Origin of the sequence: Micromonospora sp. NPDC049044 (genome assembly GCF_040649215.1) — a bacterium.
In the GTDB taxonomy this organism is placed as follows: Bacteria; Actinomycetota; Actinomycetes; order Mycobacteriales; family Micromonosporaceae; genus Micromonospora.
The window spans coordinates 57672-115342 of the sequence record NZ_JBEZFA010000022.1 but is presented as its reverse complement, the minus strand read 5'-3'; the positions used below and the strand labels follow the sequence as shown (position 1 = coordinate 115342).

51 protein-coding genes (2 of these 51 cut by a window edge) are annotated in these 57671 nt (G+C 71.8%); 30 read left to right on the top strand and 21 right to left on the bottom strand.

All coding sequences use genetic code 11. The features are described 5' to 3' along the window. On the bottom strand, positions 1-207 hold the 5' portion of the coding sequence (locus AB0B85_RS19660; RefSeq protein WP_357409174.1) for a hypothetical protein. It extends 237 nt beyond the left edge of the window; 207 of the gene's 444 nt are visible here — the first part of the coding sequence; the start codon lies at positions 205-207; its stop codon lies off the left edge, out of view. Positions 208-577: 370 nt separating this feature from the next. Here AB0B85_RS19660 and AB0B85_RS19655 point away from each other — a divergent pair, with 370 nt between their 5' ends. The 3 genes from AB0B85_RS19655 (at position 578) to AB0B85_RS19645 (ending at position 4579) form a co-directional block, all read left to right on the top strand. Then, positions 578-2002 carry a phosphatidate cytidylyltransferase gene (locus tag AB0B85_RS19655; protein WP_357409172.1) on the top strand — a complete coding sequence of 475 codons (1425 nt, stop codon included), beginning with the start codon at positions 578-580 and terminating at the stop codon, positions 2000-2002. A 104-nt stretch (positions 2003-2106) separates the two neighbouring features. Beyond that, on the top strand, positions 2107-3264 hold the full coding sequence (gene rlmN / locus AB0B85_RS19650) for a 23S rRNA (adenine(2503)-C(2))-methyltransferase RlmN (RefSeq protein ID WP_357409170.1): 1158 nt from the start codon (positions 2107-2109) through the stop codon (positions 3262-3264). A gap of 31 nt (positions 3265-3295) precedes the next feature. Continuing rightward, complete coding sequence (locus AB0B85_RS19645) at positions 3296-4579, top strand: DivIVA domain-containing protein (RefSeq protein ID WP_357409168.1); 1284 nt, start codon at positions 3296-3298, stop codon at positions 4577-4579. Between the two features lie 77 nt (positions 4580-4656). On the opposite strand, the gene AB0B85_RS19640 is transcribed toward AB0B85_RS19645, so the two are convergent. Next, positions 4657-4878, bottom strand: a complete 222-nt coding sequence (locus tag AB0B85_RS19640; RefSeq protein ID WP_272616168.1) for a DUF2631 domain-containing protein — start codon at positions 4876-4878, stop codon at positions 4657-4659. 257 nt (positions 4879-5135) lie between these two features. On the opposite strand from AB0B85_RS19640, the gene AB0B85_RS19635 reads away from it, so the two are divergent. Further along, complete coding sequence (locus AB0B85_RS19635) at positions 5136-6716, top strand: Rieske 2Fe-2S domain-containing protein (RefSeq protein ID WP_357409165.1); 1581 nt, start codon at positions 5136-5138, stop codon at positions 6714-6716. 206 nt (positions 6717-6922) lie between these two features. Here AB0B85_RS19635 and AB0B85_RS19630 read toward each other — a convergent pair whose 3' ends face one another. After that, the gene (locus tag AB0B85_RS19630) at positions 6923-8518 is read right to left on the bottom strand and encodes an NAD(P)/FAD-dependent oxidoreductase (RefSeq protein ID WP_357409163.1); all 1596 of its coding nucleotides are present in this window, start codon (positions 8516-8518) and stop codon (positions 6923-6925) included. A 235-nt stretch (positions 8519-8753) separates the two neighbouring features. Then, positions 8754-9605 (bottom strand): YhjD/YihY/BrkB family envelope integrity protein, encoded by an 852-nt coding sequence (locus AB0B85_RS19625; RefSeq protein ID WP_357409161.1) that lies wholly within the window; start codon positions 9603-9605, stop codon positions 8754-8756. Positions 9606-9656: 51 nt separating this feature from the next. Here AB0B85_RS19625 and AB0B85_RS19620 point away from each other — a divergent pair, with 51 nt between their 5' ends. Beyond that, the gene (locus tag AB0B85_RS19620) at positions 9657-10208 is read left to right on the top strand and encodes a GNAT family N-acetyltransferase (RefSeq protein WP_357409159.1); all 552 of its coding nucleotides are present in this window, start codon (positions 9657-9659) and stop codon (positions 10206-10208) included. A gap of 101 nt (positions 10209-10309) precedes the next feature. Here the strand turns inward: AB0B85_RS19620 and AB0B85_RS19615 are convergent, their stop codons facing one another. The 3 genes from AB0B85_RS19615 to AB0B85_RS19605 form a co-directional block, all read right to left on the bottom strand. Continuing rightward, positions 10310-10753, bottom strand: a complete 444-nt coding sequence (locus AB0B85_RS19615; protein ID WP_357409157.1) for a hypothetical protein — start codon at positions 10751-10753, stop codon at positions 10310-10312. Positions 10754-10867: 114 nt separating this feature from the next. Beyond that, positions 10868-11134, bottom strand: a complete 267-nt coding sequence (locus AB0B85_RS19610; RefSeq protein WP_357409155.1) for a hypothetical protein — start codon at positions 11132-11134, stop codon at positions 10868-10870. Beyond that, the gene (locus tag AB0B85_RS19605; RefSeq protein ID WP_357409153.1) at positions 11131-11373 is read right to left on the bottom strand and encodes a hypothetical protein; all 243 of its coding nucleotides are present in this window, start codon (positions 11371-11373) and stop codon (positions 11131-11133) included. The genes AB0B85_RS19610 and AB0B85_RS19605 overlap by 4 nt, the downstream gene beginning before the upstream one ends. Before the next feature lie 137 nt (positions 11374-11510). Between AB0B85_RS19605 and AB0B85_RS19600 the strand changes: the two genes are divergently transcribed. The 6 genes from AB0B85_RS19600 to ispG all read left to right on the top strand — a co-directional run bounded on the left by AB0B85_RS19600 (position 11511) and on the right by ispG (position 17099). Then, positions 11511-12392 (top strand): helix-turn-helix transcriptional regulator, encoded by an 882-nt coding sequence (locus AB0B85_RS19600; RefSeq protein WP_357409151.1) that lies wholly within the window; start codon positions 11511-11513, stop codon positions 12390-12392. Between the two features lie 4 nt (positions 12393-12396). Beyond that, positions 12397-12579, top strand: coding sequence for a DUF397 domain-containing protein (locus AB0B85_RS19595; protein ID WP_357409199.1), 183 nt, complete (start codon positions 12397-12399; stop codon positions 12577-12579). A 113-nt stretch (positions 12580-12692) separates the two neighbouring features. Beyond that, positions 12693-13292, top strand: a complete 600-nt coding sequence (locus AB0B85_RS19590; protein WP_357409197.1) for a Uma2 family endonuclease — start codon at positions 12693-12695, stop codon at positions 13290-13292. 163 nt (positions 13293-13455) lie between these two features. Next, on the top strand, positions 13456-14667 hold the full coding sequence (gene dxr, locus AB0B85_RS19585; protein ID WP_357409149.1) for a 1-deoxy-D-xylulose-5-phosphate reductoisomerase: 1212 nt from the start codon (positions 13456-13458) through the stop codon (positions 14665-14667). Further along, positions 14667-15917, top strand: coding sequence for a site-2 protease family protein (locus AB0B85_RS19580; RefSeq protein WP_357409147.1), 1251 nt, complete (start codon positions 14667-14669; stop codon positions 15915-15917). The genes dxr and AB0B85_RS19580 overlap by 1 nt, the downstream gene beginning before the upstream one ends. 9 nt (positions 15918-15926) lie before the next feature. After that, complete coding sequence (ispG, locus tag AB0B85_RS19575; protein ID WP_357409145.1) at positions 15927-17099, top strand: flavodoxin-dependent (E)-4-hydroxy-3-methylbut-2-enyl-diphosphate synthase; 1173 nt, start codon at positions 15927-15929, stop codon at positions 17097-17099. A gap of 97 nt (positions 17100-17196) precedes the next feature. Here ispG and AB0B85_RS19570 read toward each other — a convergent pair whose 3' ends face one another. Then, a complete protein-coding gene (locus tag AB0B85_RS19570; RefSeq protein WP_357409143.1) occupies positions 17197-17778 on the bottom strand; it encodes a PadR family transcriptional regulator in 582 nt (193 codons plus the stop codon). A 405-nt stretch (positions 17779-18183) separates the two neighbouring features. Between AB0B85_RS19570 and AB0B85_RS19565 the strand changes: the two genes are divergently transcribed. Beyond that, the gene (locus tag AB0B85_RS19565) at positions 18184-19023 is read left to right on the top strand and encodes a GNAT family N-acetyltransferase (RefSeq protein ID WP_357409141.1); all 840 of its coding nucleotides are present in this window, start codon (positions 18184-18186) and stop codon (positions 19021-19023) included. A 169-nt stretch (positions 19024-19192) separates the two neighbouring features. Here AB0B85_RS19565 and AB0B85_RS19560 read toward each other — a convergent pair whose 3' ends face one another. Next, positions 19193-19753 (bottom strand): hypothetical protein, encoded by a 561-nt coding sequence (locus AB0B85_RS19560; protein ID WP_357409139.1) that lies wholly within the window; start codon positions 19751-19753, stop codon positions 19193-19195. 799 nt (positions 19754-20552) lie between these two features. On the opposite strand from AB0B85_RS19560, the gene AB0B85_RS19555 reads away from it, so the two are divergent. Continuing rightward, on the top strand, positions 20553-24077 hold the full coding sequence (locus AB0B85_RS19555) for an ABC transporter ATP-binding protein (protein WP_357409137.1): 3525 nt from the start codon (positions 20553-20555) through the stop codon (positions 24075-24077). Positions 24078-24127: 50 nt separating this feature from the next. Here the strand turns inward: AB0B85_RS19555 and AB0B85_RS19550 are convergent, their stop codons facing one another. The 4 genes from AB0B85_RS19550 to AB0B85_RS19535 form a co-directional block, all read right to left on the bottom strand. Beyond that, entirely contained in the window at positions 24128-25195 is a 1068-nt protein-coding gene (locus AB0B85_RS19550; protein ID WP_357409135.1) for an NADH:flavin oxidoreductase/NADH oxidase, read from the bottom strand. A gap of 68 nt (positions 25196-25263) precedes the next feature. Continuing rightward, positions 25264-26556 carry a dicarboxylate/amino acid:cation symporter gene (locus tag AB0B85_RS19545; RefSeq protein ID WP_357409195.1) on the bottom strand — a complete coding sequence of 431 codons (1293 nt, stop codon included), beginning with the start codon at positions 26554-26556 and terminating at the stop codon, positions 25264-25266. 220 nt (positions 26557-26776) lie between these two features. After that, positions 26777-27454, bottom strand: a complete 678-nt coding sequence (locus AB0B85_RS19540; RefSeq protein WP_357409133.1) for a DUF998 domain-containing protein — start codon at positions 27452-27454, stop codon at positions 26777-26779. Beyond that, positions 27447-28412 carry a glutathione S-transferase C-terminal domain-containing protein gene (locus AB0B85_RS19535; RefSeq protein WP_357409131.1) on the bottom strand — a complete coding sequence of 322 codons (966 nt, stop codon included), beginning with the start codon at positions 28410-28412 and terminating at the stop codon, positions 27447-27449. Before AB0B85_RS19535 ends, AB0B85_RS19540 begins: the two co-directional genes overlap by 8 nt. A 106-nt stretch (positions 28413-28518) precedes the next feature. Between AB0B85_RS19535 and pcaF the strand changes: the two genes are divergently transcribed. The 11 genes from pcaF to AB0B85_RS19480 all read left to right on the top strand — a co-directional run bounded on the left by pcaF (position 28519) and on the right by AB0B85_RS19480 (position 44207). Next, positions 28519-29724, top strand: a complete 1206-nt coding sequence (pcaF, locus tag AB0B85_RS19530) for a 3-oxoadipyl-CoA thiolase (RefSeq protein ID WP_357409129.1) — start codon at positions 28519-28521, stop codon at positions 29722-29724. A 95-nt stretch (positions 29725-29819) separates the two neighbouring features. Then, positions 29820-30632, top strand: a complete 813-nt coding sequence (locus tag AB0B85_RS19525) for an SAM-dependent methyltransferase (RefSeq protein WP_357409127.1) — start codon at positions 29820-29822, stop codon at positions 30630-30632. A 5-nt stretch (positions 30633-30637) separates the two neighbouring features. Then, positions 30638-32803, top strand: a complete 2166-nt coding sequence (locus AB0B85_RS19520; protein WP_357409125.1) for an EAL domain-containing protein — start codon at positions 30638-30640, stop codon at positions 32801-32803. 55 nt (positions 32804-32858) lie between these two features. After that, positions 32859-33359 (top strand): DUF456 domain-containing protein, encoded by a 501-nt coding sequence (locus AB0B85_RS19515; protein ID WP_357409123.1) that lies wholly within the window; start codon positions 32859-32861, stop codon positions 33357-33359. 379 nt (positions 33360-33738) lie between these two features. Beyond that, positions 33739-35325 (top strand): amino acid permease, encoded by a 1587-nt coding sequence (locus AB0B85_RS19510; protein WP_357409121.1) that lies wholly within the window; start codon positions 33739-33741, stop codon positions 35323-35325. A 116-nt stretch (positions 35326-35441) separates the two neighbouring features. After that, the gene (locus AB0B85_RS19505; RefSeq protein ID WP_357409119.1) at positions 35442-36806 is read left to right on the top strand and encodes a glutamine synthetase family protein; all 1365 of its coding nucleotides are present in this window, start codon (positions 35442-35444) and stop codon (positions 36804-36806) included. 116 nt (positions 36807-36922) lie between these two features. Next, a complete protein-coding gene (locus tag AB0B85_RS19500) occupies positions 36923-38278 on the top strand; it encodes an aldehyde dehydrogenase family protein (protein WP_357409117.1) in 1356 nt (451 codons plus the stop codon). Positions 38279-38283: 5 nt separating this feature from the next. Further along, complete coding sequence (locus tag AB0B85_RS19495) at positions 38284-39051, top strand: 3-oxoacyl-ACP reductase (protein WP_357409115.1); 768 nt, start codon at positions 38284-38286, stop codon at positions 39049-39051. A gap of 20 nt (positions 39052-39071) precedes the next feature. Next, entirely contained in the window at positions 39072-39755 is a 684-nt protein-coding gene (locus tag AB0B85_RS19490; protein ID WP_357409113.1) for a gamma-glutamyl-gamma-aminobutyrate hydrolase family protein, read from the top strand. Between the two features lie 47 nt (positions 39756-39802). Continuing rightward, a complete protein-coding gene (locus AB0B85_RS19485) occupies positions 39803-40354 on the top strand; it encodes a pyridoxamine 5'-phosphate oxidase family protein (RefSeq protein WP_357409111.1) in 552 nt (183 codons plus the stop codon). 193 nt (positions 40355-40547) lie between these two features. Continuing rightward, the gene (locus AB0B85_RS19480; protein ID WP_357409109.1) at positions 40548-44207 is read left to right on the top strand and encodes a SpoIIE family protein phosphatase; all 3660 of its coding nucleotides are present in this window, start codon (positions 40548-40550) and stop codon (positions 44205-44207) included. A gap of 31 nt (positions 44208-44238) precedes the next feature. Here AB0B85_RS19480 and AB0B85_RS19475 read toward each other — a convergent pair whose 3' ends face one another. Next, positions 44239-44553 carry an STAS domain-containing protein gene (locus AB0B85_RS19475; protein WP_357409107.1) on the bottom strand — a complete coding sequence of 105 codons (315 nt, stop codon included), beginning with the start codon at positions 44551-44553 and terminating at the stop codon, positions 44239-44241. 95 nt (positions 44554-44648) lie between these two features. On the opposite strand from AB0B85_RS19475, the gene map reads away from it, so the two are divergent. Then, complete coding sequence (gene map, locus AB0B85_RS19470) at positions 44649-45506, top strand: type I methionyl aminopeptidase (RefSeq protein ID WP_357409105.1); 858 nt, start codon at positions 44649-44651, stop codon at positions 45504-45506. Then, a complete protein-coding gene (locus AB0B85_RS19465) occupies positions 45503-46216 on the top strand; it encodes a VIT1/CCC1 transporter family protein (RefSeq protein WP_357409103.1) in 714 nt (237 codons plus the stop codon). Before map ends, AB0B85_RS19465 begins: the two co-directional genes overlap by 4 nt. 6 nt (positions 46217-46222) lie before the next feature. Here AB0B85_RS19465 and AB0B85_RS19460 read toward each other — a convergent pair whose 3' ends face one another. From AB0B85_RS19460 to AB0B85_RS19430, 7 genes are all read right to left on the bottom strand, one after another. Then, complete coding sequence (locus AB0B85_RS19460; protein ID WP_357409101.1) at positions 46223-46960, bottom strand: nucleotidyltransferase domain-containing protein; 738 nt, start codon at positions 46958-46960, stop codon at positions 46223-46225. Positions 46961-47052: 92 nt separating this feature from the next. Next, positions 47053-47553, bottom strand: a complete 501-nt coding sequence (locus AB0B85_RS19455) for a nitroreductase/quinone reductase family protein (RefSeq protein ID WP_357409099.1) — start codon at positions 47551-47553, stop codon at positions 47053-47055. 79 nt (positions 47554-47632) lie between these two features. Then, positions 47633-50398 (bottom strand): ABC transporter permease, encoded by a 2766-nt coding sequence (locus AB0B85_RS19450; protein WP_357409097.1) that lies wholly within the window; start codon positions 50396-50398, stop codon positions 47633-47635. Beyond that, on the bottom strand, positions 50395-51129 hold the full coding sequence (locus AB0B85_RS19445; RefSeq protein WP_357409096.1) for an ABC transporter ATP-binding protein: 735 nt from the start codon (positions 51127-51129) through the stop codon (positions 50395-50397). The genes AB0B85_RS19450 and AB0B85_RS19445 overlap by 4 nt, the downstream gene beginning before the upstream one ends. Beyond that, positions 51126-51728, bottom strand: coding sequence for a PadR family transcriptional regulator (locus AB0B85_RS19440; RefSeq protein ID WP_357409094.1), 603 nt, complete (start codon positions 51726-51728; stop codon positions 51126-51128). Before AB0B85_RS19440 ends, AB0B85_RS19445 begins: the two co-directional genes overlap by 4 nt. A 52-nt stretch (positions 51729-51780) precedes the next feature. Further along, on the bottom strand, positions 51781-52218 hold the full coding sequence (locus AB0B85_RS19435) for a ferritin-like domain-containing protein (RefSeq protein WP_357409092.1): 438 nt from the start codon (positions 52216-52218) through the stop codon (positions 51781-51783). Further along, entirely contained in the window at positions 52215-52727 is a 513-nt protein-coding gene (locus AB0B85_RS19430; RefSeq protein ID WP_357409090.1) for a hypothetical protein, read from the bottom strand. Before AB0B85_RS19430 ends, AB0B85_RS19435 begins: the two co-directional genes overlap by 4 nt. 155 nt (positions 52728-52882) lie before the next feature. Between AB0B85_RS19430 and rimP the strand changes: the two genes are divergently transcribed. The 4 genes from rimP to infB all read left to right on the top strand — a co-directional run. Beyond that, on the top strand, positions 52883-53569 hold the full coding sequence (gene rimP, locus AB0B85_RS19425) for a ribosome maturation factor RimP (RefSeq protein WP_357409193.1): 687 nt from the start codon (positions 52883-52885) through the stop codon (positions 53567-53569). After that, entirely contained in the window at positions 53566-54609 is a 1044-nt protein-coding gene (nusA, locus tag AB0B85_RS19420; protein WP_357247291.1) for a transcription termination factor NusA, read from the top strand. The genes rimP and nusA overlap by 4 nt, the downstream gene beginning before the upstream one ends. Before the next feature lie 16 nt (positions 54610-54625). Then, positions 54626-54958: a YlxR family protein gene (locus AB0B85_RS19415; RefSeq protein WP_357409088.1), complete on the top strand. Its 333-nt coding sequence runs from the start codon at positions 54626-54628 to the stop codon at positions 54956-54958. A 93-nt stretch (positions 54959-55051) separates the two neighbouring features. After that, positions 55052-57671 carry the 5' portion of a translation initiation factor IF-2 gene (gene infB, locus AB0B85_RS19410; protein WP_357409086.1) on the top strand. It continues 401 nt past the right edge of the window, so 2620 of the gene's 3021 nt are visible here — the first part of the coding sequence; its start codon is at positions 55052-55054; the stop codon falls past the right edge of the window.

Genomic DNA, 57671 nt, shown 5'->3' with positions numbered 1-57671 from the left:
GCCGGCCGGGCAGTTGCGGGCGGTGGCGGTCACGCGGGTCGCGGGGTACGTCACCGACGGATCGCCGTAGGGCGGCTCGAACGGAAACAGCCCGCTGGCGAGACGATCGATGGTGATCGTGGTCTGTGCCGTGGTCGCGGCGGCCGGCGACGCCACTCCCAGGACCATGGCGCCCACCGTCAGCAACGCCAGACCGACCTTGTGCATGCTGGTGATCCTTCCCCCGTCGTTACGCCGACTGCGGCCGACGCGCCATCAGCGGACCACGTTCGGGGTTGTCGACGCAGTAACCGATAGTGCCGGGACCGAGTCGGATCGATGGCTGCGGATCCGCGTACCGGCTGGGTGGTCCCGTGCCGCGCGGGCCTGCCGGCCAGGGGCGATGCCCGTCGCCGTGCCTCGTCCGCCGTGCCGTTGCGGCGGGTGCAGTAGGCTCGGCAGGATTCCCGGCCACCGGGCGGTGAACACCGGGGATCGACCGACCGTCGGGGCGGTCAATCGGAGGAACATCGCACGTGTAGGGGATGCTTGTGGTCTTGCGTCATGTGGTGGTTCTCGCGCCCCGTCGCGGTGCGTGATGTCCCACCCCGACCCCTACGGCAGCGAGCCTCGCGGCTGGGAGCACCCGGAGCGTCAGGTGGCCCTGCCCTGGCCCGAGCAGGAGCTGGAAGCCGGTCAGTGGAGCCGCCGTCCCGCCGCCGGCCCTGAGCTGTACGCCGACCCGCGTACCCGCCCGCACGCCGACCCGCACCCGACGAACCCGTACGACGAGCGTGGCCGCGCGGTCCGCCCGGACGACCGTTTCGACGACCGCGACCGGCACGACCGCTTTGACGACCGCGACCGCCACGACGACGACCGGAACCAGTCCGACCGGTACGACGACCGGGGTCGCGCCGGCCGGTACGGCGATCGTCCGCCCCTTGGCCCGGACGGCGCCCCGACCCGCCCCGGTGACCCGGAGCGGCGCACCGAGCCCGGCCGGTACGACGGCCCGCAACCGTTCGACGGGCCGGTCCGCTACGACGACGACGCCGACTACCCGACCGCGCTGCTCGAACCCATCGGGGCCGAACTGGCGCCGGACCCACCGCCGGCGACCGAGCCGGAGTTGCCCGCTGGCCGACGGCCGAAGGGTCGACGGCGGGCCAGCGTCGACCGGCCGGCGACCCAGCAGGTGGGCAACGGGCGGGCCGGACGCAACCTGCCGGCGGCGATCGGGGTGGGGCTCGCCCTCGGTGCGCTCATCGTGCTGCCGCTGGTCTTCTATCCATTGGCGTTCCTGCCGGTGATCGCCGCCGCGGTGGCCGTCGGCAGTTGGGAGATGGCGCGGGCGGTCCGCCGCAGCGGCGCGCACCCGCCACTGGTGCCGTTGATCGCCGGTGGTGTGCTGACCGTGGGTCTGGCCTGGTTCGCCGGCCCGGACGCGCTCAGTCTGGGGCTGCTTGTCACAGTGCTCGGCACCATGATCTGGCGGTTGGGTGACGGTCCGGCCGGCTTCCAGCGGGACATCACCGCAGCCACCCTGATCGCCGTCTACGTGCCGTTCCTCGCCGGTTTCGCGGCGCTGCTCGCGGCGGCGCCCGACGACGGTTGGATGCGGATCCTGGCCACCCTGGTCGCGGTGGTTCTCTCCGACACCGGCGGTTACGCGGCCGGTGTCTCGTTCGGGCGTCACCCGATGGCGCCGTCGATCAGCCCGAAGAAGTCCTGGGAGGGTTTCGCCGGTTCGGTCACCGCCGCGGCCCTGGGTAGCGCGCTGCTGCTGTGGCTGATGTTCGAGCTGGCACCCTGGTGGGGTGCCGTGTTCGGGGTGGCCGTCTCCGTTGCGGCGGTCCTCGGTGACCTGGGCGAGTCGATGATCAAGCGGGATCTCGGTGTCAAGGACATGAGCAACCTGCTGCCCGGGCACGGTGGCCTGATGGACCGACTGGACTCGATCCTGTTCGCGGTGCCCACCGCCTACCTGTTGCTGGCGATCTTCGTTCCGATGGTGAACTGAGGTATGAATCACGGCGCCCTGGTCATCCGGCTCCGGCGGTCGCGGCCGGTTCGGCGGCTCCGGAGCGACGCTTGCCGCCGAGGGCGTGACACACTGGACCAGCCATGACGAGCCTGCCGTTGATCCCCGTCCTCTCCGACGCCCCCGCCGCGCGCCGGGCCTCGATGCCGCCACGACACCTCGCCGATCTGGACCTGGCCGGCCGCCAGGCGCTGGTGACCGAGTTGGGTGAGCCGGCGTTCCGCGCCAAGCAGGTGTCGAACCACTACTTCGGGCGGCTGGTCCGCGACCCGGAGGCCATGACCGACCTGCCCGCGGCGACCCGGCAACGGTTGTCCGAGCAGCTGCTGCCGACGCTGCTCAATCCGGTGCGCGAGTTGGCCTGCGACGACGGTGCGACCCGCAAGGCGCTGTGGAAGCTGCACGACGGCGCGCTCGTGGAGAGCGTGCTGATGGGCTATCCGGACCGGGTGACGGTCTGCATCTCCAGCCAGGCGGGCTGCGGCATGGCCTGCCCGTTCTGCGCGACCGGCCAGGCCGGGCTGACCCGCAATCTGTCCACCGCCGAGATCGTCGACCAGGCGGTCTATCTGGCCGGCGTGGCGGCCTCCGGCGCGGTGGCCGGCTCCCCGCCGCGGCTGTCCCACGTCGTGTTCATGGGCATGGGTGAGCCGCTGGCCAACTACAACCGGGTCGTCGCGGCCATCCGTCGCCTGGTCAGCCCAGCTCCTGAGGGGCTCGGCCTGTCCCAGCGGCACATCACCGTATCCACTGTCGGCCTGGTTCCGGCCATCCGCCGACTGGCCAGCGAAGACCTCTCAGTGACCCTTGCGCTGTCGTTGCACGCCCCCGATGATGATCTGCGCGACGAACTCGTGCCGGTAAACCAGCGCTGGAAGGTAGCTGAGGTGCTGGACGCAGCGTGGGACTACGCCGCCCGGACGGGCCGTCGCGTGTCGATCGAGTACGCGATGATCAAGGACGTGAACGACCAGCCGTGGCGAGCCGACCTGCTCGGGCGGCTGCTGGCCGGCAAGTTGGCCCACGTGAACCTCATCCCGCTCAATCCGACGCCGGGCAGCCGCTGGGACGCGAGCCCGAAGCCGGTCGAGCGGGAGTTCGTCCGCCGGTTGCGCGACGCCGGGGTGTCCACCACCGTACGGGACACCCGAGGTCGCGAGATCGACGGCGCGTGTGGTCAGCTCGCCGCCGCCGAGGACAACGACACCAACACCGACCGCGCCGGAGAGGCACCGGCGTGACCGGGCGTGGCGAACGAGACCAGGAGACATAGTGGCGAGTCAGGGTCAGCGTTTCCGGCGCAAGGCGCTCCGCCGGGGATACAAGGTCGACGAGGTGGATGCCTTCCTCGACCGGGTCGAGGCGACGCTCGACGGCCGTCAGGTCGGCGCGCCGGTAGCCTCCCAGGAGGTCCACGACGTCGTCTTCCGGGTCCGCTTCAACGGCTACGACGAGTGGCAGGTCGACCTGCACCTGGACCGGGTCGAGCGGCAGTTGGCCGAGCTTGAGGAGCGCACCAGCGCCGGTCGTGGTGGCGACCCCCGCATGGGTGACCGGATGGGTCCACCGGACCGGATGGGGCCACCGCCGCGCGATGACCGGGGCATGCTCCCGCAGCCGATGCCGCCCCGGCCGATGCCCGCCCAGGCCGGTCCGCCCGCTGACCGCTACGGCCGATACGACGAGCCGACCGGTGCCTTCTCCGGTGGGTACGACGCCCCCCGGGGCGGTTACGACGCGCCGCGAGGCCAGGCCGGTCCCGGCCCCATGGGCCCCGGTGCTCAGATGGGCCCTGGCGGCCCGATGAACCCCGGCCCGATGCCGGGCCACGGGCTTCCGCCGCGCGGCCTGCCCGCCGGCCCCAGCGGTTACGGCCCGGACGACCAGCGCGGGCCCGGCGGTTACGGCCCCGACGATCAGCGCGGCCCCGGCGGGTACGGCCCGGACGACCAGCGCGGCCCCGGCGGGTACGGGCCGGACGATCACCGCGCACCTGGTGGGTACGGGCCGGACGATCACCGCTCGCCCGGTGGATACGGGCCGGACGACCAGCGCTCGCCCGGCGGGTACCCGGAGGAGCCGCGCTTCGACGGCTTCGAGGCCGGGCGGCGCGGTCGCGCCGACATGACCGCGGAGATCCGGATGCCGGAGCGGGACCTGCGTGACATGCGCCGGGGCCCCGCCGGTCCGCCTCCGCTGCCGCAGCAGGGCATCGGTGGCCCGCCGATGGCCGGTCCGCCCGCCGTCGCCGGTCCGCCGATGGGTGGCCCCCCGATGGCTGGCCCGCCGATGGCTGGCCCGCCCGGCAGCGATCTCTACCGGGTCGACCAGATCCGCCGGAGTTTCCAGGTACGCCGCTTCGGCAGCGGGTACGACCCCGACCAGGTGGACAGGTTCTTCGACACTCTGCTCGGCGGCATGCAGCGCCGCAACCCGATGCCGGTCGACCCGAAGGACCTGGACACGCTCCGGTTCGGCCTGGTGCCCGGTGGCTACTTCGAGGCTGAGGTCGACGCAGCGCTCAAGGACGTGCAGGACATCCTCTTCGGGCGCTGACGCCGACGCGTACGGACGAGGGCCCGTCCCCCGGGTGGGGGCGGGCCCTCGGCGTTGTCGTCCGGGTGCGGGTCGGGTCAGGAGCGCAGACCGTTGCGCCGCAGCACGACGTCGCCGATCACGATGATCAGCAGCAGTGCGGCCAGGCCGATCAGCCAGATGTCCTCGACCTTGCCCTCGTGGTTGCCGCAGATCATCGCCAGCAGCGCCAGTGCGGAGAGCACGGCGCCGATCTGCCCGGCCTTGCGGTGCCCGGGCTTGTGCTGGTCTGGCGACGTTACCGGCTCGCTTCCTGCCACTGTCGGTCCTTCCCTCGCGATCGGATCTTTGGTTAGTCTGGCACGCCTCGTGCCGGCCCCGGCGCAGGGTCCGACCAGAACTCGTGCCGGCCCCGGCGCAGGGTCCGACCAGAAGCGGAGCCGGCCGGCGGTGCCCCGGTTGGCTGAGCCCGTTCTGGCTGGGTCGAACGGCACTACCGGCGTCGCGGGGCGGCGGTCAGACTCGCTCCGGTAGCGTTTGGCGTACACCTGATTGTCTGTTTGAGGGGGACTGTGCGGTGCGAGTGACCGGAACCGGGCACGCCAGCATGCGGATCGACACGGCCGCGGGCAGCATCCTGTGCGACCCGTGGGTCAATCCGGCCTACTTCGCGTCGTGGTTTCCGTTCCCGGACAATTCCCTGCTCGACTGGGAGAGCCTGGGCCAGGTCGACTACCTGTACGTCTCCCACCTGCATCGGGACCACTTCGACGCGAAGCATCTGCGGGATTTCGTCTCGAAGGACGCCACAGTCCTGCTCCCGGAGTTCCCGACCTCGGAGATGGAGGACGAGTTCCGGGCGCTGGGCTTCACGAAGTTCCTGAAGGCCCCCAACGAGCAGGTCGTCGAGCTGCCCGGCGGTCTGAAGATCATGATTCAGGCGCTGACCAGCCCGACCGACGGGCCGATCGGTGACTCCTCGCTCTGGGTCGAGTACGACGGGGTGCGGCTGCTCAACCAGAACGACGCCCGCCCCACCGACCTGAGCGTCTTCGCCGAGTTGGGGCACGTGCACGCGCACCTGCTCCAGTTCTCCGGGGCGATCTGGTACCCGATGGTCTACGAGTTGCCGCAGGCGGCGAAGACCGCGTTCGGCAAGCAGAAGCGCGACAGGCAGTTCGACCGGACGTGGCGCTACATCGACGACCTGAAGGCCGACCACGTCTTCCCGATCGCCGGCCCGCCGTGCTTCCTCGACGACGCGCTGTGGCAGTTCAACGACATCCACGGCGACGAGGGCAACATCTTCCCCGACCAGTCCGTCTTCCTGTCGGAGTACGCCAAGGTCGGCGGCACCAACGGCATCGTGCTGCTGCCGGGCAGCGTCGCCGAGGTGACCACCGAGGGCGCGAGCACCACCCACCCGGTGCCGGTGCAGGAGTTCTTCGCCAACAAGGTCGCCCACCTGGAGGAGATGCGGGAGCGCAAGCACCCGATCATCGAGGCGGAGAAGGCGTCCTGGCGGCACCCCGAGGTGGACGTGCTCGGCGAGATGAAGCGGCGCATCGAACCGCTGCTCGACGAGTCGATCTACCTGGCCAAGGGGGTGGGCGGCCCGGTCCGCTTCGACCTGGTCGGCTACGACGGCGAGAGCGTCGAGTCGATAGTTGTGGATTTCCCGGCTAAGGAGGTCCGGCCGTACGCCGAGGAGAAGGTCCGCTACCGATTCCGTACCGACCGGTCGCTGATCGAGCACCTGCTCTTCATCGACGAGGTGGACTGGGTCAACTCGCTCTTCCTGTCCTGCCGGTTCTCGGCGGCCCGGATCGGGCAGTACAACGAGTTCGTCTACGCGTTCTTCAAGTGCCTCTCCGAGGAGCGACTCCAGTACGCCGAGGGCTGGTACGACGAGCACGAGCGCAGCACCGACGCCGAGGACATCACGTTGGGCGACTGGGTGGTGCAGCGGCGCTGCCCGCACCTGAAGGCGGACCTGACCCGCTTCGGCATCGTCGAGGGTGACCAGCTCACCTGCCAGCTGCACGGCTGGCGCTTCGACCTGCCCTCCGGCCGCTGCCTGACCAGCGTCGGCCACAAGGTGAGAGCCCACCGCGTAGACGCCGAAACCCCAGCCCCAGCCGGCGAAGCCACCATCTAACCCCCAACCCCTGAGCCCCAACCCCACCCTGAACCCCACCCCTGAGCCCCACCCCTGAGCCCCACCCCTGAGCCCGGTTGATCATGAAGTTATTGCTGCGACACGCCGATGCGGCGGGCAATAACTTCATGATCACCGGGGCGAGGGTCGGGCGGGCCGGGGGCGAGGGCCGGGCGGGCCGGGCGGGCCGGGGGCCGGGGGTGGGGTTAGGAGGACAGGTCGGTGAGGATTCGGCGGGCGGCGTTGTGGCCGGCGGCGCCGATGACGCTCCCGGCCGGGTGGCAGCCGGCGCTGCCGGCGTACACGCCGTCGATCCCGGTGGCGTAGGGCATCCGGTCGGTGAAGGAGACAGTGTTGTCGACGTGGTGGATGTGCCCGCCGGTGATGCCGAAGTGCGCCTCGATGCCGGGTGGGGCCAGCGGCACCGCGTCGGCGATCAGGTCGGCGGTGCCCGGGGCGTACCGCTCGACGATCCCGATGAGCCGGTCGGTGTAGCCGGGCAGTTCCGCGTCCCAGGTGGTGCCGGCCAACTCGTAGGGCACCGACTGGACGAACAGCGCCGACGAGTGGTGCCCGGCGGGGTCGGAGAGCGACGGGTCGACAGTCGTGTGCAGGTACCACTCGATCGTGGGCTCCGCCGGCAGCCGCCCGGCCTGCACGTCCGCCCACATGCCGCGCAGCGCGGTCATCGGTGAGGTGGTGTCCCCGCCGACAAGCGACGCCGAGCCGGGCAGCAGGTGGATTGTCGAGCCGAACGGGCTGGGCGCGTCCGCCGGCAGGCAGGCGAAGCGCGGCAGCCCGGTGAGCGCCAGGTTGAGCTTCAGGGTGGTGCCGGGGCGGCGGACCGCCGCCATCCGATCGCCGAGTGGCGCCGCGAGCGCGCCGTCGGGCAACAGGTCCATCAGCCGGTACGGGTCACACGCGCCGAGCACCACCCGGGCGGCGACCTGTCGGCCGTCGGCAAGCACCACTCCGCTGGCCGCGCCACCGTCCAGGGTCACCGCGCGCACCGGCGTACCCGTGACGATGGTGGCCCCGGCGGCGCGTGCGGCGTCCGCGAACGTGCGGGAGACGGTGCCCATCCCACCCTCGGCGATCATCCAGGTGCCGCCCGACCCGGGTAGCCGGCACATGTTGTGCACGAGGAAGTTGTGGCCGGTGCCGGGGTCGTCCGGTCCGGCGTTGAGCCCGGACAGGCCGTCGGTGACCGCGTACATGCTGACAAGCAGTTCGGAGCGGAACTCGAACCGGGCCAGGTAGTCGGCGACCGAGCCCCGCACCAGGTCGACGAAGACCTGCCGCAGCGCCGGGCGGACATGCCGTTCGGCGGTCTCCTCGACGGTGAGTGGCTCGGCCAGCCAGGCGGGGGCGAGGTCCTCGCGCAGCGCGGCCAACTCGGCCTGCATGGCGTCGTCGGCGGCGACGTCGGCGGGGGAGAAGAACTCGGCGAGCTGCGCCCGGGTGGCGGCGGTGTCACTGCCGAAGAGCAGGTACGGCGAACCGGGGCCGCCCGGTGTGGGCAGGAAGTAGTGCGGGTCGCGGCGCAGCACCGGGATCCGTACGTCGAGTGTGGCGAGCAGTTCCGGGGGCATCAGCCCGAGCAGGTACGAGCCGGTGGAGTGCCGCAGCGCGGGCACCTTCGGGAACGGGTTCTCGGTGCGGGTCGCGCCGCCGATCACGTCGGCGGCCTCCAGCACGAGGACGTCCAGGCCGGCGCGGGCCAGCAGCACTGCGGAGACCAGACCGTTGTGCCCGGCGCCGACGATCACCACATCGGCGCGGGCCGGAATCTCACTGCTCATGCCGCCGCAGCCTAGTCCGCGGGTCGGCCCAGGTCACCCCTTCCGCCGGCTTCGGTGATCAAGAGGTTGGCGTGGTCCGGACGCCACCTGTCGACGAACTCTGCGCCCACCGGCGCGGTAGGCGGAGGGTGAAGGTGGAGCCCTGGTCCGGGGGTGCTTGTGGCACTGATCGTGCCGTTGTGGGCCTCGACGAGTTTGCGGACGATAGCCAGGCCGAGCCCTCTCCACCCCCTGATCAATCCGGCTGGGTCGGGCTGCGGGAGGCGCGGATGGTGCGCCAGCGGGAGAGGGCCAGGGTGGCGGAGTAGCCGGCCAGGACGATCACGTGGAACACGTACAGCCACAGGAGCACGGCCACGCCCGCGCCGATCGGGTCGAAGCCACCGAACGGCACTCCCAGGTCCAGCGGCAGGGAGGCGAACAGCACGAAACCGTGCAGGAACCCGGAGAGGTTGGCCGCCGTGAACGACCCGATGCCGAGGGTGGAGAGCCAGTCCGGCGACGCCGGCCCGACCACCCGGAACACCCAGACCAGCACGGGGGTGAGCACCAGCCAGACCGCCAGGAAGGAGAGCACCACGCCGAGTACGCCGACCCAGCCGCCCTGGCGGACCAGGCGGGTGGTGAGCGGCAACGCCAGCAGGATCGACAGCAGCAGCGCGGGGGCCGGCGCGAGCAGCGGCAGCAACAGCAGTCGGCCGCGCCACCCCACCAGGTGCTCGTCGGTACGCGGCGCGGCAACCGACACGAACGCCCGGCGCAGCCCCTCGCCGTACAGCGACGCGGGCAGCAGCGAGGCCAGCGCCAGCAGCGGGGTCAACCGCACCCCGGCGTCGACGAGCGCGTCCACCGCCTGCGGTGCGCCGATCGCGGTGGGCAGGGCCTCCACGGCGTACGAGGTGAGCCGGCGAACCCGATCGGCTCCGGCGATGAGCGAGGTGAGCCAGAGGGCCAGCAGCGCCACCGGCACCACGGCGATCGCGCCGTAGAAGGTGATCGCGGCGGCGTGCAGTGACAGGTCCCGTCCGCGCACCGGACGGAACGCGGCACTGGTGATCCGTTTTGCGCGCTGCCATCCGTTGCCCATCGGGTCCTCCTTCCCTGTCGGCGCGGCCGTCACTCCTTAAGATCGCCTGTCATGACTGTTCTCACCACCGAACGTCTCATCCTGCGCGACTGGACCGACGATCCGGCGGACCTGGCCCGGATCTACGACATCTACTCCCGTCCCGAGATCACGCGCTGGTTGGCGGTGTCGCCCGGCCTGCCGATGACCGACCCGGCCCAGGCCGCCGAGCGGCTGCGGTTCTGGCGGGACCGGCACGCTGACGACGCCGGCCGGTACGGCACCTGGGCGATCGAGGTACGGGAGACCGGTGTGGTGGCCGGCACGGTGTTGCTCAAGCCGCTGCCGGGGACGCCGGAGACGCAGCTCACCGGTGACATCGAGACGGGCTGGCACCTGCACCCGGATTCGTGGGGTCACGGCTACGCCACCGAGGCGGCCCGCGCGCTGCTGGCGCGGGAGTTCGCTACCGGCACGCGGGAGATCTACGCGGTCGTGTCGCCGGGCAACGAGCCGTCGATGGCTGTCGCCCGGCGGCTGGGCATGACCCACGTGGGTCAGCGCACCGACTGGTACGGCGGCGAGTTGTTGGAGACGTTCGTCCTGACCGCGCCGAACGGCTGATCGACCGCCGGAGGCGGACGGTTTGGAGCCCCGCCGGGCAGTGGTGGCCGGACCGCCGGTCCTGAAGCCACCGCTGCTCGGCCAGAGCGCCGGACGTCAGCTCAGACGGTCGGCACCGGCGCCAAGGCCGCCGCGAGGGCCTCGGCGTTCTTCTTGTCCACTCGGGGGAAGGTCAGGGTGATGCCGTCTCCCGCGTCGCCGAAGGCGAGGCGCAGCAGGCTCACGACGCCCATCTTCGCCTCGGCGAGCGCGACGTGCTCCCGAGGTACCTCGCCGAGGACACCGGTGCCGGGTCCGCCGAAGAAGGTCTGCGGCAGGAAGATCAGTCGCCGGTCGGTGAGGACGACGAACTGCTTCTTGGTCCGCGCCAGCGCGTGGCCGACCGCTCCGGCACCGGCGGTGATCAGTCCCTGTGCGACGACCGTACCGAGTCGACCGGCCGAGAACTTCCCGACCAACGCCCGGGTCGCCGTGACCGGCTGTTCCCCGGGTTGCAGGATCGACGCCACCCGCTCGAACGCGCGCGCCTGAAGCTTCTGGTTCATGTGGTCCCCTCCGTGTGTGACCGTGATCGTCGCCGATGCTCGCGGAGTGGGGCACGCCGGGCCATCGGTCGATCAGTCGCATGATCATGGCGGTCGGCCATGGTCGGCGTCGGGTCACCCGCCGTGGCGGGCCGGCCCGCAGGGGCCGTCGTGGGCGTCGCGACGCCGGCACCGGCCGACTCCGTCGAGCCGGGCGTCACAGAACACTCGGGTACGCAGAAACTGCGCGTCCTCCTCGCTGAGCGTCGCCTCGCCGAAGTCGACGACGGCGAGGTGGCCGAGCGAGTCGCGCAGTGCCACGGCCAGCGCGGTGACCTCGTCGAGGCTGGTCAGCGTGGTCGGCAGGTGGATGATCCAGCGTGGCGCGGTCGCGATGCTCATGGCAGGATCACCGTTCCTCCCTCCACCAGGGTCTGGATCTGCCCGTCGGTCAGGCCGCGCTCGTGGAGGACGCGACGGCCCCAGCGGTGCAGCCGGCACGGGTGCCGAGCGTCGTCCTTGCGGCAGCGCTCGCCGTCGAGCCGTTGCTCGGGGCCGTGCACGGTGACCGCCCGCAGCGCGAACACGACGTCCTCTCTGGTCACGTAGGGCGGCAATGGCAGTTCGTCGGTCGGTTCCATGGCCGTCCCTCGGCTGGTTGTTCGTGGTTGCTGGTCATCAACGAGGGTCATTCCGATGCTGGCCCAACGCAATCTTTCGGAGCAGAATGCGAACCAAGGGATGAGGTGTCTTACGCGGCGACAGCCAGGGAGATGACGTGGACGACTCCGGCAGCACAGTCCCACGCAGGCAGCTCGGCAGATATCTGAGAGAGCTTCGCGAAAATGCCTACGTGACGGTTACCGCGGCGGCCAAGGAATTGGAATGGTCGGCACCGCGAATCTGGCGCTACGAGACCGGTCAGGTCTCCATGCACCCGAACGACGTGGCGGCCATGTGCCGGGTCTACGGCGCGTCCCCGGAGACGATCGAGACGATGCGGGCGCTGGCCCGGGAGACCAAGGCGCACGGCTGGTGGCACAGCTACGGCGAGGCGATCAAGGACTGGTTCAAGCTGTACGTCGGCCTGGAAGCCGCCGCGACGCGCATCCGTAAGTACGAGGCCGATCTCATCCCGGGGCTGTTGCAGACGGTGGAGTACATGACCGAGGTGATCGCCACCGACCACCCGCAGTTGGGCGAGCCGGAGCGTCAGGCGAAAGTCGACGTGCGGCTGCGCCGCCAACGCCTGCTGGCGCGGGCGATACCTCGCGCGCCGCGCCTCGACGTCATCCTGAGTGAGGCGGTGTTGCGCCGGCCGCTGCGCGATCGGGCGGCGATGGCCCGACAGCTGGAGTCGCTTGTGGTGTCGTCGCGGCAACACAACATCGGCATCCGGGTGTTGCCGCTCGACGCGGGGCTGGTGCGCTGGGCGCAGGCCGGCACCTTCACCATGCTCGACTTCCCGTCCGAGGTGCGCGAGCCGGAGCCGACCACGATCTACATGGACGGGCCGTGCGGCGCGGTCTACCTTGACAAGACCCACGAGATCGAGATCTACGAGGACGCCTGGCGCTCCCTCGGCGAGCGGGCGCTGGGCGTCGACGAGTCCCGCGAGCTGATCGCGGCGATAGCGAAGGAGATGACAGATGGTGCGTGACGGAATCTGGCGCACGTCGTCCCGGTCCGGTGGCGAAGGCGACTGCGTCGAGGTGGCGGGCTTCGCCGAGTCGGTCGGCGTACGCGACAGCAAGGACCGGCAGGGGCCGGCGTTGACCTTCACCCCGTCGGCCTGGACCGCCTTCGTCGCGGCAACCCGAACGGTCCGGTTGAACACCTCGCACTGAACCGGCCGACCTGTTTCGCGAGCAGCCATGACCTGGGAGACGCCACACCTCCGGTGCGATGACCATGGGTAGTGCGCTGGCAGGGTCACATCGTGTCCCCAAGGTTGTTCGAGATGTTGGGCCATCGCGGTGATGCGTGGACGGCCAGGGCTGCGCTCGACCTTCTGCCCGAAAACAGCGGTCCACGGGTGGAGGTGCTGCGCGGATGCGTCGTGATCACGCCGGGTTCCGACGTTGACCGGCGGACGGTTCAGCGGGAACTCGGCTACCTGCTGAGGCAGGCCGCCCGCCGGGCAGAGCTGTGGCTCTACCACGGGGTGAACGTCGTCTCGGCTGACGACCTCTTCATTCCGGACATCGCCGCACTGAAGGTCCCCGGAGGCGGGCGAACGGCGATGAACATCGCGCACGCGGTGTTGCTGGGGGAGATCGTTTCGCCGGGTAATCGGCGCAAGGACGTGATCGACAGACCCCGCGAGTACGCAGCCGTCGGAGTGCCGTTCTTCCTCCGAGTGGACCTGCGCAACCGGGTGCCGACCATGGCCCTGTTCGAGCTGGTCGACGAGGAGTACCGGCCGGTGGCCGCCGCCGCGGCAGGCAGCACCTTCGTGATGCGGGAGCCGTTCGAGTTTGCCATCGACCCAGCCGACCTGCTCGACGAGGAGGCGCTGCCGGCCGCAACCACCGGCGACTCGGCTGACGACCTCGCTTGATCGACACGGCTTTCTTGAAGTCGGGGTGTCCTGGTGTCGGGATGCCGCGACTTCCTTGAAGCCGAGTCGATCAAGCGCTGGTGCCGGGCCGGGCCGGGGGAGCCCGACGCCGGGGGCTGAGGCTCCCAGCGGGCGTTCAGTGACGGTGGGGGAGAATGGCCGCGTGACTTCCCCCCGCGACCTCGTTCTGCTCGGGTCCACCGGTTCGATAGGTACGCAGGCCATCGACATCGTCCGGCGCAACCCGGACCGGTTCCGGGTGGTCGCGGTGGGCGCGGGTGGCGGAAACGTCGAGCTGCTCGCCGCGCAGGCCCTCGAACTGGGCGTCGAGGCGGTCGGGGTGGCCAAGGCGTCCGCCGCGCAGGACCTGCAACTCGCGTTCTACGCCGAGGCGAGCCGGCGTGGGTGGGCCACCGGTGACTTCAAGCTTCCCAAGATCGTGGCCGGGCCGGACGCGATGACCGAGTTGGCCCAGTGGCCGTGCGACATCGTGCTCAACGGGGTGGTCGGCTCGCTGGGCCTCGCTCCTACGCTGGCCGCGCTGCGTGGTGGTCGTACCCTCGCGCTTGCCAACAAGGAGTCGCTCGTCGCCGGCGGCCCGCTGGTCAAGGCCGCTGTGACGCGGCCGGGGCAGATCGTGCCTGTCGACTCGGAGCACTCGGCGCTGGCCCAGTGCCTGCGGTCCGGGGCGCGTGGCGAGGTGCGGCGGTTGATCGTCACGGCCAGCGGCGGCCCGTTCCGGGGGCGGCGGCGTGACGAGTTGACGCAGGTCACACCGGAGCAGGCGCTCGCGCACCCGACCTGGAACATGGGCCCCGTCGTCACGATCAACTCGGCCACCATGGTCAACAAGGCGCTCGAGGTGATCGAGGCGCACGAGCTGTTCGACGTGCCCTATGCCGACATCACGGTGATGGTGCACCCGCAGTCGGTGATCCACTCGATGGTCGAGTTCGTGGACGGGTCGACCATCGCCCAGGCCAGCCCACCGGACATGCGGCTGCCGATCGCGTTGGGCATCGGCTGGCCGGACCGGGTGCCCGAGGCCGCCACCGCCGTCGACTGGACGGCCGCGCACACCTGGGAGTTCGCGCCGCTCGACGACGAGGCGTTCCCGGCCGTCGCCCTCGCGAAGGCCGCCGGGGAGGCCGGGCGCAGCCGCCCGGCGATCTACAACGCGGCGAACGAGGAGTGCGTGGCGGCGTTCGTGGCCGGCCGGCTGCCGTTCCTGGGAATTGTCGACACCCTCGAACGGGTGTTGGAGGACGCTCCGGACTTCGGCGAACCAGGTACCGTCGAGGACGTGCTCGCGGCCGAGTCGTGGGCACGCGCGCACGCGCAGGAGATCATCGCGGGTTCGGTGGAAGGAGCTTGATGTCGTACCTGCTCGGGGTGGTCCTCTTCGCCCTGGCCATTCTCGTCTCGGTGAGTCTGCACGAGGCGGGGCACCTGCTGACCGCCAAGATGTTCGGGATGAAGGTCACCAAGTACTTCGTCGGCTTCGGCCCCACCATCTGGTCGTTCAAGCGGGGTGAGACCGAGTACGGCGTCAAGGGCATCCCCCTCGGCGGTTTCTGCAAGATCGTCGGGATGACGCCGCAGGACGACGACGTCGAGCCAGGCGACGAGTCACGGGTGATGTGGCGTTACCCGGTCTGGAAGCGGACGATCGTGATGGCCGCCGGGTCGATCACGCACTTCGCGCTCGCCCTGATCACCATCTGGATCCTCGCCGTCTCCGCCGGCCTGCCCAACCCGGACTTCCCGACCACCGACGCGCAGGCCCGTCAGGAGCCGGCCGTCATCCGGCTCAGTGACTGCGTGGTGGCGGAGAACTCGGTGCGCGCCTGCGCCCCCGGCGATGCGGCCAGCCCTGCCGCCCAGGCGCAGTTGAAGAACGGTGACCGGATCACGGCGATCAACGGCACCCCGATCAACTCCTACGGCGACGTGCTCACCACGTTGCGCGGGCTCAAGCCCGGCGACACCGCGCAGATCGCGTACGTCCGCGACGGGCAGCCGGGCACCACCAGCACGGTGCTCGCACAGACTCAGCGTCCGCCGCTGGACAACCCGAACGGCACCGCCGCGCCGGTGGCCGCGCTCGGCGTCGGGCTCGTTCCCAGCACCCCCACCCGTGTGACGTACGGCCCGGTCGGCGCCTTCGGGGCCACCGCCGACTTCACGGGTGACCTGGCCGTCGGCACCGCCCAGGCGCTCCAGCGCCTCCCGCAGAAGGTCCCCGCCCTGTGGACCGCCCTCACCGGCGGCGAGCGTGACGTGGACACCCCGATCAGCGTGGTCGGCGCCAGCCGGCTCGGCGGCGAGGCGGTGGAGAACAACGCCTGGCTGGTCTTCTTCATGCTCTTCGTGTCGCTGAACTTCTTCATCGGCGTGTTCAACCTGCTGCCGCTGCTCCCGGTCGACGGCGGCCACATCGCCATCGCCTGGTTCGAACGGGCCCGCTCCTGGGTCTACGCGAAGATCGGCCGGACCGACCCCGGCCGGGTGGACTACCTCAAACTGATGCCCTTCACGTACGCGGTGATCCTGATCGGTGGCGCGTTCACGCTGCTGACCATCGCCGCGGACGTGGTCAACCCCATCACGCTCTTCTCAAGGTGAGTGCCTGAAGTGACAGCTATCAGTCTCGGTATGCCCGCCGTGCCGCCCCCGCCGCTCGCTCCCCGCCGGGCCAGCCGCCAGATCATGGTCGGTTCGGTGCCGGTCGGCGGCGGTGCGCCGGTGTCAGTGCAGTCGATGACCACGACCCTCACCTCAGACGTCAACGCCACGCTCCAGCAGATCGCCGAGCTGACCGCGTCCGGTTGCCAGATCGTCCGGGTCGCCGTGCCGTCCCAGGACGACGTCGAGGCGCTGCCCGCGATCGCCAAGAAGTCGCAGATCCCGGTGATCGCCGACATCCACTTCCAGCCCAAGTACGTCTTCGCCGCGATCGACGCCGGCTGCGCGGCCGTCCGGGTCAACCCGGGCAACATCCGGCAGTTCGACGACAAGGTCAAGGAGATCGCGGCAGCGGCCTCCGCCGCCGGTACGCCGATCCGGATCGGCGTCAACGCCGGCTCGCTCGACAAGCGGCTGCTGACCAAGTACGGCAAGGCCACCGCTGAGGCGCTCGTCGAGTCGGCGCTGTGGGAGTGCTCGCTGTTCGAGGAGCACGGCTTCCGTGACATCAAGATCTCGGTCAAGCACAACGACCCGGTCGTGATGATCCGCGCGTACCGGCAGCTCGCCGAGCAGTGCGACTACCCGCTGCACCTGGGCGTCACCGAGGCCGGCCCGGCCTTCCAGGGCACCATCAAGTCGGCTGTCGCCTTCGGTGCCCTGCTCGCCGAGGGGATCGGCGACACCATCCGGGTGTCGCTCTCCGCCCCGCCGGTCGAGGAGATCAAGGTCGGCAACCAGATCCTGGAGTCGCTGGGCCTGCGGGAGCGGGGCCTGGAAATCGTCTCCTGCCCGTCCTGCGGTCGCGCCCAGGTGGACGTCTACAAGCTCGCCGAGGAGGTCACCGCCGGTCTGGAAGGGCTGCCGGTGCCGCTGCGGGTCGCCGTGATGGGCTGCGTCGTCAACGGCCCGGGTGAGGCCCGCGAGGCCGACCTCGGCGTCGCCTCCGGCAACGGCAAGGGCCAGATCTTCGTCAAGGGCCAGGTCGTCAAGACGGTCCCCGAGGGGCAGATCGTGGAGACGCTCATCGAGGAGGCGCTGCGGATCGCCGACGAGATGGGCGCCGAGCTTCCCGAGGAACTGCGCGGGCTGGTCACCGGCCCGACAGTGACCGTCCACTGATCTTCCACATGGAGAAAGCGGCCGTTCCCCGGGTGGGGAGCGGCCGCTTTCGTCGTTGAGTCCGTGTCCGTGTCCGTGGCGCTGGTGTGGCCTCGGGTCACTCGGATTCGGCGAGGATCGCGTACAGCTTGCGGCGCGTCTCGTCGAGCACCTTGGCGGCCCGCTCACGCTGGTCGTCGGTGCCGTTCATCATGACCTGGCGCAGGGCGTTCATCGCCTGCGCGCCGGAGTCGCGGATGTCGTGCCAACTGCTCACCGTGCCTTGGGCGACGTCGGCCCAGGCCGGGGTCTGCGCGGCCTCGGCGGCTTCCGCCTGACCGGCCTCGCTCACCGTGAAGCGCTTCCGCCCGCCGCCGGACTCCTCCGTGCTGGCGACGATCACGCCCTCGTCCTCAAGTAGCTGGAGGGTCGGGTAGATCGACCCGGGGCTCGGCCGCCACGCACCGCCGGTGCGGGAGTCGATCTCCTGGATCATCTCGTAACCGTGCATCGGCCGCTCGGTGAGCAGGGCCAGCACGGCGGCCCGGACGTTGGGGCGTCGGCCCCGACCCCGGCCACGGCCGCGACCACCCCAGGGGCCGCCGTGTCCGTGCTCGTGCGGACCGGGCGGGATCGGTGGGAAGCCGAATCCGCGCATCCGAGCCTCGTGCATCGGGTGGTGCTGTCGATGGAACCGCATCGGGTTCATCCCTTCCTCGTACTGTCGCTGATGCATCAACGATATATCGGCAATGCATCGTCGACAACCCGTACTCTTGCATGCGACTGCTTCCCCCACCGGGCCCGGCCCGGGTCCTCACCCTCGGAACCCTCGTCAAGACCGTCGGCCGAGGGCTTGCTCACGTGACCGGGGAGGTGTGGCACTCCGCCGCCGGCTGGGGCATCTCCTTCGGGCTGGCCCCGGCGGGCTGGGGCGTACCTGGATGGCTGTTGCTTGGTGCCCTGTTTCTCCTGCTCGGCGCCCTGGTGCCCCCGGTTGTCCGGTGGGCCGGGCGGACCCGGCCGGCCAGCGGGCCGGCCGAGCCGGTGCCGGCCTTGTCACTCGACCGGCGAAGCGGGGGGTCGATCTGGCAGGCTGGTAGTCGTGCTGACGGTGCCGGTACGCCAACTGGGGGAATCGGAGCGCCGCGCGGTCGAGCGTCTACTCGACCATGACCCGTTCGCGGGCGCGCAGGTCGCCGAGCGGATAGCCGCGCGTGGGCTCTCCTGGTGGCGGGCCGAGGGCCGGATCCTGGGGTACGGTGCGCGCCGCAACCTGGAATCGCTGTGCTGGCTCGGCGGCAACCTCACGCCGGTGTTGGCTACCGACGCCGCCGTGGCCGCCTTCGCCGATCTGCTCGCCAGCGAGGAGCGGCTCTGCTCCTCCATCGTCGGCCGAGCCGATGCGGTGCTGGGGCTGTGGGACCGGCTCTCCGACACCTGGGGGCCAGCGCGGGACGTCCGCTCCAACCAGCCACTGCTGGTCACCGACACCATGCCACAGGTCCCGGTCGACCCGGAGGTGCGCCGGGTCCGCTCCGGCGAGGTCGACCGGCTCTTCCCGGCCGCGGTGGCCATGTACACCGAGGAGGTAGGCGTTTCCCCGCTGGCCGAGGACGCCGGGCGCAGCTACCGCCGGCGGGTGAACGACCTGGTCCGGTCCGGTCGGGCGTACGCCCGCTTCGTCGACGGCAAGGTCGTGTTCAAGGCCGAGTTGGCAGTGGTCACCAAGCGGACGGCGCAGGTCCAGGGCGTCTGGGTGGCACCGGAGTGGCGGGGTCGGGGGATCGCGACGGCCGCCATGGCGGCAGTGGTCCGCGACGCGCTGCTGCGGGTCGCCCCCACTGTCAGCCTGTACGTGAACGACTTCAATCTGCCGGCCCGCCGGGTCTACGAGCGCTGCGGCTTCCAGCCGATCGGCACCCTCGCCACAGTCCTCTTCTGACCGCGTACCTGAGCCGCGCGCCGTGGCTCCGCCGGCGGATCCTGGGCGATCTCCGCGCACCCGACAACGCGTTGTGGCCCGTCTGTGCACAGCCGAGTCCGGAAACGCCGTTGGCCGGCACCCCGGGTTGTGGGGTGCCGGCCAGCGGTCGGTGGTGGTGCGGTGGGGGTCAGCTGTTCCAGTGCTGGCCGACCAGGTCGGTGGCCTGCTGCTCCCACTGGGCGTACGCGTCCGGGTACGCCGAGACCTGCACGGTCTGCGCGGCGTCGGTCAGCGGCATGTCCTGCCACCGGTCAACCTGCTTCAGACCCTTGAGGAACGCGGTCGTCGAGTACGCGGGGTCGGTGATCTGCTCCGGCGTACCCCAACCCGAACTCGGGCGCTGCTGGAACAGGCCCAACGAGTCGTGGTCGTTCCTGTCACCCAGGTGACCGAGGTTCTCCAGCTTCGACTCCTGCAGGCTCGTCGCGATCGAGATCACCGCGGCCCGCTCGGGCAGACCGGCCTTCTTCGTGGCGGCGATGATCGCCTTGACGTTCGCGGTCTGCTCACCGTTCAGGTCGATGTGGGACTGGTCGCCCTGCGGCTTCGGCGCGCTGGTCTGCACCGCCACAGCGGCGGGCTTGGCATCGACCGGGTTGGCGTGGGCGGCGATCGGACCGGCGAACACACCACCGGCGAACGCGAGACCAGCAACAGACAGCACGCTCTTACGGATGATCGTGTTCATGGGGAAGCTCCTTCGGGGGTAAGGACACCCGCCTGAGGGCTGCGGATGTGAGCACCTCGTCCGGCGCTGCAAAAAAGGGGGAAAAGTTTGGGGGGTCGGCGGCCTGCGAGCGGGGGGCTCGCGGCGCCGGGGGGTGTAACGACCCGGGGACCGTTGTCATTCCGGGGGGCGGCCCATCGGCTGGCACCCGGTGGAGCGGGGTGCTGGTCGGGCCTGAGTCCAGGTGTAACGACCTGCGGACCGCTGTCATTCCGGGGGTGGCCGGTCGAGGCGACCTGGCCGTGGTCCTGCGATCGTCAGGGTGTGTAACGACCCCGGTCCGGCCATCATTCCGCCCCGCTGGCGCGAGCGGTCACCATCCACGGCTCGGTAACCGGACAAACTGCCCAGTTTGCCCGTGGCTGGATCCCTCAACCACGCCAATCCGGCGTGATCCACTCGGCTTCACGGAAGTCGCGGCATCCGGTGCGTTCTGACACCCCGACATCAATGAAACCGAGTCGATCACGCGGCGTCCGATGGCGCGTGGCGCGGCGGAGTCGTAGCCAGCCGGACAAAACGCCCGGATCGGGAGTCCGGGTGTGGCGGGAGTTTTCGGGACGTGGCGTCAGGTGTCGGCCGGGGATGGCTCGTGGGGTCGCCCGAGGTGGTCGCCCGCTCACCGCCGACGCCGGCGGCGGTGGTGGCCGGCGCCACCGGTCGGGGGATGATGCCCTGCTCAGGGCCGGAAATTCGGTTGAATCTGGGCGTCGGCGCCGCCAGGCTGAAGTCTCCGCCACCCCACTCCCGGAGGACTTCCATGCGCCTGCTCCGTGATCTGTGGGGCACCTCGGCACGTCGGATGACGATCGTGGCCGTCCTGATCGTGCTCGGCGCCGCCGGCCAGGCGGGCGCCTCGGCGCTGGCCGGTGCGGTGCTTGTGCACCGGTCGGCCGGTTTCTTCGCCGTGCTGGCCGGCGCGCTTGTCGCGGTGGTGCTCAGCGACCTGGCGGTGAGCCTGCTGATGGCCGGCCTGACCGCGGACTGGTCCGCCGACGTGCGCCGCCGGCTCTGCCGGGTCGCACTCGGGCAGGACCTGCCCACCCTGGAGACCACCCCGGTGGGTGAGCTGCTCGACCGGATCGACGGCGACGTCTACCAGGTGGCGTCGGCGATCCGTAACCAGGGCACCCGGCTCGCCCAGGGGCTCTGCGTCGGCCTGTTGTCGATGATCGTGGCGCTGGCCGTGTGGTGGCCGGCCGGGGTCGCGATGCTGCTGCTCACCGTGCTGCTCGGGGCTGGCCTGCGCCGGCCCACAGCCCGGATCGCCCCGGCCCGGATGCGCGAGGAGGAGGCCTGGTCCGACCTGGCCGCCGTGATGGAGGAGGCGGTCCACGGCCAGGACGACGTCCGCACCAGCCTGGCCCGGCCGTACGTGCTGCGGCTGTACGCCCGGCGGGCCGCCGCCGTGCTGTCCCGGGGCGGCGTGGTCTGGGTGTTGTCCGCCCGGGTGGCGACGGCGGCCACCGCGACGATCCGGGTCGGCATCGGCGTGGTGGTGCTCGGTGGGGCCTGGGCGTTGACCACCGACCGGATCGACGCCGCCCGGCTCACCGCCATCTGGTTGCTCGCCCTGGCGTTCGGGGCCACCGCCGAACATGTCAGCCGGATGGTGCCGGAGATCCAGGAGGCGCTCGGCGCGTGGGCCCGGGTGCGGTTGCTGCACGGGGCTCGGCAGGAGCCCGTCGGCGGCGCCAGCCCGACCGAGGGTGACCTGCGCATCCGCGACCTGACCTTCGAATACGAGGTGAGTGGCCCGGAGGGTGGCCGGGGGGCCGCGTTGCGGGGGCTCAGCCTCACCTTCGCGCGTGGCCGCTCGTACGCGCTCATCGGGCGGACCGGTTCGGGCAAGTCGACGTTGGCGAAGGTGCTCACCAGGGCGGTCGACGTGCCGACGGGCACTGTCTTCCTCGGCGGCACCGACCTGTGTGACCTCGACGTCGAGCAACTGCGCCGGTGGGTGGCACTGGTGCCGCAGCGCACCGAGATCCTGGCCGGCACGCTCGCCGAGAACGTCGCGCTCTACGACCCCGAGCTGCTCGACGCCGCGGCGAGGGCACTCGACGAGTTGGGCCTGGCCGGCTGGATCGCCGAGTTGCCCGACGGACTGGCGACCCGGCTGGGCGAGGGCGGGCACGTGCTCTCCGCAGGCCAGGAGCAGCTTGTGGCGTTCGCCCGGATCCTGGTCCGTGACCCGCATGTGGTGATCCTCGACGAGGCCACCGCGCGGCTGGATCCGGTCACCGAGGCGCGGGTGCAGCGGGCCACCGAACGACTGCTGCGCGACCGGATCGGCATCGTCATCGCGCACCGGCTCTCCTCGGTGCGCCGCTGTGACGAGGTGGTGGTGCTTGCCGACGGCGCGGTGGTCGAGGCCGGTCCACTGCAGACGTCGACGCGTTTCGCCGAGTTGCTGGCCACCAGTCACGCCGCCGCGTACGCCGGCGCCGCACCGAGCGGCCGTACCGGCGCGGGCACCGACCTGCTGGTCGGGCCCGGCCCGGCCGAGGCCTGGCCGAGCGGGCCGACGAGCGAGCCGGTGGAGCAGGCCGGGCCGGCCGGGCAGGTCGGGCGGACGCGGGCCGACCCACCACCGCTGCCGCCGGTGCCGCCGGCCCGGACGCTGCGGGAGATCTTCCGGCTCTGTCTCAACGATCCCCGCTACGGGATGGCCGCGATCGGGTTGTTCCTCGGGCTCAGCCTGCTGGGGCTGGACGGGCCGGTGCTGCCGTGGCTCTGGGCCGACCTGGTCGACGGGACCGGCAACCCGTACCTGCCGGCGATCGGGATCGTGGCGGGGCTCCTGGTCACCCTGCCGCTGCCGTATTACACCCACGTCTGGTTCCCGCAGTGGTGGGTGCGGCAGATGTTGCGGATCGGTCTGCGTCTGGTGCACGGCCAGACCGGGCCGCGCCGGGTCAGCTCGCACACCCCGGCCGAGGTCGTGGCGCAGGGCGGCGACACCGAGCGGGTGGTCCAGCTCGCCGACAACGTGCTGGACCAGGCCGTCGCGCTGGTCCTGGTGGTCGCCATGACGGCGGTCACCGGCAGCGTCGTGCCTGGCCTGTTCTTCCTCGGCACGATGGTCGTCTCCGGGCTGGCCGCGACGCTGTTCGGGCCGAGACTCGAACGGGCGGCGCGGGCGACGGTGGCGGCACGGGCCGCCTTCGCGACGGCGCTGGTCTCCGCGCTCTCCGCGGCCCGCACGGTGAAGCTCGCCGGCGCTACCACCGCGGTGCTGCGCCACCTGGCGGACCTGGACGTGCTGCGCAGCGACCGGCAGCGGCGGGAGATCTCGGTGCAGGTGTGGGCGCGTTCCACGCCGTCGATGGCCAGCGGCCTGTTGCCGATCGGCGCGTGGGCGCTCTACCTGGGCGGCTCGCTGTCCGCCGGGGCGGTGCTGGTGGCCGTGTCCACGCTGGGCGCGGCGCGTTGGTTCGCCTGGACCACCGCTTCGCTGATCTCCCAGCTACCGTCGGCGCGCGTCTGGACGCGGCGTACGGCGGCGATGACCGGGGTGAGCGCGTACTCCGCCGGGGTTCCGGCTGTCGACCTGGCCGCCGGGACGGCGCCCGCGCCGACACCCGCGCCGCGGCATCCGCTGCGCCGGCTGGAGTTGCGCGGCTTCGGGGTGGTGCACTCCGACGGTACGGTGGCCGTCCGCGACGTGGACCTGACAGTGCGGCGGGGGCAGTTGGTGCTCGTCGTCGGGCCGGTGGGTGCGGGCAAGTCCTCGCTGCTGCGGGCGCTTGCCGGGATCGTGCACCACACCGGTGAGCTGGCCTGGAACGGCGACCCGGTCACCGAGCCGGAGCTGTTCCTGCGACCCAACCAGGTCGGCTACGTCGGCCAGTTGCCCCGGGTGCTGTCCGGCACCGTCGCCGACAACATCGCGCTCGGGCACCAGGTGGACGCGGCCGGCGCGGTGAGCACCGCCCAGCTCGACCACGACCTGGCCGCAGCCGGCGGTGGGCTGGGTCTGCTCATCGGGCACAAGGGCACCCGGCTCTCCGGCGGGCAGTTGCAGCGGTTGGCGCTGGCCCGCGCGCTGGCACCGCGTACCGAACTGCTCGTCGCCGACGACGTGTCGTCGGCGCTGGACGTCACCACGGAGCTGGCGCTGTGGCAGGCGTTGCGCGAGCACGGGGTGACGGTCGTCGGTTCGACGGCGAAGCGCGCCGCGCTGGTGCGGGCCGACCACGTGGTGGTGTTGCTCGGCGGGGCGGTCGCGGCCCAGGGCAGCTGGCAGGACCTGGAGGGCGACTGGTCACACCTGGCCGGCTGAGCGGTCGGGCGGCTGCCGAGGTTACGGCAGCCGCCCGACCGACGTCGGTGTCAGTAGGCGCGGGCGTACTGGTCGGGTCCGCGGTACGCGACGCCGAGCTTCGCGGCGGCCTGGCGCGGCCAGTACGGGTCGCGCAGCAACTCCCGGCCGAGCAGCACCAGGTCGGCCTCCCCGCCCGCGATGATCTGCTCGGCGTGCTCCGCCTCGACGATCAGACCCACCGCGCCGGTGGGCACCCCTGCCTCGCGGCGGATCTGGGCGGCCAGCGGCACCTGGTAGCCGGGGCCGAGCGGGACGCGCTGGTCGGCGCTGACGCCACCGGAGGAGGTGTCGACCAGGTCGACGCCGACGCCGGCCAGCTCAGCGGCGAGCACCACGCTGTCCTCGATCGTCCAGCCGCCCTCGACCCAGTCGGTGGCCGAGATGCGGGTGAGCACCGGCACGTCCTCGCCGACCGCCGCGCGTACCGCGCGGGCCACCTCAAGTGTGAGCCGCATCCGGGCGGCCCGGTCGCCGCCGTAACCGTCGGTGCGGTGGTTGGTGAGCGGCGAGAGGAACTCGTTGAGCAGGTAGCCGTGCGCGGCGTGGATCTCCACGGCGGCGAAGCCGGCGGCCAGCGACCGTTCGGCGGCGGTCGCGAACGCCTCGACCACGCCGGCGACGCCGGCCTCGTCGAGGGCGGTCGGCGTCCGGTAACCGGCGGTGAACGGCTCGGAGCCGGGCGCGACTGGCGTCCAGCCGCCCTCGGCGTCCGGCACACCGCCGCGCCCCGGTGCCCACGGCCGGTACGTGGACGCCTTGAACCCGGCGTGCGCGAGCTGCACGGCGGGCACCGCGCCGTGGGCGGCGACGAACGCCGTCACCGGTCGCCAGGCGTCGACGTGGGCACCGGACCACAGCCCGGTGTCCTGGGGGCTGATCCGGCCCTCGGGGAGTACTGCGGTCGCCTCGGTCATCACCAGACCGGCACCGCCGACCGCGCGGCTGCCCAGGTGGATCAGGTGCCAGTCGGTGGGCAGACCGTCGGGGCCGGCGGAGTACTGGCACATCGGCGCCATGGCGACCCGGTTGGGCAGGGTGACCGCGCGCAGGGCCAGGGGGGTGAACAGGGAACTCATGGGGGTCATCCTCTCGGAGACGACGACAGGCCCCCCGGGGGGAGGGGCCTGTCGTCGGTGTACTCGGGTCAGGCGGGAAGAGGACTCAGCTCGGGGCGGGTCTCCACTACCGGCTCCGGCTCAATCAGGTCACGCCGACCGGCGGACTCGTACGCGACCCGGTCGAGGGTGCCCTCGCGGGCGGCGACCACTGTCGGCACCAGGGCCTGCCCGGCCACGTTGGTGGCGGTGCGGATCATGTCCAGGATCGGGTCGATGGCCAGCAGCAGACCGGCGCCCGCCAGCGGCAGGCCCAGCGTGCTGAGGGTCAGGGTGAGCATCACGATCGCGCCGGTCAGGCCGGCGGTCGCCGCCGAGCCGACCACCGAGACGAACGCGATGAGCAGGTAGTCGGTGAGGCCGAGCTGCACCCCGAAGACCTGGGCCACGAAGATCGCGGCGAGCGCCGGGTAGATGGCGGCGCAACCATCCATCTTCGTGGTGGCGCCGAACGGCACCGCGAACGAGGCGTACTCGCGGGGAACGCCGAGCCGCTCGACGGAGCGCTGCGTCACCGGCATGGTGCCGACCGAGGAGCGGGACACGAAGGCCAGCTGGATCGCCGGCCAGGCGCCAGCGAAGAAGCGCAGCGGGTTGAGCCGGCCGGCGAGGACCAGCACCAGCGGGTAGACCACGAACAGCACTATCGCGCAGCCGACGTACACGGCTGTGGTGAACTTCGCGAGCGGGGCCAGCAGGTCCCAGCCGTACGAGGCGACGGCGTTGCCGATCAGGCCGAGGGTGCCGATCGGGGCGAGCCGGATGACCCACCAGAGGGCCTTCTGCACGATCTCCAGCAGGGCGCGGTTCAGCGCCACGAACGGTTCGGCGGCGTCACCGACGAGCAGGGCCGCGGCACCGATGACGACGGCGAGGAAGACGATCTGCAGGACGTTGCCCTCGACGAACGCGCCGACCGGGTTGGTGGGCACGATGCCGGTGAGGAAGTCGGTCCACGAGCCGGTGTTCTTCGGCGGTGTCGCGCCGCCCAGGTCGAGGGTCACGCCCTTGCCCGGGTTGGTGAGCAGGCCGAGGCCGATGCCGATGCTCACCGCGATCAGCGCGGTGATGCCGAACCACATCAGGGTCTTGAGGGCGAGCCGGGCGGCGTTGGCCACGCCGCGCAGGCTGACCACGCTGACCACGATGGCGGTGAAGACAAGCGGCGGTACGGCCAGCTTGAGCAGTTGGACGAAGAGGCTGCCGACGGTGTGCAGAGTGCTGGTCAGCCAGCTCACGTCGTTGGAGCGGGCCACGAAGCCCAGCGCGACGCCGAGCACGAGGCCGAGCAGGATCTGCACGGAGAAGGGGATTTTGCGCAGGCTGAAGGGCATGAGGAAGTTATCCAATTGTCCGGTCTGATCGGGGCAGGCGTGGAAGCGCAGCTAGCCCGGACAGATGCCGCTGGCCTGTAGTCGGAGATCGACATACAGGCGGACGGTGAGGCCCCAGACATTGGTCATCGCTAGGCGAGGTTACGCCTGTTCCGGCTCAATGGAAGGGGCTATCGGGGTGAGGCTCCTTACAGCGGCCGTCAATCCGTCAGGAAGGGGCACTTCCTCGCCCGCGGGCCAGGGCGAGGGTGGTCGCGGTGGCTATGCCCCACACAACGGCCAGGACGAGGACCAGCCGTTCCAGCACGCCCACGAACGTGCCCCGGCCGAGGACCAGCATCGCCAGCCCGACCGTCGCGCAGAGCGGTAGCGCCAGCGCGGCGGCCCCGCCGGCCAGCCAGCGCACCGCCGGACCAGCCGATCCGGACGCGGCGAGCGCGAGCATCGCGAAAACCACAGACGCGGTGGCCGCGATGCTCGCGCCGCCGTGCACCAGATCCGCTGTCGTGGCTCGCTCGAAGGGCGGCAGCGGACAGCCGGCGGAGCAGGTCACCGCCCCGGACACCGCCGCGAACACCGCACCGGTGGCGAGCAGCGCCGGTGCCGCCGCCCACACCCCGGGTGGCAGCGCGGCACCGATCAGCAGCAACGCGGCGGCCAGCGCGAGGATCCCGATCCGGTACGTCGCGGCGTGCCCACTGCCGGCGATACCGGCCTCGCTGACGTACCCGGTGAGACCGGGACCGGGACCGGCGACCACGGCGACCGTCACCGCCACCGCACCGGCAAGCGCACAACCCGCCGCGGCGGCACCGGCGGCCCGGCGGGCGACGTCCGCGCCGGCCCTCGGTGCGCTCGTGGTGCCGGAACGGCCCGGCTCAGCCACGCCCGTGCGGCGTGCGCCAGCCCGACTCGTCCGGCCCCAGCGGCACGATGCCGGTGGGGTTGATCTCCCGGTGGGTGCCGTAGTAGTGCCGCTTGATGTGGTCGAAGTCCACAGTCTCGCCGAAGCCCGGGGTCTGGAACAGGTCCCGGGCGTACGCCCACAGGACCGGCATCTCGGTCAGCTTGCTGCGGTTGCACTTGAAGTGGCCGTGGTAGGCGGCGTCGAAGCGGACAAGCGTGGTGAACAGCCGCACGTCGGCCTCGGTGATCGCGTCACCCATCAGGTACCGCTGCCCGGCCAGCCGCTCGGAGAGCGCGTCCAGTCGGGCGAAGAGCGCCCGGAACGCCTCGTCGTACGCCTCCTGCGAGGTGGCGAACCCGCACCGGTAGACGCCGTTGTTGACGTCGTGGTGGACCTCGGCCATCAGCGCGTCCATCTCCGGGCGCAGCGCGACCGGGTACAGGTCGGGTGCGCCGGGCGCGTGCAGTGACCGCCACTCGGTGGAGAAGTCGAGTGTGAGCTGCGGGTAGTCGTTGGTGACCACCCGACCGGTAAGCGTGTCGACAAGCGCCGGCACTGTCACCCGGCCGGTGTAGTCCGGGTCGGTGGCCAGGTACGCCTCGGAGAGGAAGCTGACGCCGAGGACCGGGTCGAAGCCGTCCGGGTCGAGGGCGAACGCCCAGCCCCGCTCGTCGCGGATCGGGTCGACGGTGCCCAGCGAGATCGCGTCGGTCAACCCGAGCAGGCCGCGCACGATCCTCGCCCGGTGTGCCCACGGGCAGGCCCGGCACCAGATCAGCCGGTACCGGCCGGCCTCCAGGGGCCAGCGGTCCTGCTCGTCCGGGCCGCCGCCGGGCGGGGAGGTCGAGTCGGCGGTGACCCGCCCGGTGAAGCGGTTGGGCTGGCGGACGAACGCGCCGCCGCCACTGGTCTCTGCGCTGAACTGGGCCCGAGCCATGCCGTCAACCTATCCGTTGCCGGCGCGGATATCCTGGCGGCCGGCAGCCCCCGCGACCCGGTGGGCGTCCCCCACCCCCCGCCGTCTGCACCCCGAAGGACTCGCGATGACCGTGGCATACCTGGTGGCCGGTGTCCGCACCCCGATCGGCCGGTACGCGGGCGCGCTGGCCCCCGCCCGCCCCGACGACCTGGCCGCGCACGTGATCCGTGAGCTGGTCGCCCGCCAGCCGTCGGTGGACTGGGCGCGGGTGGACGACGTGGTGCTCGGCTGCGCCAACCAGGCCGGTGAGGACAACCGCAACGTGGCCCGGATGGCGGCGCTGCTGGCCGGCCTGCCGCAGGAGGTGCCGGGCAGCACCGTCAACCGGCTCTGCGGCTCCGGGCTGGACGCCCTCGCCACCGCGGCCCGGGCCATCGTGGCCGGCGACGCGGAGTTGATGATCGCCGGTGGGGTGGAGAGCATGAGCCGGGCGCCGTTCGTGATGCCGAAGGCGACGTCGCCGTATTCCCGGTCGGCCGAGGTGTACGACACCACACTGGGTTGGCGGCTGGTGAACCCGTTGATGCGCGACGGGTGGGGGGTCGACTCGATGCCGGAGACGGCGGAGAACGTGGCCGCCGAGTACGGCGTCAGCCGGGCCGAGCAGGACGCCTTCGCGTACCGCTCCCAGCAGCGTGCGGCCAAGGCGCAGGCCGACGGCCGGTTCGCCGAGGAGATCGTGGCGGTATCCGTGCCGGCCGGTCGCCGGGAGACCCGGTTGGTCGCTGTCGACGAGCACCCCCGGGAGACGTCGCTGGAGAAGTTGGCAGCGCTGCCCACCCCGTTCCGCGAGGGCGGCACCGTCACCGCGGGCAACTCCTCGGGCGTCAACGACGGCGCTGTCGCGCTGCTGGTGGCCAGCGAGGCGGCGGTGCACCGGTACGGCCTCACCCCGCTGGCCCGCGTCAGCGGTGCGGCGGTGGCCGGTGTGCCGCCCCGGATCATGGGGATCGGCCCGGTGCCGGCCACCCGCAAGCTGCTCGCCCGGCTCGGCGTCGAGGTGGGCGACCTGGACGTGGTGGAACTGAACGAGGCGTTCGCCGCGCAGTCCGTGGCGGTGCTGCGGGAGCTGGGTCTGCCGGTGGACGCCGACCACGTCAACCCCAACGGCGGGGCCATCGCGCTCGGGCACCCGCTCGGGGCCAGCGGCGCACGGCTGGCGCTGACGGCCGCCCTGGAGCTGCGTCGCCGTGGCGGTCGCCGGGCGTTGGCCACCATGTGCATCGGCGTCGGTCAAGGCATCTCGCTGTTGCTGGAGTCAGCCGCCTAGAGTGGTCCACACCACACGACCCGCGGGTCGGCCGGTGCTCGCGTACGCCTGCCGGCGCCGTCCCGCGCCGCGGCGATGAACTGGGGAGCACGCTGATGCCGGATGGACTGCCTACCGAGATCGATCTGACCAGGCCCAGCGCGGCCCGGGTGTACGACTACTTCCTGGGCGGGGCGCACAACTTCGAGATCGACAGGCAGTTGGCCGAGCAGATCGCCAGCATGACCCCGAATCTCGCCGCCACCATGCGTTCCGGCCGGGAGTTCCTGCGGCGGGCCGTGCGGGTGCTGCTCGACGCCGGCATCGACCAGTTCCTCGACATCGGCTCCGGAATTCCCACCGTCGGCAACGTGCACGAGGTGGCCCAGGCGGTCAACCCGAAGGCCCGGGTGGTGTATGTCGACATCGACCCGGTGGCCGTCGCGCACAGCCGGGAGTTGCTCGCCGGCAACGAGCTGACCGGCGTCATCCACGCCGACCTGCGCGAGCCGGAGCGGATCCTCGCCGAGACCCGGCAACTCGGGCTGATCGACTTCAGCCGGCCGGTGGGCATCCTGCTGGCCGGGGTGGTGCACTTCGTCCCGGACGGCGACCGGCCCGAGGAGATCCTGGCCACCCTGCGGGCCGTCGCGGCGCCGGGCAGTTTCCTGGTCGTCTCGCACAGCACCTTCGAGGACCAGCCGCAGGAGATGCTCGACGCCCAGCGGCTCTCGGCGCGTACGGCCACCGAGATCACCCTGCGTTCCCGGGCACAGGTCACCGGCTTCTTCGGCGACTGGACGGTGCTCGAACCGGGTGTGGTGCACATGCCACTCTGGCGTCCCGACTCGCCGTCCGACGTGGACGATCACCCGGAGCGGTTCGGCGCCTTCGGCGGCGTCGCCCGGTACGACCAGCCCGCCGGCTGACCGACGTGGCCGCCGTCGGGGACTCCGCCGGGGTCGACGCCGGCCGGGCCGACGTCAAGGGGTTCGCAGCCGACTGGGCCCGCGCGGTACGCCGCCTCGGGTTCGTGCCACTGAGCGCGGCCGAGACCGAGCGGCTGCTGCTGGCGCACACGATCCGGCTGGCCCAGGCGGTGCGGGCCGAGCCGTTCAGTGCCCTCCCCGCCACCGAGGTCGGGCGGGAGTTGGTGCAGGCGCACCTCGCCGAGCCGGAGGCGCTGAGCTGGACGCTGCACGCCCTCGGGGTGGACTTCCCGCGCCGGGTGCTGAGCGCCGTCGACCGGCCGGCGGACCTGGCCGATCGGATCGCGGCGGTGCAGGGCGGACTCGCCGCCGGGTACGCCGGTGCGCTGCGCGACCGTACCTTCAGCCAGCAGGAGCGGATCGCCAGGTCGGCCTGGCAGGCGCGGGACGAGGTCGAGCAGGCGCTGCGCGACAGCGAGGCCCGGTTCCGGGCGGTCTTCACCGGCGCGGCGATCGGGATCGGCATCGCCGGCATCGACGGCCTGATCATCGACGTCAACCACGCGTTCGCCGACATGCTCGGCTACTCGATCGCCGAGTTGCGGGGGACGAACGTGTCGGCGTTGTCCCACCCCGACGACGCCGCCGGGATGTGGGAGCTGTACCAGGAGCTGATCGAGGGCAAACACGACGCGGCCCGGGTGGAGAAGCGCTACCACCGCAAGGACGGCTCGGTGGTCTGGACGGACCTGGCCGTCTCACTGATCCGGCACGGTGACGGTCGACCCCGGTTCACCGTGGCGATGATCGAGGACATCACCCAGCGGCACGAGCTCCAGCAGCGGTTGCGTTTCCAGGCGCTGCACGATCCGTTGACCGGGCTGCCCAACCGGACGTTGTTCTTCGAGACGCTGGGTCGGGTGCTCGGTGACGCGGCGGGCGGCCGGCGGGTCGGGGTGTGCTTCCTGGACCTGGACGGCTTCAAGGCGATAAACGACAGCCTCGGCCACGACCTCGGTGACCAACTGCTCGTGACGATCGGGCACCGGCTGACCGCGTGCGTGGCCGACCACGGCCACCTGGTCGCCCGGATGGGTGGCGACGAGTTCGTGATCCTGGTCGACGGCGGCGACGACATCGACGACGCGGTGGCCGTCGCGGAGGCCGCGCTGGCCGCCGTCGCGGTCCCGGTGCACGTCGGTGACCACCAGTTCGCCGTGTCGGCAAGTGTGGGGATCGTGCAGTGCCCGGCCACGGAGACCACCGCATCGGAGCTGATGAAGGCCGCCGACACCACGCTCTACTGGGCCAAGGCGGCGGGTCGGGGCCGGTGGGCGGTCTACGACCCGGAGCGCGGCGCCCGGGACATCGCCCGGTCGGCGCTGATCGCCGGCCTGCCGGCCGCACTCGACCAGGGTGAGTTCGTGCTGCACTACCAGCCGATCGTGTCCCTGTTGGAGGGTCGGATGCTCGCGGTGGAGGCGCTGGTCCGCTGGGAGCACCCGGAGTTGGGCCTGATCGGGCCGGACCGGTTCATCGACCTGGCCGAGGAGACCGGCCTGATCGTCCGACTCGGCGAGTGGGTGTTGCGGCAGGCCTGTCATGACGCCGAGCGGTGGTGGCGGGACTTCCCGGACGCCAGGTTGGTGGTGAGTGTCAACCTCGCCGCGCGCCAGGCCGACGACCCGGCGATCGTGGACACCGTGGCCGACGCGCTGCACACCAGCGGGCTGCCCGCCGAGTTGCTTCAGCTGGAGCTGACCGAGAGCGCGGTGATGGGCAGCGCCGATGAGCCGCTACGCAGCCTGCACCGACTGGCCGCGCTCGGCGTCCGGTTGGCCGTCGACGACTTCGGCACCGGTTACTCGAACCTCGCGTACCTGCGGCGGCTGCCGGTGCACTGCCTGAAGCTGGCCGGCCCGTTCGTCGAGGGCATCCGGGCCGACGGGGCCGACGTGGCGGCCGACCACCGCGACGAGCGGATCGTCGACGCGTTGGTCCGGCTGGCGCACGCCCTGGAGCTGTGGGTCACCGCCGAGGCGGTGGAGACCGGGGTGCAGGCGGAGCGGCTGCGGGCGCTGCGCTGCGACACCGGGCAGGGCCGGTACTTCGGCGCCCCGGCCCCGGCCGACGCGATCACCGCTCGGCTCCGCGGCGGGGCGACAGCGTGAGCGGGGGAGCGCGACGGTTCGGTAAGCACCGCTGGCGGCGATGGAAGGTGGCGAGGTGAGTCTGACGGACTCGCAGACCGTGGTGACGGTGGTGGCCGGGCTGGCCATCCTGGCCGGGTTGGCCGGCGTGGTGGTGCCCGGCCTGCCGGCGCTGCCGCTGTGCTGGGGTGGTGTGCTGCTCTGGGCGGTCTTCGGCGCCGCGGGCGTGGGTGGCTGGGCCGTGTTCGCCGCCGCCACGGTGGTCGCGGCGGGCGGCACCGTGATCAAGTACGCGTGGCCCGGCCGGAACCTGAAACGCACAGGTGTGCCGACGTCCACCCTGCTCGCCGGTGGGGTGCTCGGCATCGTCGGGTTCTTCGTGGTGCCGGTCGTGGGGCTGGTGCTCGGCTTCGTCGGCGGGGTGTGGGCGGCGGAGCGACTGCGGCTCGGCAGCAACCAGCTCGCCTGGCCGTCCACCGTCCAGGCGATCAAGGCAGCCGGGCTGTCGATGCTCGTCGAGTTCACCGCAGGTCTGGTCATTGCCGCGCTGTGGCTGGCCGGCCTGCTGCTGACCTGACCCGCGACCCTCGGTCGGACGAGTTCGGGCGGTACGCAGGCGGCACGGCCCGGTCGGGAATGCTCGTCGAGTTGCCCGCCGGGCGGCCGGGCTCGTCGTGACGGGTCGGGGGCGCGGGGCACCTGCCGGGCACGGCGGAGCGCCGCACGGAGAGAGAGGTTGTGCCCCGCGCCGCCGCGGTCCGGGCGGTCCGAGCGCCCGGGGGTAAGCCCTGCGATCGGGCCTGGTCACGGGCTCAAGGATGCGGGCGGGGTGGCCGCCGGGGCAACACAATTAGCCGCCGGCGGCGACATTCCCGCCGCGCGTGTATTGACCGCCTTGATCGGCCGGGACGACACTTTGCGCACTCGCACGCGGAACCACCTCAGGGAGGTGTGCAGTGGCAACGACACCTGTGCCAACCGCCGAGCAACCGATGGACGACGACGCCCGACGGCTCGCCGAACTCGGCTACAAACAGGAGCTGCGCCGCAAGTGGAGTGGCTTCTCCAACTTCGCCATCTCGTTCTCGATCATCTCGATCCTGGCCGGCTGCTTCACGACCTTCGGCCAGGCGTGGAACAACGGCGGGCCGGTCGCCATCTCCTGGGGCTGGCCGCTGATCTCGCTGTTCATCCTGATCATCGGCTTCTGCATGGCCGAGCTGGTGTCGGCGTACCCGACCGCGGGCGGGATCTACTGGTGGGCGGCGACAATGGGTCGCCCGGTGCACGGCTGGTTCACCGGCTGGTTGAACCTGATCGGTCTGGTGGCGGTCACCGCCTCGGTCGACTACGGCTGCGCGACGTTTCTCAACCTCACCCTGTCGGCGCTCTTCGACGGCTGGGCCGGGACGCTCCGGCAGGCGTTCGTGCTCTTCGTGGTCATCCTGATCCTGCACGGCCTGATCAACATCTTCGGACACCGGATCATCGACGTACTCCAGAACGTCTCGGTCTGGTGGCACGTGGCCGGCGCGGCAGTGGTGGTCGCCATCCTGGTCCTGGTGCCCGACAACCACCAGAGTTTCCAGTTCGTGTTCACCGAGCGCTTCAACAACTCCGGCTTCGGCGACGGGGACATCGGCGGGCTGACGTTCTGGTTCTACGTGCTGCCGCTCGGTTTCCTGCTGACCCAGTACACGATCACCGGCTTCGACGCCTGCGCGCACGTGTCCGAGGAGACCCGGGGTGCGTCGCAGGCCGCCGCGCGGGGGCTGTGGCAGTCGATCTTCTATTCGGCGGTGGGCGGCTGGATCCTGCTGCTGGCGTTCCTCTTCGCGGCCACCGACGTCGAGGCGGTGAACGCGGCGGGCGGCTTCTCCGGTGCCATCTTCGAGTCCGCGCTGACGCCGGTCTTCTTCAAGATCGTCATCATCATCTCCACAATCGGGCAGTTCTTCTGCGGGATGAGCTGCGTGACGTCGATGAGCCGGATGGCGTACGCGTTCAGCCGGGACCGGGCGGTGCCGGGGTGGCGGCTCTGGTCGACGGTCGACCGCAACGGCACCCCGGTCAACGCGATCATCGGCGCCACACTGGCCGGCCTGGTGCTGACCCTGCCGGCGCTCTACGAAAGCGCGGCCGGCATTCCGATCGCCTTCTACGCGGTGGTCTCGGTCGCGGTCCTCGGGCTGTATCTGTCCTTCCTCATCCCCATCGCGTTGCGGCTGCGGATGGGCGAGAGGTTCGTGCCCGGCCCGTGGACGCTGGGGCGCAGGTACAAGCTGCTCGGCTGGATCGCGGTGATCGAGATCGCCATCATCGCCGTCTACTTCGTGCTGCCGATCGTGCCCGCCGGGGTGCCCGGCAACGACGGGTTCACCTGGTCGGCGGTGAACTACGCGCCACTCGCCGTCGGCGGGGTGCTGCTTGTCGTCGCCGTCTGGTGGTACGCCTCGGCCCGCACCTGGTTCACCGGTCCGGTGCGTACCGTCGAGGAACCGGTGCCGGCGGTCGACCCGGCGCCGGTCGACGGCCCGGCCTGACCCGGACCCGGCGGGGCGTGTTGTTGCTGCCGTCCCGCCGGGTTTGCCGCCCACCGCGCCCGGGGCATTGACGGTGATCCGGTTTGCCAGTAGACCTTGGTGATGGAGGCCCGCGCATGAGGAAAGCTCCGTTCACGCTTGAACAACTGCGGGTAGCCGTCGCCGAGGGCGAGATCGACACGGTGGTGCTCGCCCTTGTCGACATGCAGGGCCGGTTGCAGGGCAAACGGTTCCACGCGCCCTTCTTCCTGGACCAGGTGGTCGAGCACGGCAGCGAGGGCTGCAACTACCTGCTCGCCGTGGACGTCGACATGAACACCGTCGACGGGTACGCGATGTCGAGCTGGGAACGCGGCTACGGCGACTTCGCGATGGTGCCGGACTTCGCCACCCTGCGCCGGATGCCCTGGCAGCCGGGCTCCGCGTTGCTGCTGGCCGACCTGACCTGGCTGGACGGCTCCGGCGACGTGGTCGCCTCGCCCCGACAGATCCTGCGCCGACAACTGGACCGGTTGGCCGGGCACGGGCTGACCGCGTACGCCGGCACCGAGCTGGAGTTCGTGCTGTTCCGCGACTCGTACGAGGACGCCTGGCGGCGTGGCTACCGCGACCTCACCCCGGCGAACCAGTACAACGTGGACTACTCGCTGCTCGGCACCGCCCGGGTGGAGCCGCTGCTGCGCCGGATCCGCACCGAGATGGCCGCCGCCGGCCTCACACCGGAGAGCGCCAAGGGCGAGTGCAACCTCGGCCAGCACGAGATCGCCTTCCGGTACGACGAGGCGGTGGCCTGCGCCGACCACCACGTCATCTACAAGAACGGCGCGAAGGAGATCGCCGCCCAGGAGGGGATGGCGATCACCTTCATGGCCAAGCCGAACGAGCGGGAGGGCAACTCCTGCCACATCCACTTCTCGCTGCGTGACACAAACGGTGACTCGGCGATGCTCGGCGACGGGCCGGCGCACCTGTCGCAGACCGGCCAGCGGGTGCTCGCCGGGCTGCTCGCCACCATGCGGGAGTTCAGCCTGCTGTTCGCCCCGAACATCAACTCCTACAAGCGTTACCAGCCCGGTTCGTTCGCCCCGACGGCGCTGCGCTGGGGCGTGGACAACCGCACCTGCGCGCTGCGGGTGGTCGGGCACGGGCAGGGCATGCGGGTGGAGAACCGGGTGCCCGGCGCGGACGTCAACCCGTACCTGGCGATCGCCGGGCTTGTCGCGGGTGCCCTGCACGGCATCGAGCGGGAGCTGGAGTTGGGCGAGGAGTGCACCGGCAACGCGTACGACGACCCGCAGGCCGAGCGGGTCCCCAGCACCCTGCGCGACGCCCTGGCCCTCTGGGAGGCGTCCAGTGTGGCGCGAGAGGCGTTCGGCGCGGAGGTGGTCGCCCACTACGCCAACCAGGCGAGGGTGGAGCTGGCCGCCTTCGACGCCGCGGTGACGGACTGGGAGTTGACCCGTGGCTTCGAGCGCCTCTAAGGACCCGCCCGGGGATGCCCGCGTCGATCATGGACTTGTGGTGACCGAAGTGCGGTGGATTGCGGCTTTTGTGGGGCACCACAACTCCATGATCGACGGCGAGGGGCGGTGGGGGCGTGGCTTTGGTTGTTGATCCGGCTTCTGGGGTTGGGTTTCGGGAGGTTCCGGGGGCGTCTCTTGACGAGGTTGACTTGGCGATCTCTCGGGCGGGGCGGGCGTTCGAGGCGTGGCGGAGGGTCGCGCCGGGGGATCGGGGGCGGTTGTTGCGGCGGTTCGCCGCTGTTGTCGACGCGCACCTGGACGAGTTGGCCGCGCTTGAGGTCCGCAACTCCGGGCACACCATCGGCAACGCCCGGTGGGAGGCCGGCAACGTCCGCGACGTGCTGGACTACTACGCCGGAGCGCCGGAGCGGCTGACCGGGCGGCAGATCCCGGTGCCGGGCGGCCTGGACGTCACCTTCCACGAACCGCTCGGTGTGGTCGGCGTGATCGTGCCGTGGAACTTCCCGATGCCGATCGCCGCCTGGGAGTTCGCCCCGGCCCTCGCCGCCGGCAACACTGTGGTGCTCAAACCCGCCGAGCTGACCCCGCTGACCGCGCTGCGGCTGGCCGAGCTGGCCCGCGAGGCGGGCCTGCCCGACGACGTGTTCACAGTCGTACCGGGCGAGGGCGCGGTGGTGGGGGAGAGGTTCGTCAGCCACCCGGCCGTCCGCAAGATCTGCTTCACCGGCTCCACCGAGGTCGGCACCCGGATCATGGCCGGCTGCGCGGCGCAGGTGAAGCGACTCACCCTGGAGTTGGGCGGCAAGAGCGCGAACATCGTCTTCGCCGACGCCGACCTGGAACGCGCCGCCGCGACCGCGCCGGGCGCGGTCTTCGACAACGCCGGCCAGGACTGCTGCGCACGGTCGCGGATCCTGGTCCAACGCCAGGTGTACGACAGCTTCCTCGAACTGCTCGAACCAGCGGTACGCGCCGTGCGGGTGGAGGACCCCGCCCTGGACACCGCCGAGATGGGTCCGCTGATCTCCGCCGCCCAGCGGGACCGGGTCGCCGGCTACCTGACCGGGGCGACTGTCGCCTTCACCGGCTCCTGCCCGGACGGCCCCGGCTTCTGGCACGCGCCCACTGTGCTGCTCGCCGACTCGCCAGCCGACAGGCACTGGCGGGAGGAGATCTTCGGCCCGGTGGTCTCGGTACTCCCGTTCGACGACGAGGCCGACGCCATCCGGCTCGCCAACGACACCGAGTACGGCCTCTCCGGCTCGATCTGGACCCGGGACGTCGGCCGCGCCCTGCGCATGGCCCGCGCCGTCGAGTCCGGCAACCTGAGCGTCAACTCGCACTCCTCGGTGCGCTACTGGACCCCGTTCGGCGGGATGAAGCGCTCCGGGCTCGGCCGTGAGCTGGGCCCGGACGCACTGCACTCGTTCACGGACGTCAAGAACGTGTTCATCGCGACGAAGGAGTGACGCCTGTGCAGGGTCGGTTGCAGGACCGGGTGGCAGTGGTCACCGGAGCGGGCAGCGGCATCGGGTTGGCCACCGTGCGGCGGTTCGCCGCCGAGGGGGCCCGGGTGGTCTGCGTGGACATCGACGAAGCGGCTGGCACGAGGGCCGCCGAGGAGTGCGGTGGCGAGTTCGTGGCCACCGACGTGGCCGACGAGTCGGCGGTCCGCGACCTGTTCGACGGGGTGGCCGACCGGCACGGCCGGGTGGACATCGCGTTCAACAACGCCGGCATCTCCCCGCCGGACGACGACTCCATCCTGGACACCGGCCTCGACGCGTGGGAGCGGGTGCTCCGGGTCAACACCACGAGCGTCTTCCTCTGCTGCAAGTACGCGATCCCGCACATGCGCCGGCAGGGCAAGGGCTCGATCATCAACACCGCGTCGTTCGTGGCGCTGATGGGCGCGGCGACGTCACAGATCGCGTACACCGCGAGCAAGGGCGGCGTGCTGGCGATGACCCGGGAGCTGGGTGTGCAGTTCGCCCGCGAGGGGATCCGGGTGAACGCGCTCTGCCCCGGCCCGGTCGCCACCCCGTTGCTGTTGGAGCTGTTCGCCGCCGATCCGGAACGGGCCGCCCGCCGGCTCGTGCACGTGCCGATGGGCCGGTTCGGGCAACCGGAGGAGATCGCCGCCGCGGTGGCCTTCCTGGCCAGCGACGACGCGTCGTTCATGACCGCCGCGCAGTTCGTTGTGGATGGCGGCATCACCGGCGCGTACGTCACACCGCTGTGAGCGCGCCGGTCCGTAGACCGTTGATCGGGATCAGCGCGTACGTCGAGCCCGCCGACTGGGCGGTCTGGCGGGGCGTACCGGCAGTGCTGGTGCCGGCGGCGTACCCGCGGGCGGTGACGGCCGCGGGTGGCCGCGCGGTGGTCCTGCCGCCGGACGACGTGGACGCCGACGTGGTGGCCGTCCTCGACGGGCTGCTGCTGGCCGGTGGCGCGGACGTGGGTCCGGGGCGTTACGGCCAGCGGCACCACCCGCGCACCGAGGACCGACCGGACCGGGATGCCGGTGAGCTGGTGGTGCTGGCCGCCGCGCTCGCCGCCGAACTGCCGGTGCTGGGCGTGTGCCGGGGGATGCAGCTACTTGCCGTGGCCTACGGCGGCACCCTGCACCAGCACCTGCCCGACGTGGTCGGTCACGAGGGGCACCGTCCGGCACCCGGCGTCTACGGGACCCACCCGGCACAGTTCACGCCGGGAAGCCTGGCCGCGACCGTGCTGGCCGGGGTGGACCGGGTCAACTCGTACCACCACCAGGCCGTCGCTGATCCCGGTCGACTCGCGGTCACCGGGTGGGCGCCGGACGGCGTGATCGAGGCCGTCGAGGATCCGGCGTTGCCGTTCGTGCTCGGTGTGCAGTGGCATCCGGAGAACGAGGAGGAGCCGCGGCCGATCACGGCGTTGGTCCGGGCCGCCGCCGAGCGGCTGTGAGCCAGATCGCCCCCGACGGGTGGTGGGGTGGGTGGGAGGATCGCCTCATGGGCAAGGTCTATCCGGAGATCGACCGTCGGCTACGTGACTTCATCGCGGACCAGCCGCTCTTCTTCGTGGCCACCGCGGCGTCCGGCGCCGAGGGGCATGTCAACGTCTCGCCGAAGGGCATGCGGGGCACGTTCGTGGTCCTCGGCCCGCACCGGGTGGCCTACCTCGACTATCACGGCAGCGGGGCGGAGACCATCGCCCACCTGCGGGACAACGGCAGGATCACGCTGATGTTCTGCGCGTTCGACGGGCCGCCGAAGATCGTCCGGTTGCAGGGCCGGGGCCACAGCGTCGCGGTGACCGACGACGACTTCGCCGCCCGGCTCGCCGAGTTTCCCGCGCCGCCGGACGTGCACGCCGTCCGCGCCGTGATCACCGTCGAGGTGGAACGGGTGAGCGATTCCTGCGGGTACGCGGTGCCATTCATGGAATTCCGCGCCGAACGCGACCTGTTACTCACCTCACACTCCCGTCGTACCGCCGAGGACCTGGCGGTCTACCGGGCCACCAAAAACGCGGCGAGCATCGACGGGCTGCCCGTCTTCTGACCCGCCGGGCGTGCTGGCGACGGCCGTTCGACGCCGGTGCACACCCGTACTGTCCGGTCCCCGACGGCTCGGGTCGGGGTGAACAGCGCCCAACCGTCGTATTGCGTTACGTTGCTGGCCCGCTGGGGTACAAGTCGAGGCACGGCGGGTAAAGATCAACGGTCGCGGGGTGCCGGCCGGAGCGGGAGGCTGTATGAGCTCGGCCCAGGGGGGTGCGGACATCGGGCAGTCCGTCGCGCCCGGACCAGCGGCTCCTCCGATGCTTGCGGCGGCGTTCGCGGCCGGGGGCGAGATGGGCGAGCGGCTGAGCCGCTTCGACTGGTCCACGGCAACGCTCGGCGAGCCCAGCCGCTGGCCGCTGGCGCTCACCAATGCGGTAGGCATGATGCTGGCCTCCAGCGCGCAGATCGTCATGTTCTGGGGCGAGGAGCAGCTCGCCTTCTACAACGACGCCTACCGCCCGACCATCGGCAGCAAGCACCCGGACGTGCTCTGCCAACCGGCCCGCCAACACTGGTCGGAGACCTGGTCGGTGCTCGGCCCACTGCTCGACGGCGTACGACGCACCGGGCGCTCCTACCGGGGCGACGACCACCCGTTCCTGCTGGACCGGCACGGCTTCGTCGAGCAGACCTACTTCAACGTCTCGTACGACCCGATCCGGGGCGAGGACGGCTCGGTAAGTGGGGTCTACTGCGTCGTCAACGAGACCACCGGACGGGTCCTCGGCGAGCGCCGACTGCGGGCACTCGCCGAACTGGGTGCCGAGTTGACCGACACGGGCAGCGCCGCCGAACTCGGTCGGACCGTCGCCGGAGTGCTCGGCCGGCACCAGGCGGACGTGCCCTTCGCCCTTATCTACCTGGCCGACGAGAGCGGTCGACTCTCCCTGGCCGGCTCCACCGGCACCGGCCCGGCCACTCTCGGCGATCCCGCCGAGCTGCTGGCCCGGGTCGCCGCCGACACCGCGCCCGCGACCGTCGACGTGGCTGATCTGCTCGATCGGCCGCCGGTCGACGCCGCCGACCAGGCCCTCGTGCTACCGCTCACGGCGACCAACCAGACGGTCGGCGTGCTTGTCGTCGGCGTGGCCCGCCAGCTTCCGCTCAATGACGACTACCGCGACTTCCTGGAGCTGGTCGCCGCCCAGATCTCCCGTGCGGCCGGCACCCAGCGGGCGTACGAACAGGAGCGGGCCCGCGCCGCCGAGCTGGCGGCGCTTGATCTGGCGAAGACCAACTTCTTCGCCAACGTCAGCCACGAGTTCCGCACCCCGCTGACCCTGGTGCTCGGCCCGCTCGAGGACATGCTCGCCGACCCGGCGCTGTCCGCGGCCGACACCGACCGACTCACCATGATGCACCGCAACGCGCTGCGCCTGCTCAAACTGGTGAACACGGTGCTGGACTTCTCCCGACTGGAATCCGGTCGACTCACCGCCCGCTATCAGCCCACCGACCTCGCCAGCTACACGACACGACTGGCCAGCACCTTCCGCTCGGCGACCGAACGGGCCGGGTTGCGGCTGGTGGTGGACTGTCCGCCGTTGCCGGCGCCGGTCTTCGTCGACCGGGACATGTGGGAGAAGATCGTCCTCAACCTGGTGTCGAACGCTGTCAAGTTCACCTTCGACGGCGAGATCCGGGTGCGGGTCCGGGCCGTGGACGGCGTGGCCCAACTGACAGTGACCGACACCGGCATCGGCATCCTGCCGGACGAACTGCCGCACGTCTTCGAGCGGTTCCACCGGGTGCCCGGGGTGCGCGCCCGCACCCACGAGGGCACCGGGATCGGGCTGGCGCTGGTCCGGGAGCTGGTCGAGATGCACGGCGGCACGGTCGGCGTGACCAGTCAGCTCGACGAGGGCAGCACCTTCACGGTGAGCGTTCCGTTCGGCACGGCGCACCTGCCCGTGGACCGGGTCGCGGCCTTCGACCCGCGACCGCCGGACGAGCCCCAGCAGGCCCGGCTCTACGTGGCCGAAACCGCGCTGTGGACAGGTGTCGCACCAACGCCCGGGTTCGACGATCGGCCCACGGCAGGCGCTCCGGCCGGCCGGATCCTGGTCGTCGACGACAACGTGGACCTGCGTGAGCACGTCACCAGACTGCTCTCCCCGATCTGGGAGGTGGTCACCGCGAGCGACGGGCTGGATGCCCTGCCGCTGGCCCGCGACGGCGGCTTCGACCTGGTGCTCAGCGACGTGATGATGCCCCGACTTGACGGATTCGGGCTGGTGAGCGCGTTGCGCGCGGATCCGCGTACCCGTCATGTGCCGATCGTGCTGCTCTCCGCCCGGGCCGGCTCCGCGGAGGCCGTCGCCGGCCTCTCCGCCGGTGCCGACGACTACCTCACCAAGCCGTTCTCCGGCCAGGAGTTGATCGCACGGGTCCGGGCCAACGTCGAGCTGGGGCAGGTCCGCGACCAGATCATCCGTCGGCTCCGGGCGCTTGCCGACGCGGCGGTGGCAGTGAACACCGCCCGGTCCACCGCCGACGTGTTGCAGGTCGCCGCCCGGCACGCGCTGAGCCTCGTCGAAGCCGCGCGGGTGGTGGTCACCACAAGCGGGGCCCGGTCCGAGGCGGACACCGGCGCCGCCACCGCCACCGCCCCGTCCTTCGTGGCCGAGCTGACCGGCACCGCCGGCGAGCCGCTCGGCGAGTTGCGGGTCTGGCGCCCGGCCAGCGACGGCGCACCGGCCGACGACGCCGCGCTTACCCAACTGGCCCGCCTGGTCGGGGTCCGTCTGGAGAACGCCCAGCTCTACGAAGCCGAACACCGCATCGCGACCACGTTGCAGCACAGCCTGCTGCCCCGGTCGCTGCCGCAGCTGCCCGGAGCGGTGCTGGCCAGCCGGTACCTACCCGGCACCACCGGCGTCGAGGTCGGCGGTGACTGGTACGACGCCATGACCGTCGAGGACGACAACCTGGTCCTGGTCATCGGCGACGTGGTCGGCAAGGGCGTCCAGGCCGCCGCGGCGATGGGGCAGCTGCGCAACGCGCTGCGGGCCTACCTGCTGGAGGGCTACGACCCGGGCGAGTCGTTGACCCGGCTCAATCGGCTGGTCGGCTCCACCGAGGGCCGCTCCTTCGCGACCGTGGTCTGTCTGCTGTTCAACCCGCGCACCGGCCGGCTGCGGTACGCCAGCGCCGGCCATCCGTCCCCGCTGCTGATCAGCGGAGGTCAGGTGTCGTTCCTGCACGGCCCTGCGCTCGGCCCACCGGTCGGCGCTATCCCCGGAGCGAGGTACGAGACGGTCGAGGGTGAATTGGCGTCCGGCGACCGGCTTGTGCTCTACACCGACGGGCTGATCGAGGACCGTCAGCTCGGCATCGATGCCGCGCTGGCCCAGCTGTGCGTCGACGCGGCGACCCCCAGCGAGCACGTCGCCGACCTGATCGACGCGGTCGTCGAGCGGGTCGACGGGCGTCCGCGCCGCGACGACGTGGCGGTCCTCGCCCTCCAAGCGGCCGAGCTGAACCGTTTCGCGTTGCGGCTGCCGGCGGACCCGACCCGGCTCAGCGTGCTGCGCAAGCGCCTGGAGGACTTCCTCGTCGCCCACGCGGTCGACGAGACGGACGTGTTCGACCTGACCGTGGCGGTCTCCGAAGCCGCGGCCAACGCCATCGAACATCCGGTCCACCCCGCCGAGGCGGTGATAAGCGTGGAGGTGGCCATCGAGGGTCGGACGGTGACCGCCACAGTGCGCGACAGCGGGCAGTGGCGTGAGTCGACAGGTTCCGGGTTCCGGGGGCGTGGCCTGGCGTTGATCAGGGCGCTGGGTGAGCTGTCGGTGCGGCGTACCGACGAGGGCACCGAGGTGACGCTGCGCCGGGAGTTGCGGAGCTGACCGGGCGCCCGGCGGCGGCCGGGTCGGCGTCTCAGTCGGGCCGCAGCCAGCTCTGCTCGCCCAGGCCGGAAATCTCCAGCACCCGGCGGACCTGCCGCGACGGCAGGACGGTGAGCACGCCCGAAAACTGCTGGGCCAGCCGGACCAGGGCGTGGATGGCGGCCGAGTCGAAGAAGGTGACGGCGCTCAGGTCGAGGGTGATCCGCTCGGCGGGCTCGCGCAGCGCGGTCTGGAGCATCGTGTCGGCGGTGGCCATGTCGACCTCACCGGCCACCACCACCTGGAGGTGACTGCCGTCGATCTCCGCGCTGGCGGTGAAGACGGGTGGTGCTCCCCCTTGATCCACCCAGACACGATGGCACAGCGATACTTGCGGGGCAACAACCTCCCCGGAGCGGCCGTGGCGAGGGTCACCACCGCTCCCGGCGATAGGCTGACGGTATGACCGTCCGTCCGCCGCTGACACCTGGCACGCTCTCCCCGATGCGTCAGGTGCCGTCCCAGATCGCCCGACCGGAGTACGTGGGCAAGAAGCGCCCCGTCCAGTGGCGCGGCTCGCACGTGCAGACGCCGGAAACCATCGAGAAGATGCGGGTCGCCAGCCGACTCGCCGCCCAGGCGACCCAGCTCGCCGGTGAGCACTGCAAGCCCGGCGTCACCACCGACGAGATCGACCGGGTGGTGCACGAGTTTCTCTGCGACCACGGCGCGTACCCGTCGACGCTCGGCTACAAGGGCTTCCCGAAGTCCTGCTGCACAAGCCTCAACGAGGTCATCTGCCACGGCATCCCCGACTCCACGGTCCTGCAGGACGGCGACATCATCAACGTCGACGTCACCGCGTACATCGGTGGGGTGCACGGCGACACCGACGCCACCTTCTGCGTCGGTGCGGTGAGTGAGGAGGCCCGGCTGCTTGTCGAGCGGACCCACGAGGCGATGATGCGCGGCATCCGCGCGGTCGTCCCGGGCCGCCAGATCAACGTGGTGGGCCGGGTCATCGAGTCGTACGCCAAGCGGTTCGGCTACGGCGTGGTCCGCGACTTCACCGGCCACGGCATCGGTGAGGCGTTCCACAGCGGGCTCTACGTGCCGCACTACGACAGCCCGCGGCCCACCGACATCATGGAGCCGGGCATGACGTTCACCATCGAGCCGATGATCACCCTGGGCACCTACCAGTACGACATGTGGGACGACGGGTGGACAGTGGTCACGAAGGACCGGAAGTGGACTGCCCAGTTCGAGCACACGATCGTGGTGACCGACGACGGCCACGAGATCCTGACCCTGCCGTGACCGACACCCCAGCGGCGCTGCGCGAGGCGCACCACGCGGACGTCTCCGGCGGGTGGCTACGCCCTGCCGTCTTCGGTGCGATGGACGGTCTGGTCACCAACATCGCCCTGATCGCCGGTGTCGGCGGCGGCGGGGTGTCCCCGCGCAACATCGTGCTCACCGGCACCGCCGGCCTGGTGGCCGGCGCGATCTCGATGGGGCTCGGCGAATACACGAGCGTGCGCTCCGCAAACGAGCAGGTCGCCGCCGAGGTGGCCAAGGAGCGACGGGAACTGGAACGGCACCCCGAGGCGGAGGCCCGGGAGTTGGCCGACGCCTGGGTGGCCCGGGGTCTTCCCCGGGACCTGGCGACCCAGGTCGCCGAAGCGGTGCGGCGCGACCCCGAGGAGGCCCTGCGGGTGCACGTCCGCGAGGAGTTGGGCGTCGACCCTGACGACCAGCCCAGCCCGTGGGCGGCGGCGATCTCGTCGTTCCTGTTCTTCTCGGTGGGCGCGCTGGTGCCGCTACTGAGTTACCTGTTCGGCGCCACCGACCTGTGGCTGGCCCTCGGCGTGGGCGGGCTCGGGCTGTTCGCCGCCGGAGCGGTGGTGGCCCGCTTCACCCAACGCCCGTGGTGGACCAGTGGGCTGCGGCAACTGTTGCTGGGCGCGGCGGCCGCCGCCGCCACCTACCTGGTCGGCATGCTGGTCGGCGTACCGGGCGGGGTGTGAGACAGGTCAACCGCTGAGCAGGTCGTCGATCGTGCCGTCGACCGCCCGACCACGGGCTGCCAACTCCTCGGGCTGTCGACCGAGCACCACCCCCACCTCGGTCATGTCCGCGCCGGCCAACCCGGTGCGCCGTACCGCGTCACCGGGATCCCGGTAGTAGGTGCGACTCAGCAGGCCCGTCACGGTGGCCGCCGCCAACCGGGCCTCACCGAGCATCAGCAGGGCCTGGTCGGTCTCGTACCACTCGGCGAGCCGGGCGGCCCGTGCGTGCGCCGCGCTACCCCGATACCAGGCCTGCCGGGCCGCGGTGCTGAACTCCGCCGGCCGGGCCCGCGCCAACCGGCCCAGATGTTCGTCGCGCAGCGTCCGCAACCAACCGGTCGGATCGTGCAACGGCTGCGTCGTGACGTACCGATCGGCGGTGAGCGGCCAGAGCGGGGAGATCACCCGGGCCTGCGCCAGGTAGTCCTCGGCGGCGGCCACGGTCAGATCGACGAGCACCCCGTCCACGCGTCGGGTCGCCGGCTTCGGGCCGGCATGGTGCCGGTAGGTGACCACCAGCAGACCCGCCTCGCGGTCCCCGCCGCCGTCGTCGTCACCGTGCGCCAGCGGCCCGTGCACCGCGACCGCGAGCACATCGGCCGGGAAGCGCCGGCGGACCGCCTCGCCGACCCGTGCCGCGACCGCCCACCGACCGTCGTCGAGGCCCCGGTCGACAGCGACCCGGTCATCGCCTGCGCTCATCCGGCCGCCCCGGTGCGCGACCGCGGGGATCGCCACCCCGGCTGACTGCTCGCGCTCACGGAAACCGCCTCTGTTCGCGACTGAGCGTCAGCCTAGCCAGCCGACGGGGGACCGGTCGGCACGCCGCGCCCGGTCGGCACGAGCCGGAAGATGTGGATCTCCCGGCCGCCGGCCCGCCGCACGTACGTGTGGTACGCGGGCCACTCGGCGACCAACAGCTGCCACAGCCGGTCCCGTTCGGCGCCGGACGCCCGCTCGGCCCGCACCGGGATCCGCCGGCCCTTCAGCTGCACCTCGGCGGCGGGATCGGCGAGCAGGTTCATCGCCCAGCCGGGGTGGTGGGTCTGGCCCCAGTTGGAGCCGATCACCACGTAGGCGTCGCCGTCGGGCACGTAGAGCAGAGGGTTGCTGCGTGGCCTACCCGAGCGGCGGCCGGTCGTCGTGATCACCAGGGACGGGATCAGGCCGAGCGCCACCACCCGTCCCCGGGTGAGTCGACCGACCACCCGGTCGGCGGGGACCAGCAGTCGGGCGGCGGCGCCGAACCAGCGGTGATGACCGACTCGACGGGTGAGGGTTCCGAGCACTGACACGCGGATCAGTGTGCCGGCTGCCGGCCCCCGCCGGCACCCCCGTACGCGCCGGCTTGCCGACCGGGTGGTCACGCGGCTGTCAGTCCAGTCGCCGTTCGATCGGCAGCTGGGCGCGGGTGAACAGACCCGCCCCGAGCATCGCCACGATCGGCACCAGGACCAGGACCCCCAGCGCGGGCCACGGCACCACGTACGGGTACTGGTCGGGCACCGGCCAGTCGTTCGCGTACTGCCGGTTCACCGAGAACAGCACTATCGCGGCGGTGCCCAGCCCGGCCACGATGCCGAGCACCGAGCCCAGGCCGGCGATCACCCCCGCCTGGCAGATCGCCAGCATCCGGCGGAGCGCCGGCGCCGCTCCGACGGCCGCGAGGGTGGTCAGCTCGGCGCGTCCCTCGGCGGCGGCGAGCGCTGTGGCGATCCCCGCGGCACCCATCGTGATGACCCCGGCCGCCGCCGCGAGCAGCAGCGGCAACGGTGAGATGTCGCGCGAACCACCGCCGTCCTCCACCACCAACGAGAACGTGCCGAAGGGGCGCAGGGCGCTGACGAAGCGCTCCTGCTGATGCCGGTCCGGCGGGGTGTCAGCGCCGAGCACCCAACCGACAGGTGACCAGGTCAGGTCGAGGTGGCGGGCCGCGGACGCGGAGAGCAGCAGCTGGGAACCGCTGACCACGCCGGGCATCGCGTACCCGGGGAAGTCGGCGACGGCGCGCGGCCGGTCCGTCATGGGATCCATCTCGTTCACGCGTACGGTCACCAGGCCGTCGTGCAGGTAGCGCGGATCGGTGACCACCACGCCGCCGGCACGCAGCACGGCGGTGGCGGTGGCGGTCGTCGCCGGGTCCGCACCGGTGAGCAGCGGCAGCGCGGCCCCGTCATACACCCCCGCCTGCACGTAGCTACCGTCGTAACCCATCGGGTTGGTCTGACAACGCGGGTCGGCCCGCGCCTGCCGACGGTGCGCCTCGGAGAGGTCGTCCCCGGGCTGCCAGGGGCAGACCTGCGCGGGCGGCAGCTCCGCCACGACGTCGCAGTAACCAGTTGGACAACGGAGCGTGTTGATCGGGGCGACCGAGTGGGCGCCCAAGTGGTCCCGGGCCATGGCGGCGAACTGGCTGAGCGTGGGCTGCCGAGCCGATTCGCCAGCGTAGACAAGCACGTGGCCGGGCGGCAGCATCGGCCGGTAGCCGCGCACATTACGGGCGTCGGTGCTGGCCAGGAAGCCGCCGAGCGCCACACTGCTGGCCACCGCGGCCATCACGGCGCAGATGGCGGGCGCGGCGGACGCGCGGTTGCGGCTGGCGTCCCGCAGCGCGATCCGCGGCGCCAACGGCAACGCCCGGCCGAGCCGGGCGAGCGCGCCGATCAGGGTGGGCGTGCAGCACACGAGGCCCAACTCGCCGAGGATCAGACCGGTGAGGATCACCGGCGCGGAGGTACGGGCGGCCCCGAACGCCGCCAACCCCGCCCCACCGACCACAAGCGACAGCCCGATGGCCAACCACCGGGTACGGGACACCGGTGGGGTGCGTCGCCCGGCGAGGCCGGCGCTGACGTCCTGCCGCGCGGCGGTCCAGGCCGGTGCCAGCGCGGCGAGCACCCCGGCCAGCACCGCGACCCCAGCGAGCAGCACCAGCGCGATCGGCCAGCACCGGTACCCATCGAAGCGGGCGTGGAAGACGTACTGCTCCACGAGCGGACGACCGGCGAACGCCGCGCCGACGCCGACCAGCAGACCGGCGGCGGCGCCCAGCACCCCCAGCACCACGCCGTCGGCCAGCACAACCCGACGAAGCTGGGCGGCATCCCCGCCGGCCACCGCGACGAGCGCCAGCTCCCGCCGTCGGCGCCGGACGCCGACCGCGAAGGCCGGCCCGACCAGCAGCACGACCTCCAGCAGCCCGAGGCCGGCGATCAGCACGCTGGTGCCCAGGTCGGTGGTTTCGCCCGGCTCGATGGGGCCGAGCCAGAGCCGCTTCCGTTCGTCGGCCGGGGGGCGGGCGGCGACCACCACACCCCGGTCGTTGAGTCGGGTCACCAGCGCGGCATCGATGGTGCCGGGCACGTCGGCCAGCCAGCTGCTCTCCGGTGGGGGACTGGTCGGTGGCACCGTGCCCGGATGCAGCGCCACCACCGGGCCGAGATTGTCGGGAAACTCGACAACCCCCACCACGGTGTACGCCCTGCTCCCGTCGGCGAGGGCCACGGCACGACCGAGGCGCAGGTCCAGGCGGCGCAGCGCCGCGGGGCTCACCGCGACTTCGCCGGACTGCTCGGGTGCCCGGCCCGCCCGGAAGCGCACCAGGCCGCGGGCCAACGGGTCAGCGAGGTCGAGCACCCGCCCTTCCACGTCCTCGTCGCGGTGCGGGCCCCGCAGGGTCAGCGGGATGCCGGTGCGCACCTCGGTGACCCGACTGCCCGGCCCGAGCAGCGTGCTCACCTGGGCAGCGGTGGCCCGGGCCGCGGATGGCTGCTGACCGTCCCGGGTGGACCAGCCGTCACCCCACTCGTCCTGCTCCACGGGGGTGTCGGAGACCCAGCGCAGCTCCGCGTCGGCCACGCCGAGCTGGCGATCCACCTGCTCCTGCGGCGTCAGCTCGGCCATGTCGTAGCTGGCGGCCAGGAAGGCCAGCACGGCCACCGGGAGGGCGATCATCGCGAGCACCAGGGCGGTCCGACGCCGGGCCCGGCGCGACTCCCGCCGCGCGATCCGCAACGCCGCCCGCCAGGAGCCGGTCAGCTCGGCGAACCGCCGCCGACCGACCCGCACCCGCGGTGCGGCAGGTGCCGACGCGGCGGTGTCGACCCGGGCAGGCCCCGGTCGGGTACGGCGGGCGGTCACCGATCGCTGCCGGAGAGCAGTTGCTCGACACTGCCCAGCGGTGCCGTCGTGTCGACAAGTACGCCGTCGCGCAGGAACACCACCCGGTCGGCCCAGCCGGCATGTCGGGCCTCGTGGGTGACGAGCACTCCGGCGGCCCCCGCGTCGATCCGGCGGCGCAGGAGGTGCAGCACCGCCTCGCCGGTCTGCGAGTCCAGGGCTCCGGTGGGTTCGTCGGCGAGCACCAGCCGACGTTCGCCCACCAGCGCGCGGGCGATGGCCACCCGCTGCTGCTGCCCGCCGGAGAGCTGGTCGGGGAAACGGTCGCCGAATGCGGGCAGGCCCACCTCGGTGAGCGCGGCCATCGCCAGCGTCCGGGCCCGACGTCCGCTGACGCCGTCGAGCTCCAGCGGCAGCGCCACGTTCTCCACAGCGCTCAGGCTGCCCAGCAGGTTGAGCTGCTGGAAGATGTAACCGATCCGCCGGCGGCGCAGCTGGGCCAGCCCGCGACGGTCAAGCGCTCCCAGCGGGTGCCCCTCCACCCGGACCTCCCCGCCGGTCGGCCGGTCCAACCCGCCGGCGAGGGCCAGCAATGTCGACTTGCCGGAGCCGGACGGGCCCATCACGGCGACCAGTTCGCCGGGCCGGACGACCAGGCTGACCCCGCGCAACGCGTGCACCGCCGCCGGCCCGGCGCCGTGGGTGCGGTGGACGGCGCGGAGCTCGAGCACCGCGTCGTCCGATCCGCTCACCGTCGCGCCTCCTCGTCGGCCCAACGCGCCGCGCCCCGCGCGTCGGCGTCACCCGGTCCGGGTGGGGGAGGCGGCGGGCCGCTGGGTTGGTGCCGCACCAGACTGGTCTCGCAGTGGTCCAGCCAGCGGGCCTCGGCCTCGGCCTGGAACACCATCGAGTCCAGCACGAGGCGCCAGGGGAGGTCCTCCGGCCGGTTGCTGCCGTACTTCAACCGGGTCAGCTCCTGCAGCGCCCGCATCGTCGCGCTGCGCTGGGCCTGTACCACCGAGCGGACGTCCACCCCGGGGGTGGTCAGCGCCAGCGCCAGCTTGATCGCCAACTCGTCGCGGGGCCTGTCGTTGCGGCTGACCGGGGTGGCGAACCAGAGCGCCAGATCCGCCCGGCCGGCGTCGGTGATCTCGTACGGCCGCTGCCCGGCCTCGCTCTCCGGCAGCGGGCGGACCAGGCCGTCGCGTTCCAACCGGGACAGCGTGGTGTACACCTGCCCGATGTTCAGCGGCCAGGTCGAGCCGGTCGACTCCTCGAACGCGGCGCGCAGCTGGTAGCCGTACATCTGGCCGCGTTCGAGCAGGGCGAGCAACCCGTGACGGATGGACATGGCAACGGAGTATGCATACCTGGTATGCGCGCCGCAACCGGAGTGGAACGGTTCAGGTCGGCCGGCCGGGAAATGGGACAGTAAGCGGGGTCACCCCGGCCGTCTTCCGCCACCGGGTGGCCCGTACCGCGTACTCGACCAGGGCGGCGAGCGCCTGGTCCCGGTCGGCGCCGGTGGTGGACGCCAGCGCCGCCCGCCAGTGCGCGGCGGTGCGTTCCTCCACCTCGGCGGCGAGCCGCAGGGCGCTGGCCCGGTCGGTGACCGGGAACGGCAGGGCGTAGCCGGCGCGGTCCGGCGGCACGGCGCCACCGGCAGTGCTCAGTTGCACCACAAGCGCGTCGCGCCGGCCGCGGTGCGCGGCCTCGGCCTGGTGCGCGGCCTCGCGCGCCGCCCCGGTGAGTCGGACCCCGATCCGCCCGTAGGCGTAGATGGCCGCGTACTCGGCGGACAGGGCGGCGGCGAGCGCCTCCCCGGCGGACGGCTGCCTCACTTCAGGGCCTCCTGATGGGTGGCTCGGGCGGCGGCGATCGATCCGAGCAGTGCGGCCCGTTCCGGGCTCGCCGCGGCGCACGCGGCGGTGGCGGACTGCTGGGCGGTCTTCTCCAGGGCGCGCAGGGTGGTGAGCGTGCCACCCGGGTCGGTCGCCGGGGTGGCGACAGCGGTTGGCAGGGCGACGCCGATCACCCGGGCCAGCTCGGTGGCGTGCGCGGTGTGCGCCGCGGCGATCGGGTTGAGCCGGTCGGCCAGGTCGGGATGCGCGGCGGCGTGGGCCTGGTAGACGCCGGCCAACGCGAGTGCCTCGTCCACCATCGGCCGCAGCGGGTCCGGTGGTGGCGCTGGCTGATCGTCACGGTCGAAAAGATCACAGCCGGTCAACGGTGCCGCGGCACCACCGAGTGCCAGCAGCGCCCCGGCGCGTAGGAGCTTTCGCCGGGAATGTCTGGATGCTTGGTCGCGCTGTGTCGTTCTGCCGGTCCCCACCCGGCAAGTCAACACCATCGGAGTCGGTCCGGGGGCCACCGACGTCGGTGCGCCGGCCGGTCCGCCGACGGGCCGGCGCGTTACGCTCTGCGCAGCCACCGGCGCGTCCGCTCCGGTGGGGTGCCGGCATGTCGGGATACCCGATCACCGTCGACCAGGGAGAGGGTGCGGAGATGACGCAGCGTGGCCGTGCCACCAGGTCGACAGGGCGACCCCGCGACGCCGCGGGTCCGCGCGGCGGTGATCTCGCAGCGCGGCGCGCGCGGTTGCGGGCCGTGATCGAGCCGGTGGTCAACGACGCCGGCTACGACCTGGAGGATCTGTCGGTCTCCCGGGCCGGCCGCCGGCACGTGGTGCGGGTGCTTGTCGACGCCGACGGCGGGATCGACCTGGACGCCGTCGCGGACGTGTCCCGGGCGGTCTCCACCGCGCTCGACGCCGCCGAGGAGACCGGCGGCGACATCGTCGCCGGGGAATACCAGCTGGAGGTCAGCTCGCCGGGTGTCGACCGGCCGCTGACCCTGCCCCGGCACTGGCGGCGCAACCTGAGCCGGCTGGTCAAGGTCACCGTCCGGGGCGCGGCCGCGCTGCCCGGACAGCGCGGCGAGCAGCCCACCGGCGAGCGCCAGCTGACCGGCCGGGTGGTCGCGGCCGACGACGAGGGTGTGCAGCTGGAGACCGAGGCCGGCCGCACCTCCTGGACGTACGCCCAGCTCGGCCCGGGGCGCGTGCAGGTCGAGTTCACCCGCCTCGCCGAACTCGGCGAGCCGGACGAGGAGTTCGACGACGCGGACGATTCAGACGAGATCGATTCAGACGACTTCGACGACGAAGATGATGTGGAGGACGAGGAGAGGTGAACATCGACCTCGCGGCGCTGCGCGCACTCGAGCGCGAGCGGGAGATCCCGTTCGACACGATTCTCGCGGCGATCGAGACCGCGTTGCTGACCGCCTACCGGCACACCGACGGCGCCGAGCCGCACGCCCGGGTGGAGATCGACCGTAGGTCCGGCGCCGCCCTGGTGTACGCGCAGGAGATGGACGCCGACGGCAGCCTGGTGCGGGAGTGGGACGACACCCCGCACGACTTCGGCCGGATCGCCGCCATGACCGCCAAGCAGGTGATCCTCCAGCGCCTGCGGGAGGCCACCGACGAGGTGCACTTCGGTGAGTACGTGGGCCGCGAGGGTGACCTGGTCACCGGCGTGGTGCAGGCGCACGAGACGCGTACCGAGAAGGGCATCGTCAGCGTCGACCTGGGCAAGTTGGAGGGCGTGCTGCCGCAGTCCGAGCAGGTGCCCGGCGAGCGGTACGCGCACGGCGAGCGGGTGCGTTGTGTGGTGGTGCACGTCGCCAAGGGCATGCGTGGGCCGCAGATCACCCTGTCCCGGTCGCACCCGGCGCTGGTCAAGAAGCTGTTCGCGCTTGAGGTGCCGGAGATCGCCGACGGCACCGTGGAGATCGGCGCGATCGCCCGTGAGGCAGGTCACCGCACGAAGATCGCCGTACGCTCCACCACCCCCGGGGTGAACGCCAAGGGCGCCTGCATCGGCCCGATGGGCCAGCGGGTGCGGGCCGTGATGAGCGAGTTGCACGGCGAAAAGATCGACATCATCGACTGGTCGGACGACCCGGCCACCTTTGTCGGTAACGCGCTGTCGCCGGCCAAGGCACTGCGGGTCGAGGTGGTCGACCTGGCTGGTCGGGCCGCCCGGGTGACAGTTCCCGACTTCCAGCTTTCGCTGGCGATCGGGCGGGAGGGGCAAAATGCCCGACTCGCGGCGCGATTGACCGGTTGGCGGATCGACATTCGGTCCGATGCGGAGCAGACCGCCCCGGCCGCGCGTGCCGCAGCTGATCACGTGCGGGAGCCGGGCGGCGCGATCTCGGGCAGCTAGGGGTAGACTTCTTCCAGTGGTACGACGCACAACGCCGGAACGCACCTGTGTGGGTTGTCGGCAACGTGCGCCGGCCAGCGAATTGCTGCGGATCGTCGCGGTCCGGGACGAGGCTGGTTTCAGCCTCCGACCTGATCCGCGCCGCAGGCTGCCGGGTCGGGGAGCGAACATGCACCCGGATCCGGCCTGCTTCGCGCTGGCGGTGCGGCGCCGCGCCTTCGGGCGAGCGCTGCGCATCACCGAGGTCCTCGACCACGGTGTGCTGGCAGAGCACGTCGATGCGCCAACCACTACGTCCGGTCAGCCCGACCGGGCGAGGGTCGCTAGCAGGGTAGGACGACCGACATGAGCACACGATGAAGTCCCTGAAATGACCAGGCTTCAAGTGCACGAGTGAGGTCGCTGCGGGTGCTGCCCGCACGACCTCGGAGTGAGGAGTGCAGTGGCAGGCAAGGCCCGCGTACACGAGCTTGCAAAAGAGCTCGGGGTCGAGAGTAAGACCGTTCTCGCCAAGCTGAAGGAAATGGGCGAGTTCGTGAAGTCCGCGTCCAGCACCGTCGAGGCGCCCGTCGCCCGACGGCTGCGTAACGCATTCGTTGCGTCCGCCGGTGCTCCGGCGCCGGCCGCCCCGTCGGCGCCCGCGCCGACGCCGGCTGCCAACCCGACCCCGACGCTGTCCCCGACCCCGGGCGCGCCCCGGGTCTCGGCCAAGCCGATGCCGCCTCGGCGGCCGGCCGCGCCGGCACCCGGCCCGAAGCCGAAGGGCCCGGTGCCCGCCGCACCGCAGCCCGCGGCTCCGGTCGCCAAGCCGGCGAGTGCCCACGACATCGAGGTGGCGGCCGCCGAGGCGCGTGCCGCCGCGCTGAAGGCTGAGCAGGAGGCCGCGGTCAAGGCCGCCCAGGCCGCCCGCCAGCAGCAGCGGGAGAACCCGGTTCGCCGGGAGCCTCCGGCCGACGGCGGCAACCGACCCGGTCCTCGGCCGGGTCCCGCCGCGATGCCACCCCGCCCGGGTTCGCCGGCCGCTCGTCCGAGCACGCCGGCTCCGGGTCCGGGTGCCCGTCCCGGTGGTCGCCCACCGGCGCGCGGCGCCGGTAACAACCCGTTCGGCATCCAGGGTGGCCAGCAGCAGCGGCCCCCGGCCGCCGGTGCGGGTGGTCCCCGGCCCAACAGCCCGGCGGGCATGCCGCCGCGGCCGAGCCCCAACTCCATGCCGCCGCGTCCCAGCCCGGCTTCCATGCCGAGCCAGCGTCCGGCTGCCGGTCGTCCCGGTCCCGGTGGCGCTGGTCGCCCCGGTGGCGGCGGCGCCGGTCGTCCGGGTGGCGGTGGCGGCGGCTTCCGTGGCGGTCCCGGCGGTGGCGCCGGCGGCGGTGGCGGTTACCGTGGCGGCCCTGGTGGCGGCGCGGGTGCCGGCGGTGGCGGTGGCTACCGTGGCGGTCCCGGCGGCGGTGGCGGTGCCCCCGGTGGCGGTTTCCGTCCGGGCGCTCCGTCCGGTGGTGGCGGTCGTCCGGGTGCGGGTGGTCGTGGCCGTGGCGGCGGCGCCGCGGGTGCCTTCGGGCGTCCGGGTGGTCGGCCGACGCGCGGTCGCAAGTCCAAGAAGCAGCGCAGACAGGAGTTCGACAACCTGTCGGCTCCGACCATGAGCTCGGGTGCTCCCCGGGGTCAGGGTCAGGTCGTGCGGCTCTCCCGTGGCGCCTCGCTGTCGGACTTCGCCGACAAGATCAACGCCAACCCGGGTTCGCTGGTCCAGGAGATGTTCAACCTGGGCGAGATGGTCACCGCGACCCAGTCCTGCTCTGACGACACCCTGCAGCTGCTGGGTGAGCACCTGGGCTTCGACATCCAGATCGTCAGCCCGGAGGACGAGGACCGCGAGCTGCTCGCGCAGTTCAACATCGACCTCGACGCGGAGGTGGCCGAGGAGCGTCTGGTCAGCCGTGCGCCGGTGGTGACCGTCATGGGTCACGTCGACCACGGTAAGACCAAGCTGCTCGACGCCATCCGCAAGGCGAACGTCGTGGCCGGTGAGGCGGGTGGCATCACCCAGCACATCGGTGCGTACCAGGTGCACGTTCCGCACGATGGTGTGGACCGCGCGGTGACCTTCATCGACACCCCCGGTCACGAGGCGTTCACCGCCATGCGTGCCCGTGGTGCCCAGGTGACGGACATCGTGATCCTGGTGGTCGCGGCCGACGACGGCGTGATGCCGCAGACCATCGAGGCGTTGAACCACGCCAAGGCGGCCGACGTGCCGATCGTGGTCGCGGTCAACAAGGTCGACAAGCCGGACGCCAACCCGGACAAGGTCCGCCAGCAGCTGACCGAGTACGGCCTGGTCGCCGAGGAGTACGGCGGCGACACCATGTTCGTCAACGTGGCCGCCAAGCCGGGCATCGGCATCGAGGAGCTGCTCGAGGCGGTCCTGCTGACCGCCGACGCGTCGCTGGAGCTGACCGCTCCGATCGACGGGCCGGCGCAGGGTGTGGCCATCGAGGCGCACCTGGACAAGGGCCGCGGTGCGGTGGCGACGGTGCTCGTGCAGAAGGGCACCCTGCGGGCGGGCGACTCGATCGTCGCCGGCGGGGCCCACGGCCGGGTCCGGGCCATGCTCGACGAGAACGGCAACCAGCTCTCCGAGGCTGGGCCGGCGCGTCCGGTCATGGTGCTGGGTCTGACCGCGCCGCCCGGTGCGGGTGACACCTTCCTCGCCGCGGCGGACGACCGCACGGTGCGGCAGATCGCCGAGCAGCGGCAGGCGCGACGGCGGGCGGCGGCATTCGCCAACTCCCGTGGTCGGGCCACTCTTGAGACGCTCATGGAGCAGCTCAAGGAGGGCGAGAAGACGTCGCTCAACCTCATCCTCAAGGGTGATGTCTCCGGTTCGGTGGAGGCCCTGGAGGACGCGCTGTTCAACCTCGACATTCCCGAGGAGGTCCAGCTCAAGGTCCTCGACCGGGGTGTCGGCGCGATCACCGAGAGCAATGTCATGCTCGCGAGTGCCTCGTCCGAGCCGGTCACGATCATCGGCTTCAACGTGCGGGCCTCGAACAAGGTCCGCGAGA

What these genes read in the sequence shown, in the direction of transcription:
- AB0B85_RS19655 (WP_357409172.1), top strand. Translation starts at nt 578, where the DNA reads ATGTCCCACCCCGACCCCTACGGCAGCGAGCCTCGCGGCTGGGAGCAC.
- rlmN (WP_357409170.1), top strand. Translation starts at nt 2,107, where the DNA reads ATGACGAGCCTGCCGTTGATCCCCGTCCTCTCCGACGCCCCCGCCGCG.
- AB0B85_RS19630 (WP_357409163.1), bottom strand. Translation starts at nt 8,518, where the DNA reads ATGAGCAGTGAGATTCCGGCCCGCGCCGATGTGGTGATCGTCGGCGCC.
- AB0B85_RS19625 (WP_357409161.1), bottom strand. Translation starts at nt 9,605, where the DNA reads ATGGGCAACGGATGGCAGCGCGCAAAACGGATCACCAGTGCCGCGTTC.
- AB0B85_RS19620 (WP_357409159.1), top strand. Translation starts at nt 9,657, where the DNA reads ATGACTGTTCTCACCACCGAACGTCTCATCCTGCGCGACTGGACCGAC.
- AB0B85_RS19615 (WP_357409157.1), bottom strand. Translation starts at nt 10,753, where the DNA reads ATGAACCAGAAGCTTCAGGCGCGCGCGTTCGAGCGGGTGGCGTCGATC.
- AB0B85_RS19610 (WP_357409155.1), bottom strand. Translation starts at nt 11,134, where the DNA reads ATGAGCATCGCGACCGCGCCACGCTGGATCATCCACCTGCCGACCACG.
- AB0B85_RS19605 (WP_357409153.1), bottom strand. Translation starts at nt 11,373, where the DNA reads ATGGAACCGACCGACGAACTGCCATTGCCGCCCTACGTGACCAGAGAG.
- AB0B85_RS19590 (WP_357409197.1), top strand. Translation starts at nt 12,693, where the DNA reads ATGTTGGGCCATCGCGGTGATGCGTGGACGGCCAGGGCTGCGCTCGAC.
- AB0B85_RS19580 (WP_357409147.1), top strand. Translation starts at nt 14,667, where the DNA reads ATGTCGTACCTGCTCGGGGTGGTCCTCTTCGCCCTGGCCATTCTCGTC.
- AB0B85_RS19570 (WP_357409143.1), bottom strand. Translation starts at nt 17,778, where the DNA reads ATGCGGTTCCATCGACAGCACCACCCGATGCACGAGGCTCGGATGCGC.
- AB0B85_RS19560 (WP_357409139.1), bottom strand. Translation starts at nt 19,753, where the DNA reads ATGAACACGATCATCCGTAAGAGCGTGCTGTCTGTTGCTGGTCTCGCG.
- AB0B85_RS19555 (WP_357409137.1), top strand. Translation starts at nt 20,553, where the DNA reads ATGCGCCTGCTCCGTGATCTGTGGGGCACCTCGGCACGTCGGATGACG.
- AB0B85_RS19550 (WP_357409135.1), bottom strand. Translation starts at nt 25,195, where the DNA reads ATGAGTTCCCTGTTCACCCCCCTGGCCCTGCGCGCGGTCACCCTGCCC.
- AB0B85_RS19535 (WP_357409131.1), bottom strand. Translation starts at nt 28,412, where the DNA reads ATGGCTCGGGCCCAGTTCAGCGCAGAGACCAGTGGCGGCGGCGCGTTC.
- pcaF (WP_357409129.1), top strand. Translation starts at nt 28,519, where the DNA reads ATGACCGTGGCATACCTGGTGGCCGGTGTCCGCACCCCGATCGGCCGG.
- AB0B85_RS19525 (WP_357409127.1), top strand. Translation starts at nt 29,820, where the DNA reads ATGCCGGATGGACTGCCTACCGAGATCGATCTGACCAGGCCCAGCGCG.
- AB0B85_RS19505 (WP_357409119.1), top strand. Translation starts at nt 35,442, where the DNA reads ATGAGGAAAGCTCCGTTCACGCTTGAACAACTGCGGGTAGCCGTCGCC.
- AB0B85_RS19485 (WP_357409111.1), top strand. Translation starts at nt 39,803, where the DNA reads ATGGGCAAGGTCTATCCGGAGATCGACCGTCGGCTACGTGACTTCATC.
- AB0B85_RS19480 (WP_357409109.1), top strand. Translation starts at nt 40,548, where the DNA reads ATGAGCTCGGCCCAGGGGGGTGCGGACATCGGGCAGTCCGTCGCGCCC.
- map (WP_357409105.1), top strand. Translation starts at nt 44,649, where the DNA reads ATGACCGTCCGTCCGCCGCTGACACCTGGCACGCTCTCCCCGATGCGT.
- AB0B85_RS19460 (WP_357409101.1), bottom strand. Translation starts at nt 46,960, where the DNA reads ATGAGCGCAGGCGATGACCGGGTCGCTGTCGACCGGGGCCTCGACGAC.
- AB0B85_RS19440 (WP_357409094.1), bottom strand. Translation starts at nt 51,728, where the DNA reads ATGTCCATCCGTCACGGGTTGCTCGCCCTGCTCGAACGCGGCCAGATG.
- AB0B85_RS19430 (WP_357409090.1), bottom strand. Translation starts at nt 52,727, where the DNA reads ATGGTGTTGACTTGCCGGGTGGGGACCGGCAGAACGACACAGCGCGAC.
- rimP (WP_357409193.1), top strand. Translation starts at nt 52,883, where the DNA reads ATGACGCAGCGTGGCCGTGCCACCAGGTCGACAGGGCGACCCCGCGAC.